Origin of the sequence: Staphylococcus canis (assembly GCF_016238445.1) — a bacterium.
GTDB lineage: Bacteria > Bacillota > Bacilli > Staphylococcales > Staphylococcaceae > Staphylococcus > Staphylococcus canis.
Map to the genome: position 1 here is coordinate 1 of NZ_JABANU010000014.1, position 57,671 is coordinate 57,671.

The window sequence follows — 57,671 nt, forward strand, 5'->3', positions numbered from 1 at the left end:
TTTTCATCTTTAATGTTAAGTGTTTTTAATATAAAATAATTCATGGACGCATGATCTCCTTTATTATGGTTTTGGCACTTTTAATAATAGAGGTCATTGCGTCTTTTTGCATCTAAAAAGTAAAAAAATTGGACAAGCAACATTTATAATTAAATGTCACCAGTCCGATTTATTATAGAGCCTTTAAAATTAAAACAGGAAGATTTTTTATTTTTCATCATGAAAATCTTCCTGTTTTCGGTTCTGAGACACATTAATGTCCCACCCCCTATCATACGGTAAAATATACTATCTTTAAATTTGGATTCAACATCTTTATGAGGTGCTTGTCATATATCTCAAATAGTTAACTAATATTATATTCATCGCCCATTCAACATAAAAAGAGTATTCAAATGATCCCTTAAATATTCCCAATACCTCAATCTTTATTACTTCAAATTGTTGTGTTAGTTTAATACCTAATATCATCTGAATACTCTAAAATATGCTATTTAATGATTATTTTAAAAAATAAAATCCTCGTCATCAAATCTCTTTTTCAACTTCTCGAACTTCACCTTTTCAATCAGTGCATATCGTGCCATCGCATCAAATAGTTTAAATGTCGGCGCTTCATAATCCACTGGCTTATCCGGATCTGCCTTTTTAATGGACATTTCACGATGCATTAAAAAATGAAAGTACGTACAATTCAACATCTGATGTTTCAGACTATGGTAAGACACATTAATAATCACAGACTCATCGTTAACAAAAATAATTTTTGTTCTTGTTCCTTTTAATGGTTTTATCTTTCTTACAAAAAATGGATTAATCCAACAATTATCTGATACTCGATCCGAATGTGTTGGAAACAGATAGATAGCAAAGAGAGGTGCGACTAAAATTGGTGATTTATTAGAAATCCCACTAATCATTTTCGTTTGGCTTTTCCTGTTACTGTATGAGTCACCATAAAAACGACAGCTACGTTCCATCACCTTTTGAACTGGTAAATCAATAATAGTTTTACTACCATCGAATTGCCATACCTCTGTAATTTGATTGTTGTTTTTTTCCTTAGGAATTAAAATCATGTCAGATGACTTGATTGCTCGGTTATTATCTTTTAACATGTTTAATCCTCCTTATAAAAATTTTATTAAAGTACGAAATATATGTAACATATTTTTATCTCATCACTTTATTTTTCGTACAACAACCTCTATCTAAACTTAATTATATGCTAAATTTTGAATTAGTCAACATACTTATAGAATAAATTTAACTACATCATTACTTTTTTCATCATATAGACAAAACTTAAAAAATTCAGAAAACTTATTGCAATTTTCTTTTTCATTCGTTATACTGTTAAATAACTTATCACTCATAAGAAATAATATAGAGGAGCGATTAAAATGAAAAAACAAGCACATTTAAAAAATTATATTCATACTAATCCAATGCAAGTTGTAAATCAGCTTGGCGCTGAAATGATTATTGAAGATGCACTTAAAAATCAAAGAAAGAATGAGCTAAAAGCTTTAATCGATGAAGCTTTGATTCATAAAAATGAGCAGGAGTTTAACATGTATACAGAAGAATATATTCAATTGGAGGTTCAAAACGTTGGTTAATTCCTGTTGGCATTCCAGACTAAAATAAGTAGGACTCATGATTCTAATGAATACGAGCCCTACTTATTTTTATACCATTAAACTAATAATGTCTTCGCGATTAATATCACCAAAGTAATGATACATATCAAATGATGCTAACGCTTCTTGAATCGCTTCTTTTTGATGTGATACATCTTCAAGTGCATATTCTAAATCTGAAACGTCACCTTCACCAAAGAAATCTCCAAATATTTTCGCATGCACGATGCGTCCCTTTTTTACATCCAACTTAATTTGCACAAAGCCTTTTTCAAATTTTTGTTCACGTTCGAAATTATATTTTGGATTTTTTCCGTAATTCCAATTCCATGTTCGATATTTTTGATTACTTAATGCTTCGATATTTTTCCAATCCTCATCAGTTAAAATAAATTGTTCGACATCCTCGTCGCCAAATATTTGTTTAAGTATTTTTTTCTTAAACGTTTCAATATCAATTGGATGCTCTAAAAATTCTTGAATATTGGCAACACGTTTTCTAACTGATTTGATACCCTTAGATTGAATTTTTGCAGGGTTTACACGTAATGCATTTTGAACTTCATCCAAATCACTGTTTAACATTAACGTACCATGGCTGAACATTCGATCCTTAACTTTAACCATAGCATTACCTGAAATTTTAGCTTGTCCTACTTGAATGTCATTGCGACCTGAGAGTTCTGCGTTTACTCCCATATCATTTAAAGCTTTGACAATCGGCTCTGTGAATTTTTTAAAATTATGAAAGCTGTCACCATCATCTTTTGTTACAAAACTAAAATTGAGATTTCCAAAGTCATGATAAACTGCACCACCACCTGAAATACGTCTCACTACATCAATATTATGCTTTTCAATGTACGGTTGATATACTTCTTCAATCGTATTTTGATTTTTGCCGACGATAATAGATGGTCTATTAATATAAAATAAAAAGTAACTTTCACCATCATCCATTGGAACATTTTTTAACACGTACTCTTCCATAGCTAGATTAATCGTTGGATCTGTGTGATTATGATTATCAATAAACTTCATTATACAATGCTCCTTTTTAATATAGTTCTATATCAGTTATGCTATATTTATTGAGTTTTTTCCAATATTTCAACTTCAATAGTGTTAGAATGTGTCGATATAGCAAAATAAAGCATAAATTGTTTATTTAAATTGTAAATTTTAGTACAATATATGCTAGTTCATTTTCTTGAGGGGGTATTGTATATGACAATAGCTGAAGTTGGAGATATCGTAGAATTTCACGATGGTATTCGTGGTAAAGTCGAAAAAATAAATGACAATTCGGTCATTGTAGACTTAACAATCATGGAAAACTTTAATGATTTAGACTTACCAGAAAAAACGGTAATTAATCATAAACGATACAAAATTGTAGAACAAAAAGGATAATTGCTTATGAGAAAGATTAACAAGCCACTCCTATGGTTTATTTTAAGCTTTATCGTTTTTCATATTATTTTGCTTATCATGTGGGGTGAGCAAGGTGTTTATTGGCAATTATATACTGGAATCATGCTTATTGCAGCGATTAGCTATGTCTTTTATCAAAGAGACTTAACATCTAAACGCTTACTCACATCCATTGCGACTGGCCTTGGAACAGGACTTGTTCTTGTATTCATTCAATTCATATTCACGTGGTTAACACAAGATTTGACTTATCAAGCTTTGATTAAACAACTATCACGTACTGGTGTTTATTTTAAATGGCAAATGCTTGTAACACTGCTTATAGTCATGCCGTGTCATGAATTATATATTCGTTCAATATTACAAAAGCACCTAACTTTAATCACAAATCATGCTTGGATAGGGATTCTTGTAAGTGCCTTATTATCAAGTTCATTTTTTATTTACCTTGATCGTTGGTGGATTGTTATCTTCATTTTTGTCTGTCAACTTGTGTTAGGACTAAGTTATGCATTAACACGCCGTATTATCACGACTTCAATTGCTCAAATTGTAGCAGTAGTGATTTTATTGATCGTTCATGGTTAATGAGTATGACGAATAGCATCAAAATAAAGGCTGGGGTAATCACTTCATAACTTAAAGTGTATCCCAGCCTTTTGTATCAAACAATCTAAGTAAATGTTGGACCATGTTCAATCACTATTTGATATTTAGATTGCGGTATCGTTGAATGCTCTGACAAGTATCCAGCAATTAATTCTGGCATCGATTGTGGGTAGATGTGATGCAATGTCACCTCTTTAAGGATATCGCGATAATTTCGGTAACAATAATCCGTCATAGCAATACGATAATAATAATCTTGTCTCAAATTAAACTGTATCACGCGTTCATGTACTGGTTTGGACAAATCAACAGTATAATCAAAGCCACTCCAAAATAAATATAACGTCGGATCCATATTGTGAACTTTTATTTCATTATCCTCTATAGTAAGATGGGCCACACTTTCTTCAATTAGCGCTTTAATTTGACTTCCCCGTAAAGTGATATCTATCGGTTTATCTGGATGTGGGTATGCATGATAAATATCTGCGTTTTTCAATTTTCCTTTTAATCCTTTTGAATTAGGTAAAGGTAAATGTACACATGTTATTTCAGTTTCTGTTGCTTGTGCTATTGTTTCATGGAGCAATCGAATAAATGGATGTTGCTTTGACACCAATTCATGAAATGAATCAAAATGCGCATTTATCGGTGTTTGGGATACCGTTTCATGTTTCCATTTATGAATGGCCTTTCGATCATAATATGTGATATCAAGTAATTCCTGTTGTTCATCATATTGCGATAAGTCGATGATTTCTGGTTTCATATTAAGTAATTCATAACTGTTTCGACGCTTTTTAAATGTTGCTTCGACATGAATGATGTTTTCCGCATTTTGTCCTGCTTGTACAAGTAACGTTTGTCCATCGTGTTCAATCGCTGTTTCATGTTGGTGACCCGTAATAAACAAATCTGCTATTCCAATTTGATTCATAATTTCCTCTGCTTGATTGGCATCTTTCATATCTGTTCCTCGACTCATTTTCGATAAGCCACCATGATATAAAACAATCAAAAATTCAGGTTCCTCTTTTTCATAAATATAACGAATCCATCGTTTCGCCGAAAATGTTGCTTTTTCAACTGAAACATCTCGTTCCATTTCAATTTGTTCGTTTCGCATTAACCCTTCTGAAGTGATACCTACTACTGCAATACGTATACCTTCAATATCTTTAATCATATACGGTGTTGAAAAATAAGGCTCTTTCGTCACTTTATACTCAATATTTGCTGAAAGCCATTGAAAACGCGCAAGTGCTACAGATTTATTTAAAAATGGCAATCCAAATTTAAATTCATTAGCACTGACACCACTCGCATCATACTCCAATTCATTCATCAATTTAATCATAGGATGACGTTTATATGGAGCAATCACAGCGTAGTAAAAAGCCGTGATACTGCCTGCTAAACTACTTCCATTATCGAATAGTAGTACATTTTGATGTTGGCGACGCACCTCATCAATATATGTGCCTGCTCTATATATATGAGATGAATTATTCTCATTTAATATATGACTATGCATATCAGACGTCGCTAAAATATGAATATGTATCGTATCATGTTGCGTCATATACCCTCACCCCTGTCTTTGTTACACTCATTCTAACATATGACTGACCATCAAGTAGCCTTAAAGGTGTCAAAGCGCTTTCTTAGATTCAAAAGCAAAAAGGATGAAATCTACACAGTTGGTAGGTATTCATCCTTTTACTCATTTGGAATATGGTATGATTAACCAATTTGAATGCTTTCTTTTGGATAATGGAACTTAGCAGGCTCTCGATTCCCACTAATCATAATGATAAATGATATCAAGCCGACTCGTCCGATAAACATTAAAACCATAAGTACGCATTTAGAAACATTAGTTAAATCAGACGTAATCCCAGTTGATAATCCACAGGTTCCGAACGCAGACATCACTTCAAAATAAATTTTAATAAACGGCATACCTGAGCCTTCATTAATCATCATAATAAATGTTCCTAAGAAGACTAAGAAAATTGCGATGATAAATACCGCAAATGATCGCTGAATATCTTGGGAGTGAATTTCACGGTTAAATACTTTAATCGATGAACGTTCTGCGTTTGGTTTATAGTTAATTATAAACAATATTAAAATCGCAAATGTAGTCGTTCTGATACCACCACCGACAGAGCTTGGAGAAGATCCAATAAACATAAGTGCACCTAAAAATAGATTCGTAGCGTCTGAAAATTGAGAGACATCAAAGGTTTGGAGACCAGCACTTCTCGTTGTCACTGATTGGAACATGCTATAAAATAATATTTTGTGCCATGACTCATTTACAAATACACCGCGACTTTCTATTAATAAAATCCCTAGTATACCACCCACTAATATAATCAGATAAGTCACTGTAGTCACTTTAGCAAAAAGCGTAAATCTAAAATTAGGTATTTTATTTTTAATGTAAGCTTTAATTTCTAACAGAACTGGAAAGCCAATAGATCCTAATATGATTAACATCATAACAATCGTTTGTACAAAATAATCATTTGCATAAGGTATCAGAGACTCTCCTGTAATATCTAACCCACCATTAGTCGTTGCTGAGATAGATACAAAGACACCTTGTAATACTGCAGATTCAATATTATGAAGATCTCGATAAAAATAGAAAGTCAAAAAGAGCGCTCCGACCAGTTCAATCACCAAAATTGTACGTACAATATCTAGAATCAGCTGTACTGTCCCACTCATTTTATCCCTATTATTATCAAGCATAATTAATTGTCTTTCCCGAATACCAATCCGTTTTCCTAATACAACCCATAACAATGTACCTATCGCCATAACACCGATGCCGCCAATATTTAAAATAATTAAAATAATAATATATCCAAAAGCACTGTATGTTTCAGAAATATTAACAGGTGTAAGACCTGTAACACTCACACCAGAAACTGCAACAAACAATGTATCGATAGGTTTAACCGTTACACCAGGTTTATGAACCCCTGGTAAATTAAGTAATAAAAAAGCACCTATAATCGCTACAATATAGTACATCACTATCCCTTGTTGCGGACTTGCTTTTTTTAATAATTGTTGAACAATCGACATCTTCTCACCCTATCGTTTATTTCAATTTAAAAGAGATTTCTTTAACCTCCCCGTCTTGTGATACTTTAAGCTTAACGTTCTTTTGCATATCTGTATGTTGAAATATCTTCTGTCTATACTCTAAAGTATTTTTTATCGGTTGACCATCCACAGCAATGATAACATCATTCACTTTTAAATCTGTACCTTGCGCTGGACTATTAGGGTCAATCGCTCTTACAATCACACCGTCTTGTAAAGATTTTTGAATATTCAATGTTTGACGTGCTGTGGCATCGATATCTGCAACATTTTCGAGCTTAATCATTGTATTAGGGTGTTGCACTTCTCCTTTATCTACTAATGTATCAGCAATTTTTAATGCATCGTTAATAGGAATGGCAAACGCCATATTCTCGACATTAGGCATACTGATTTTGAGAGAAGCGATACCGATTAAATTGCCATTTTGATCGATAACTGCGCCCCCTGAATCACCAGGATTAATAGGCGCATCAACTTGGAAGGCATGCATTAGCATATCATACTGGTTATCTCTATCAATATCAACTGGTACATTACGATCTAATCCTGAAATAATACCTTCACCTACTGTATTTTGAAAATCAAGACTTAAAGGGTTTCCTACAACAATAATAGGTTCTCCAAGTACTAAATGATTAGAATCGCCAAGAGATAAAGGCTTAAGAAAATTATTCTTAGGTGCTTTTACTGTCATAACTGCTATGTCCGTCCACTTATCTTTACCAATCACTTGCCCTTGAATTTTTTTATTTTTATCATAAGTTAACTCATGTGTTTTTCGATCACCTACGACATGCGCATTCGTTAATATATAAAGAGTGTCGCCCACCTTTTTGTAGACGACACCTGATCCACTTTCGTTTTCTATTTGTGCTTGTGATTGGACATCCTCAACTGTATCAGGAACTTGTGTGTTATTATTTTCAATCGAAACAACCGAATGCGTTGCAATTTCAGCATTTTTCATAGTGTTTGTAACAGTTTTACTTTGAGCATTCACTGTTTCATTATTACCTTGACGATCATGATTGACATTATTAAAAATTGAATAGAGTAAGAATAGAATCAACAAAATTGCTAATAAAACGAGCATTTTAGCCCATTCTTTTGAAAGAAATGTTGTTACTTTTTCTGTCCAATCCTTCTGTGAATGATACTGATGTTTTGTATCGGCTTGTACGTTCTCATCGTTATGTGTTTCTTTTTCTGTAAGGGAGGCAGGCGGCGTTGACTGCTCTTTCGGTTTTTGATGCGCTTGTTGAATATGTTTAGCTTGTTGCTTATATAAGTTTTGTTGCTTTTTAGAAATAGCATCATCTTTTTGAGATGCAGATTTTCCAGATGACGTAGTTAAACCTGAAACTGTTTGTTCTCCATCATTGCTTGATGTATCCATTTTATGCTCATAGTCTTCATGTGTAATCTTCTCGACACGTGCTTTTCTTAAATTATCCTTCACACGCTCTTCATTATTTTTAATTTGTTCTTTTTCTTTTTGCGCTTTTAGTGCTTGCTGCTTTTGTTGAGCAATGATACGTTGTTCACGTTCTTCATTATGAAAAAACTCACGGCGCTGTCTCTTGTATTGACGTCGTGGAATCACATGCTTTTCATCATTTTTCATGGCATGCCCCTCCTATAATATCTTTCTTACTATTATGCCATATCATTCACTAAATTTCTGTAATATTTCATATGTATTTGAAAAAAATAATTAAAAGAATGATACAAATGAATTAAGTGCTTTGTACCATTCTTCATAAGGTTCTAGTTATTAAGATTTAGATTTGTGCTTTTTATTACGGACAACTGATGTAAACCATCCTGCTGCAACTAGACCAATCATCACGACCCAGAAAATAATTTGCCATGTTGTAGAGTGTGGGAAGTCATGTGGAATAATACCGATATCGTCGTGTGCAAGTACTAAAATTACTAATTTAATACCTACCCATCCAACAATCGCAAATGCAGCTACTTCTAAGCCGGGATATTTGTTTAATAATTCCACGAAGAATGTTGCTGCAAAACGCATTAATACAACACCTATTAATCCACCTGTTAACATCACTAAAAATTGACCTAAGTCCATACCGCCAAAATGTATACCCACTTTTGGCAGTGTTACAGCAATCGCTAAAGCAGCTAACATAGAGTCAATCGCAAACGCAATATCTGCAAATTCTACTTTTGCAACTGTCGCCCAGAATGTTTTGGCATCCACTTCTTTTTCTGCTTCAGATTCATCTGTAGTATCTTCGTCTTCAGATTGACTGTCTGAATCATTTTTATGTTTAAAGAAATCATATAAATTTTTAGCAGACATATACAGCAGATAAATTGCACCTAATGCCTGTATCCACCAGAAGTTCGCTAAAATACTAATTAAAAATAATGCAATGAAACGAAATACAAACGCACCTAACAATCCATAGAACAACGCTTTCTTACGTTGTTTTGGTGGTAAGTGCTTAACCATCACGGCCATAACGATTGCGTTATCTGCTGCAAGTAATCCTTCTAAAAATACTAAAACTAGGACAACCCAACCGTAGGATAAGATTAAACTTGGATCCATGAATAAGACAACTCCTTATTTTTATGATCAGTTCACCATATTGAACTGAGACAAAATTAAAAGACCTATGCTAAATTAATAGCAAAGGTCTCACCTAGCATACATTGCCCGCTTCACCGGAAGATATTATTCTTCGTAATGACGACAAAGCGTGAGATTGAAATCAAGAATCAATCCCCAAGTTACTCCCCTCTGACCAAAAGTCATAGGTTATTTAATTATGATATAGCCATTATACCCATATTATTTTAAAAATAACAGTAGTTTTAAAGATTTATTTAATCCTATAATAGACTGTATAACTTAATTTCAGGGAATTTTTCTTCAAACCAACGTGTCGCAAAATCATTCTCAAATAAAAACACTTTGTTGTCGTAACGGTCATTCACAAGAATTGAACGACTTGTATTCATTTTTTCTTGAATGTCTTCTTCATTTTCAATCCAGCGCGCGATCTTTTTACCCACAGGTTCCATCACAACATCTACGTTATATTCATTTTTCATACGGTGCTCAAATACCTCAAATTGAAGTTGACCCACAGCACCGAGTATAATTTGATTGGTATGTGGAGATTTATAATATTGAATCGCACCTTCTTGAACCAATTGCTCAATCCCTTTATGGAAATGTTTTTGCTTCATTACATTTTTAGGTGACACTTTCATAAAGATTTCCGGCGTGAATTGTGGTAAGGCTTTAAAATTGAATTTTTGATTACCGCCTACTAACGTATCTCCAATTTGATAATTTCCCGTATCATACAAACCAATAATGTCACCACTCACAGCATGATTGACTGTTTCTTTATCATCTGCCATAAAACTTGTAGATCGTGTAATTTTTTGACTTTTACCAGTGCGCTGTAATTTCACATTCATACCACGTTCAAAAGCACCACTCACGACTCTCATAAACGCAATACGATCTCGGTGTTTTGGATCCATATTTGCTTGTATTTTAAAGATAAAACCAGAAAATGCTTCATCAAATGGACTCACTTCAACCTCTTCTTCAGTTTGACGTGAGTGTGGCATTGGTGCAAAATCAACATAGGCATTCAAGAAATTTTGAACACCAAAATTCGCTAATGCTGAACCAAAGAATACAGGTGTTAAATCTCCTGTCATCAATGCATCTTTATCAAAACTCTCTCCCGCTTCTTCAACAAGCATCATTTCTTCAATTGCTTGTTGAAACGCACTGTCATGAGCAATATCATGTTGCTCTTCTAATTCATAGTCTTTATTAATATGCAATGTGTTTTCTTCATCTCTAAATGGTTCGATTGAACGTGTCTTGCGATCAATGATTCCAAAAAAGTTTTGACCCATACCTATCGGCCAATTCATTGGATAGGTTTCAATACCGAGTGTTGACTCGATTTCATCTAGTAATTCGAATGGTTCTTTCCCCACTCGGTCTAATTTGTTGATAAATGTAAAAATAGGAATACCACGCATTTTACATACTTTAAATAATTTTAACGTTTGCGGTTCAATCCCTTTAGCACAGTCAATAACCATGACAGCACTATCAACTGCCATGAGTGTACGATACGTATCTTCAGAGAAATCTTCATGCCCTGGTGTATCTAGAATATTAATTTTATAATCATCATAATCAAACTGCATGACAGAACTTGTAACAGAAATACCACGTTCTTGTTCTACTTTCATCCAGTCACTTGTTGCAAATTTACCTGTTTTCTTTCCTTTAACTGTCCCAGCTTCACGAATCGCACCGCTAAAGAAGAGTAACTTTTCCGTTAATGTCGTCTTCCCAGCATCCGGGTGAGAAATAATCGCAAAGGTTTTTCGAGATTCCACTTCATTTTTTATGCTCATATATAAACTCCTTTATTTTTAAGTTTCTTGTATCCAGTTCGTGATTCTTAAAGCTAATACTTGGGCTTCATCTTCCTCTAAAACATTGAACAAATGAATAAAGAGATGTTCAGTAAGTGCTTCTCCATACAACTCTCCATCTATTTGAATAGACCATAATAAATCTGGAATAGAAACCACAAAATAATCTTCTTTTTTATTTTGATATATAAAAACTTTTGCAGAGTACTGTTCACTATGACTTTCTCTAATTTTCAAGAGGACCGCCTCCAAATTTTTTATATGCAGCTTCTAAACCAATTAAATCATCTCTATGCGGGACTTTTACATGTCCTGGCATGATTTGGTATGGTTCTCTTCCTTTTGAAGCAAGTACTACCGTATCTCCAGGCTCAGCAACTTGAATAGCATGACGAATACCTTCTGCACGATCTGTAAATTCCACATAATTTGAATGTGTCGCACCTTTTGCGAGTTCAGCTGTTAACATTTTAGGATCATCATTTGCTGGATTGTCTGGCGTGAAAATCACATAATCTGCTCGTGAAGCGACACGCCCCATTTCAGGGGTTTTCGTTAAATCACGCTCACCAGCCATTCCCACTAAAAATATGAGTTTCTGTTTTACAAATGGTTCTACAGCATCTATCAACTTTGTCATACCGTCTGCTGTATGTGCATAGTCAATAATCAAATCTATAGGTAATGAAGGGTCTAACACCTCTAGACGACCTTCAACAGGCTCTAATTCAGAAACAACATTAATAATCGATTGCATATCCGCTCCTTTCGCCCATACTGCTAAAATCGCTGCCATAATATTTAAAACGTTGAAGCGACCAACATATGGCGACTGTACGTTGAATGTACCAAATGGCGTCACAAAATCGAATGTTACACCTTGTAGGGATTCTTGTATATTTTGAGCTGTAAACTGTGCATCTGACTCAATCGCGTATGTGATTGTTTCGTATGGTGTCACGGAACGTAAATATGTAGAAAAATCATCATCGTTATTAATAATTGCATATTTCGTTTTAGTTAAATCTTGACCTAATTGACTAAATAATAATGACTTAGCATGACCATAAGCTTCCATTGTACCGTGAAAATCCAGATGATCTTGGGTTAAGTTTGAAAAAATCGCAATATCAAATTCCACTCCACTAAGACGTCCTAAAGATAGCCCATGCGAAGAAACTTCTAAAGTCATCGCTTCAGCGCCCGCTTGAACTGCTTCATGCATCTTCTTAGTCAGAGAAACTGTTTCAGGTGTCGTATTGGCACCTTTTGTGATTGTTTCATTGAGTTGAAAACCATTTGTACCAAGGTAAGCACTGCCTTTACCAAGATGACGATAAATATGATGAATCATTGTCGCAATTGATGTTTTACCGTTTGTTCCTGTAACTCCAATTGTTGTCAGATGTTGACTCGGATAATTATACAAACGATGTGCAATGTGACTTGCTACTCTCAACGTATCTGGAACAATCACTTGTGTTACATCACCTTTAAGGTCTAGTTCATGATTTACAACAACACATTGACATCCCTGTTCAACTACGCTTTGAGCAAATCGGTGACTATCCACTGTATAACCAACAGAAGCCACAAATATACTTCCTTTTTTAGCCGTACGTGAATCTGTCGTAATATCATCTATTTGAATATCTAAATTACCAATTACTTTTTTTATTAATACATGTTCGAATAGCTGTTGCGCATCCACTCATATCTCTCCTTTTTTATCCATTTATGTATTATACACCTTTTATATTCAATGATATATAAATAGACTAATTTTTCTTCACGATTCGAATGATATCATTATCGTATTTGACGATTAAAAAACAATTTTTATGGGTAATGATATTTAAATTATAATGTAAAATTTCCTCAAAAAAATAATGCATTTTTCATTTTATCGTAGTTGATTATGACTTTAAATGCATTGTAACACCATAGAACCATTATCATTTAATATCTAGATGTTCTTTATCTTATCTGTTGTATCGGTACTTAGATTATATTATGATATTATAATGAATTCACGAAATGCGTGTACAAAAAGAATGATATGATTACAATTATAACTTTACAAAGCATATCATTACTTTACAATGTTGAGTTTTATATAAGATGTCATTTTAGCACATCACAAATGTAACAAATTAGGTTACACTAACGTTAACTAACTATGTTCAAATTGATATGGAGGGGGCCTTTATAGTGTCTCAAAAGAAGAAAATATTAATTATTACGGGTTCATTCGGTAACGGTCATATACAAGTGACAAATAGTATTATTGAACAATTGCATAATATGAACTTAAACAACCTTACAGTCATCCAACATGACTTATTCCTAGAAGCACACCCTATCATAACGACTTTAACTAAAAAATGGTATATTAATAGCTTTAAATATTTCCGTCGGATGTATAAAGCATTCTATTATAGTCGTCCTGACCAGTTAGATAAATGTTTTTATAAATATTATGGTCTCAATAAGTTAGTTAACTTACTGCTTAAAGAAAAACCCGATTTAATTCTCTTAACGTTTCCGACACCGGTAATGTCAGTATTAACAGAGCAATTCAATATGAATATTCCTATTGCTACTGTGATGACAGATTATCGTATGCATAAAAATTGGATTACACCATATTCAGAACGTTACTATTTAGCGACTGAAGATTTAAAAAATGAATTTATGTCAATCGGAATCCCAGAATCACATTTAAAAGTCACTGGTATCCCAATTTCCGAAAAATTCGAAATGAATATAGATAGAGCAGAATGGTTACGCTCACATGGGTTAGATCCAAATGCACAAACTATCTTAATGTCTGCTGGTGCATTTGGTGTTTCGAAAGGATTTGAATCCATGATACAACGTGTAGTTGACGAAAGTCCTAATGCACAAGTCGTCATGATTTGTGGTAGAAATAAGTCCTTAAAACGCCAACTTACTGCAGCTTTTAAAGATAATCCTAATGTTTTAATCTTAGGCTTTACTAAGCATATGAATGAGTGGATGGCTTCAAGTCACCTCATGCTTACCAAACCTGGAGGTATTACCATTTCTGAAGCGTTTATTCGCAAAGTGCCAATGATATTTTTAAACCCTGCACCTGGACAAGAGCTTGAAAACGCGCATTATTTTGAAATGAAAGGATTCGGTAAAATTGCAAATACACCTTCAGAAGCAATAGATATTATGACGTATCTTACACAAAATCCTTCTGAAATTGAGACAATGATTCAAAATCTATCGAGAGAAAGAATTCCATATTCAACACAACGTCTGTGTTTAGATCTTTTAGATTTATTACACAATGCATCCCACTCAGAAAATATTTATGGAAAGGTTCCTTTGTATGCAAAGCTACTCGTCAAATAATTACAGTGCTCATAAAAACTTTTATATTTTACTCATTATTTTGTTTTTAATGGAATTAGCAAGAGGTATGTATGTTTTAAGCTATCTTACAATACTCCCAACTGTCACATCAGTTGCGGTTGGGATTACATCTCTTGCAATCTCTATTCACTTTGTAGCAGATTCTGTTTCTAATTTTGTTATTGGCTTTGTCCTTAAACGGTTAGGTCCCCGCATCGTGCTCGTAATCGGATTTTTACTTGCTTTAGTGAGTTTAAGTTTAGTTATACTTTTTCCAATTTCCCCTATCGTATTGCTCATAAGTGCAGTTATGCTAGGTATTGCTGTGTGTCCGATTTGGGTAATTATGCTAGCAAGTGTCGATGAGCGCTCACGCGGTAAACAAATGGGCTACGTCTATTTCGCTTGGTTATCAGGATTATTAGTCGGTATGATTGGTATGAATCTCTTATTTAAAGTGCACGCTACACATTATAACTTTCTAATGGCATTGTGTATTGCGATTGCGCTCATTTTATATTTCTTTGTAAAAGTCCGTTTAACAGATTACAATACTAAAAATGTAAAGCAACAATTAAAACAAATTGTGAGTGTAACGAAACGTCATTTAATTTTATTCCCAGGGATATTACTTCAAGGTATCGCAATTAGTGCCTTGGTTCCTGTTTTACCACAATATGCTTTAAATATTGTAGGTGTTTCTACTATAGAGTATACGTTTGCTATTATTATAGGTGCTATCGGTTGTACGATATCTATGTTGTTGCTTTCAAAATTAATTGATAGTCACTCTACTCTATTTATGTACTGGGTTATTTTTATAGGATTTATGATTTACGGCGTATCTATTTTTTCTCTCACAATGATTACAGAAATCCATATCGTTTGGATTATTGCGTTTGGAATTGGATTGTTATATGGTTTATTATTACCTGCTTGGAACACGTTTATGGCGGGTTTTATTCATTCTAGTGAGCAAGAAGAAACATGGGGCGTTATTAATAGTATCCAAGGCTTTGGCGCAATGATCGGTGCATTTTTAGGCGGACAAATTTCGCAAGTCTCAAGTAACCCTATCTATTCGTTTTACTTTGCGACACTATTGATTTTGTTTCTTGCTTTATTTTACGGTATATATTTTCTTAAACGTCGCACTAAAATTCAACATTAATAACTATAAAAAAGGCTAGGACATCTGGCATGCTTATGAAAAATTAGTAGTCTTTCATAAGTGAATACCTGTCCTAACCTTTTTATTTATCCTAATGTATATGTTTCAATTTCTTCCCATTTATCTTTAGCTTCATCAAATTGCATTAAAGATAATGTATCAATTGTTTCTTTATGATCAATACCTGCTAGACGAACTTGGCCATAAATATCTTCAAACTCTTGACTGGATAGACCTTGCCCAATTGTAAAGTGCGGTACAAATGGGTGTTCCGCAGTACCATAGAAATCTTCTGAATTAAACTTATCAAAAAGAGTCTCTAATTCTTGATTTTTTTCAACTTTAAAGTAGATTACATTTGTTGTTGGCGCAAAGTTAGAAGCTTTAGTTGCATGTACTTCAACGCGGTTAACCCCTTCTAATCTTTGACGAATTTCATCTTTTACTTTTTCAAAATCATTGTCATCAATTTCAAATGCACCTTTAATTGTGATATGCGGTTGAATTTTAGTGTAATGCTTATCATAGCGTTTACGATACGCATTGACTTCATTTTGGAAATCTTTTGATGGAATTAATGCTAAACCTAAAATCATTGAAACTCCTCCTTTGTTTCGTTTAATTCTATTATAGCAAAATTTAGAATTATTCGTTACTTAAAAAATATTTTAACAGCTTAGGTAATTCTTTTTGCCATGTTTTCCAGTTGTGACCCCCGTCTAATTCATCATAATAGTACGAACGCACCGTAGGCTCTAATAATTTTTTTAATTCACGATTGGGTGTTAAAAAGTCTGCACGTTCTCCACTTGTTGGTAATTTAAAATCTATTTCTTCTTTACCAATGACGTGCCAAATTGATAAATTACCTTTAAACTGACAACGATTTAATAGAAGTTCTACCACTTCATCTACATGTGGACTGAGCATACCTACTTGACTCAGTGTACGTGGGTACGATAATGCGGTTAAAAAGGCGATACTACCCGCTAAGCTATCTCCTAATAAAACACGTGATTCACTTGATGTATGTGTAGTAAAAGTTTCATCTATCCAAGGAAAAATTTCAGTTGCTACGGCACGCACAGTCATTGAAGCGAATTCTCCTTGAGGATGAAATTCTTCATGTCGCTTGTGGACACTTTCATAATGGAATCCTATGATAATTGATTTTTTAATTTCGCCTTTTCTCCAAAGTCTTTCATAAAGACGATGGATTTGTCCATATCTCATAAAATCACGACCATCGAAACAAAAGATAACATTTGATGGTTCATCATTAGAATAATCTTCTGGTAGATATACGGATAACGTAACCGTTCTATCTAGAATGTTACTTTCAAACTGTGTTTTGGTTATTTGACCCGCCTTAAATTCTGTCATTCAAAAAGCGCCCCCTTATACGAATTAACCTTATTGTATCAAGAGACGCACATACCTGTTAATATTTAGCTTTATATTCAGATTAGTCTTCAACCTGATAATGTTCTTCTTTCAAACGTCTTGGATAATCTTCTAACCAAAATGTAGCTGTTGGATACTTCTTAGGATCAGGTCGATAAATCGCGGTTTTCCCTGTACCATGTTGTTTTTTGTGTTTTTCAAAATCATGCAATGCATTTAATGCTGGTTTAAACAATATCCAAATGGCAATCAAGTTAAGCCAAGCCATCATACCTACACCCAAGTCACCTAATGCCCATGCAACATCTGCTGTTTTAATTGCGCCATAAGCTGTTGCAGCTATCAAAATAACTCGAGTAACATTTCGCCAAAATTTATTCTGCCTTTGTGCAATTCGATTCGTTACGAAACTTACATTCGTTTCAGCAATATAATAATATGCTAGTATCGTTGTGAAAGCGAAGAAAAACAGTGCAATTGCTATGAAATATGAGCCAAACCCTGAAAAAGTTGGATCAAAGTGATACGAACTATTAAATGCTTTATCAATCCCTGCTTGTGCATACATCGCTGTTCCCGAATAATCTTTAGTACCATCCGCTGATTGTACATAAATACCACCATCATGAATCAAGTTAGGCATTCCTGAAGCAGTTGTCGTACCGTCAGTCGTATTATATGTTTGTGAAATTAAAATAATAAGTGCTGTAGCTGTACATACAAATAATGTGTCAACATATACTGAAAACGCTTGTACTAGTCCTTGCTTTGCAGGATGAGATACTTCAGCTGCAGCTGCTGCATGTGGTCCAGTACCTTGCCCTGCTTCATTTGAATATAATCCTCGTTTTACACCAATCTCAATCATCGCTCCAATAATACCACCAAACGCAGCCTCCATACCAAAAGCAGATTTAAAGATTAGCGCAAACAACATTGGAACTTGACTAATATTGAGTAAAATAATCACAACGGCCATTGCTATGTAAATAATTGCCATAAAAGGAACAACCGCTGTTGCTACCTTCGCAATAGATTTTACCCCTCCAAAAATAACTAATGCTAAAACAACAATTAATACTAAAGCGATAATCCACGGTTGTATACCAAATGCATTGTGCATTGAGCTTGCAATCGCATTAGACTGAACACCCGGTAGAAGCAAACCTACTGAAATAATCGTAACGACCGCAAAAATCAGTCCATATATTTTACCAATTTTACCTTTAATTCCGCGCTCTATATAGTATGCTGGTCCCCCTCGATATTCACCGTCTTCTTCTTTTTTATAAATTTGACCAAGTGCTGACTCTACAAATGCTGTCCCTGCTCCTAAGAAAGCAGTTGCCCACATCCAAAATACAGCACCAGGACCACCGATAAATATTGCCGTTGATACCCCTACAATATTACCTGTACCGACACGTCCTGCTAATGATAATGCAATCGCCTGAAAACTCGAAATACCTGTTGGTGATTTTTCCCCTTGAAACATAAGACGAATCATTTCTTTAAAATGCCGTACTTGTAAAAAACGTGTGATTAAACTAAAAGCAATCCCCGTGAATAATAATCCAAAGACGAGTGGTTTACTCCATACAATATTATTCAACCACCCTACAATTGACTCCACCATAAAACATCTCTCCCATTCCCAATTATCATTTTAAATTTTCAGACAACTATATGTATAGTATACTCTGTTTGGCGCTCAGTTGTAAATCTAAATTTTCACAACATTTAAAAATTTTAGGTCTTATTCTTTATAATTATTTTTATTCTTTTATCATAAGCTTAGTTAGTCTATACTATAATATGTGTATTATTTAAAAAGGAGGTTGAACTGATGACAAATAAAGTCTGGTTTCGAACGGGAATCGCGTTATTAATTTTATTCTTGTTAATTAAGTTGTTTTTAGACATTGATCACTTATTTATGCCAATCATTACGATTGTTTCATCCGTTCTATTGCCGCTATTATTAAGTGGTTTCTTATTTTATATTTGTTTGCCATTTCAAAATATACTCGAAAAATGGCATTTCCCGAGATGGGCCAGTATTACAATCATTTTATTAGGGTTGACTGGAATGGTAGCGATTGTGATTTTATTAGTCGGACCAGTCATTGCGACTCAAATCGAAAATTTAATTCATCAACTGCCATATATTCAAAGACAAACTCAAGACTTTATCAACTTTGCTTTAGACCAACGTGATCGTTTACCAGATCAAGTAACTGATAAGATTAATGAGATGATTAATAAGTCTGGTTCTGTCGCATCTGATCTTTTATCAAATTCGCTTAATATCATTACAAGTATTATTTCAACATTATTCTTACTTATTTTAGTACCTTTCTTCTTAATTTATATGCTTAAGGATCATGAACGTTTTATTCCTGCTATTGCCCGTATATTTAATGGAGAGCGTAAGATTTTTGTAGTTAATTTATTAAAAGATTTAAACCATACTTTAAAATCTTACATACAAGGTCAAGTGACTGTAAGTTTAATTTTAGGGGTTATTCTATTTATTGGATATTCAATTATCGGTTTAGAATATACCGTTTTACTCGTAATGTTTGCGTGTGTGGCAAATATGATTCCATTTTTAGGTCCTTGGATGGCCTTTTTACCAGCAGGTATCTTAGGTCTTATCCAAAGTCCAACAACATTTGTATGGGTTTGTGTCGTAACACTGATTGCACAACAACTTGAAGGTAACGTGATTACACCTAACGTTATGGGTAAATCACTTAATATTCACCCACTTACAATCATCGTTGTGATTTTAGCTTCTGGAAGTTTAGGTGGCTTTGTTTTAATCTTAGTCGCTGTTCCATTGTATGCAGTGCTTAAAACATTAGTTCGTAATGTTTTCAAATACCGTCAACAAATTATGTTGAAAGCACAAAGTGATGTCGATGATAAAAGTATTTTATAGTTGATATCATCAAGAAAGTAAAATTCATAGTACTATCAAAAAAAGTGAGACATTATGAATGGAGATTAATCCATGCAATGTCTCACTTTTAATATTAAGTGTTTTGATATAAAATAATTTATGGACGCATGATCTCCTTTATTATGGTTTGGTCACTTTCAGTAATAGAGGTCATTGCGTCTTTTTGTATCTAAAAATTAAAAATCGAACAACCAACATTTATAATCTAAATGTTACCAGTCCGATTTATTATAGAACCCAAAGAAATGAATGGAGACTTTGCATTCTTCTACTAACCAATGTTATAATTTAGTTAACAAGAGCTTCGTGCATTATATGCACCAATCCCCTCACTATTGCGCGTAGTGAGGGGATTTTTAGGTACTGGCTAATATCGCCTATTTTTTCTTATTGTTACGTGTACGTAGCCAATACGTAAATAACGCAACAATACAACCACTGATGACTGTGGTCGTGATGTGAACAAGAGCTTCGATCATCCGATATGCACCTCCTCTCTACGTCTAAATTGACGCCTGAGAGATAGGCGACCTATATATTATATCATCTTCGAATATACATTGAGAGATAACTTCCGGTAAGTTGAATGATGTCATCCCTTTATAATTTTAAGTGCTTCTTTTCATTATATTATTCCTATTCTTTAATGTGCGATATATCATTATAAACTTACACACCGTTTTTTTAATCACATCGATGTAAGCGTATACTTAAAGTGGTTATGTTTTTTCCTATCAAGTGTTTTGATATAAAATAATTCGTGGGCGCATGATCTCCTTTATTATGGTTTGGTCACTTCAATAATAGAGGTCATTGCGTCTTTTTGTATCTAAAAATTAAAAATCGAACAAGCAACATTTATAATTTAAATGTCACCAGTCCGATTTATTATAGAATTGCATTTTCTAGCCTAGTTTCAAATATTTTCTACAAATATTTAACGAATTGCGTGGAACCCTGCGTCCACGTGAATATTTTCACCAGTAACACCTGATGAGAAATCACTTAATAAGTATGCCGCTGTTTTACCCACTTCCTCTTGATCTACATTTCGTTTTAGTGGTGCACGTTCTTCAATCTCTTTTAAGATTGATGTAAAGTTACCGACACCACGTGCACTTAATGTACGAATAGGACCAGCTGAAATTGCATTAACACGAATGTTATCTTGACCTAAATCAGCTGCTAAATATTTTACTGAAGCTTCAAGACTTGCTTTCGCAATACCCATAACATTATAGTTCGGCACTGCAGCCTCTCCACCAATATATGTCGATGTTACAATACTACCGCCTTCTTCATTCATAATTTTACGTGCTTCACGTGCAACAATAGTTAATGAATACGCACTAATATCTTGTGCAAGTAAAAAGCCGTCACGTGATGTTTCTGAATAACGACCGCGTAATTCTTCTACACGTGCAAAGGCGATTGAATGAAATACACCATCAATTTTTCCTACTTCTTGTCCAATTTTCTCAAAACCTTGAATCACATCTTCATCATTTTGAACATCGATTTGATAAACATGTTTTTCACTTTGATTTAATTGATCGATTAATTTATCGAGTTCTTTAAAACTTCTTTCTTTACGATAGGTAAAAACTAATTTTGCTCCGAGTTGATCTAACACTTTTGCAACGCCAAATCCAATGCTTCTTTTGTTAGCAATACCCATAATTACGAATGTTTTATTTTTAAGATCTATCACTTTGAATAACTCCTTTATCAACTACAATAAATTTACTTTAATTTTACCATTAGCACTGAAAACCATACAAATATTATCCATACGTGTTGAGTGCTTCGTTAAAACATTTCAAGTTCAATTTTCAGTTGCTCAACATATTCTTTAGTTCCTGTCACAATCAGACGATCTCCGTATTGTAAGAAAGTGTCTCCATGCGGAACGATTGACTCATTATTACGTATAATGCGGACAAAGATAATATCGCCACCAAATGGAAAATCTCGTAACTGCATATGATCAAATGCATAGTTGTACATTCCAATCTCGTAAAGTGAAGTTTCCACGTTACTTAATAAATTCAACATATTTGGTGTCTCAATCATACCTTTAAGTAATATTTGGTTACTTTGGAAATTACTAAAAATTTCAATACCATGATGTGATAGTTCTTGTGCCTCATCGTTTGATTCAAGACGACATATTACTCGTTCAACTCCGTGATCCTTAGCCATTAGCGCAACACGACGATTAATGTTATCATCATTTGTCGAACATACCACGATGTCACTATCAAATAATCCTAAGCGCTCTAACATCTTCGCTTCGTAGTCTGGAAATTCAATCATAGTGATATCATCCGACAATTTTCGCTGATCTGATAAATCTTCACGATAATATAATGTGATTTGATACAGTTGAGAGCTCAATTTTTGTGCAATTGGAATCGTTAATTGATTCTTACCGATCAATGCAACATTTACTGTCGTTTGCATTTCGTCAGGTACCGGAATCAATTTTTTAAAGACGATTGGTACGAACACACATGTAATGACTGCACTTAAAATTAAAATTCCTGACGTTTCATCACTAATTGTATGTAGTTTTTCAGCAATCTTCGCCGCAGCAATGACTAATGATAATGTCGATGTTAATAAAAATGCTGAAGCAATTGTTGTTTTCATATCAAACCATTTTCGGATGAACAATACTGGAACTAATTTTGAAATAATAAATGCTAATATCAAAATCGGAATAATAATCAGTAGCGATGGATTCTTAACTAATGATGGTATATCCAGTTCGACGCCTACCATAATAAAGAAGATAGGAATGAAAAATCCATAGCCAAATGAGTCTAATTTTTCTACTAAGTCAGGTGTTGGCTTCAGTAACGATAAGACCACCCCAGCTAAAAAAGCGCCGAGAATATTTTCTGCACCTACACCTTCTGCAAGGGCAACAAGCAAAATAATAAGTGCAAATACAGCCCGGATTCCAATTTGCGTCGTACCGTCCATTAGTTTTTCAAAGATTGGTGCCTTTTTCAAAAAAGCGCCTACGAAATAAAAAACGATTGGTAATACTGCTAAAATACCAATTAACCAAATCGTACTACTCCCTGTTGCATTTAACGCACCGTACACCGTTAATAATAACATCGTCGCTAAATCTGCAAGTACTGCGACTAATAATATAAACTGGCCGATACGTGTTCGCATGATATTCATTTCTTTAAGCGTCGGTACAACAACCCCTAAAGAAATCGTTGAAATAATAATGACCATCAGTAAAACATCATCAATGAGACCGACCCACTTAAATGCGAAAGCAAGAAATGTTGAAACAATCATGATAAGTGAAAAAATCATCAACGCTAGCGTAAAATGGCTCGGTCCAGTTGTCACTTCTTGTTTTTTATTAGATTTGTCTTTTTTAAAAGCATTAAAATCGATTTCAAGACCACTCAAAAACATTAAAAAGATGAAGCCCAATGTGGATAATATCTTAAGCGTCTCATCGGTGTGTACGATATTTAAAAATGAGCGACCAATGACAATCCCCATTAATATCTCAGCAACTACAACGGGTAAAAATCCTATTTTAAACCGATTAACAATGATAGGTGTCAATACAGCTGCAATGATTACAATAACAAGTGATACAAATTCCATAGATGCCCCCCTTACATTAAATATGTCATAAATGAAGTTGCCAGACCGAAGTATATCAACATACTGACAATATCATTAATCGTAGTAATAAATGGCCCACTTGCAACTGCGGGATCAATGCCTATTTTGTTCATTAAAAGTGGAATAACAGAACCGATTGTTGTCCCAACTGTCATCGCAATTGTTAAACTTGTCCCGACAATCATTGCAAGGAAAGGTTGTTGATACAATACAATGATAATTAACGTTAAACAAATTGCACATGTAATTCCGGTTAAAAAGCCACTTCCAGATTCACGTAATGCTAATTTAAGCTTACTCTTTTCTTTAATTTCACCAGTTGAAATATTTCGAACTGAAACCGCAAGTGATTGCGTCCCAGAATTCCCAGACATCCCACTAATAATAGGAATAAATGCTGCTAAGAGTGCTACTTTTTCTAGGGTTTCTTCAAACGAACCTAAAATAGATGCTGTAATCATACCGAGCACCGTTAAGATCAAAAGCCACGGTAAACGTTTTAACGCCGTTTGAAAAATAGAATCGTCAGTGGAATCAATATCAGACACACCTGCTAAACGAGAATAGTCTTCACTAGCCTCTTCATCCATAACGTCAACGATATCATCGATTGTAATAATACCCAATAAATGGTTTTGATAATCGACAACAGGCATTGCGATAAAGTCATAGTCACGCATCGTTTGTGCGACATCTTCTTGGTCGTCGGCAACGTTAGCACTAATCACACGTTCGCTCATAATATCCTCGATATAAGCATCATTCTCTGCAACGATTAAATCACGTAATGACAAGACACCGACTAGTTTCTTATGCTCATCAATCGCAAATATCACATAAATCGTTTCCGCTTCTGGTGCTTGCGCTTTAACATGCATTAACGCCTCATGGACTGGCGTTGAAATTGTCAATGAAATGTACTCCGTTGTCATGATACCGCCAGCTGTATCTTCTTCATAATGTAATAATGCTTTGATTTCTTTTGCATCTTCACGATTCATCAACATCAGTAAGCTTGCAATTTTACGCTTTGACAATTGATTTAATATATCTACCGCATTATCGTAAGACATATACTCAAGAATTTGACTTGCATATGTCGCATTCATTTCTTCAAATAGCGTTTCATAATCTTCTTCATCAATTTCTAGATTTTCGAAAAAGTTAGCTACTTCTTCAGGTGATAAATATTGATACATTTTTTGATGAACCGTTGAATCACTATCTTCAAAATATTCACTTTGTTCGTAAGAGTGCATCGCTAAAAATTCAGTTCTAAACCCATCAATATCTTCTTCTCGAATCAATTGATCTAACAGAATTTTATTGTAGCGCTCTTCATCATCTAAAATTAAATGATCATGTTCATTATTCAAACCTTTCACCCCGCTCACTTTCCTTTTATAATGTATATAATATTTGCTCAAATTGAGGTGTTACACTTTGAACATGTACATCCTTTTGAGTAATGGGGTGTATAAAAGCCACCTCAGCACATTTAAGTAATTGTGTCTCATATAAAGGATGTATATGTCCGTATAATCCATCTCCTACAATAGGGTGACCAATGGATTTAAAATGAACGCGAATTTGATGCGTTCTTCCCGTTTCAAGCTTCACACGACATAACGTATATTGATGAAAATTTTGTACAGGCCAATATATCGTCTTTGCATATTTACCTTTTTCTGATACTGTACGTTCAATAATACTGTCAGATGTACGAGCAATAGGCTTTTCAATCGTATCAGGTTGTGTCAATATCCCTTCACAAATACACTCATAATATTTATGAATTGTTATTGATGACATTAAATGATGAATATGTCGTGATTTTGCAATAATCACAACCCCCATCGTCTGACGGTCAAGCCGTGTTACGATATGAGGGATACCACTTTCACCTTTATTTTGCATATATGATAATACTTGCTCAACCAAACTTTCATGTGGATGTTCTCGTGATGGCGCGCTATTTTGATGCTTTTGTTTATTGACTACAAGTAACCATGCATCTTCATACAAAATATCTAATGGTTGGTCATAAGGCACTAAGAAGGGACTTGGGTGTTCACGAGGGAGTTGAACAACAACCGTATCTCCAACTTCAAGCATATATCGGACTGTACGTGGGATATCATTTACAAGTAAAGCGCCATCTTGTTTAATGGCGCTAATCGTCTTTTTGGAAAACTTTTGTTCATATAAAAAAGTTTTTAAAGACACTGAAGTTTGTATATCATATTGGAATCTCACAGCGTTTCACCACTTGAAATAAATGAGTCATGCACGCGTTTCCAAAATGGGAAAGGTCTAAATCGCGCGAAACGAATCTTCTCGTTTGCCACACGATATTGAATCGTGTTTACATTCTTATGTTTCACGCTGACGTGATCCACAGTAGTCAAAATAACATCATGATTGACAGGTTTAACGTGACACGTATGATGTTTTGGTAATACGAGTGGAGAGCCTACTGTTCGAAAGACTCTATTATTAATTGATGCGATCTCGGCAATTTGAATTGCTTCTAATGAAGGGTGGATTAACGCTCCCCCTAACGCTTTATTATATGCCGTCGACCCTGAAGGCGTTGAAATACATAATCCATCTCCTCGGAAACGCTCAAAATGTTGACCTCGGATATCCAAATCAACAACCAATGTTGTGCCATTCTCAGTCTTCATTGTCGCTTCGTTCAGTGCTAAATAACGCGTTTCATACCCTTTGTCATTATAGCGCACAATCATTTCTAATAGTGGATATTCAATGACTTGAAATTCAGAGTTATTAATTTCAATGATGAGCTTTTCCACTTCATGTGGTAACCAATCAGCATAAAACCCTAAGTGTCCGGTATGTATACCTACAAATGCACATTGTGCTAACATATGACTGTATTGATGAAAGGCTTGTAATAACGTACCGTCACCACCCACAGAAATGACAATTTCAGGATTTTCAACATCTTCAATCATTTTGAAATCTTTCATATGTGTTTGCATCTTATGCTTTAATGCTTCTGACTTCGCATCTCCTTTTGATAAAATCGCATAACGCATCACTCCACCTCACGATTCTCATGTTTTTTCGAACGCTTTTTGGAATAATATTTTTGAGCTTCTTGGATTTCGTCTTTAATTTCAGACATTTCCTCGTCTAATAAAAATGCCGCTTCAGCTGCCCGTTCAAGACGCGTTTGAATTTCTGGAGGATAATCTCCATCATATTTGTATCTAAGCGTATGTTCGATTGTTGCCCAAAAATTCATAGCTAAAGTACGTATTTGAATCTCAGCTAAGATAGATTTTGTCCCATTTAAAGTTTCAATTGGATATTCAATAATCACATGATACGAACGATATCCACTTTGTTTTGTATTGTTAATGTAATCTCGTTCTTCGACAACTTTAAAATCCTCACGTTGTCGTAACAAATCTACAACTTTATCAATATCGTCCACAAATTGACACATGATACGCAATCCAGCAATGTCATACATGTCATCACTTAAGCGATCATATGGTATACCCCTTTTGTTGGCCTTATCAATAATACTCGTAATTGGTTTTACACGTCCTGTAACAAATTCTATTGGTGAATTATGTTCTGTCACCTCGTATTGTTTTCGTAACCCCTTTAGTTTAACTTTAAGTTCGTCAATAGCTTGGCGATAAGGCGATAGAAAAATTTCCCATTGATTCATAATTGTTCACTCCACTTCATGCTAATTCAAAAGTTTCTTCTACAGCAGCAACAAAGTCTTTACCATAATTGGAGTTCCCTTGAATATTTTCAAGTAAATAATCTAATTCTTCGTGAAAACGTTCAAGGACAAGTGTGTCATTCACTACCAATTGTTTATCACGATTATGATGTAGCATCGACCACGTTTCTTGAACAAAAATTAAGTATGAATAAGAAGATCCATCATCAAGTAGACTCACAAAAGCATAGTTGTCACTATCTACTAACATTTGACCAGCTTCTGTAAATCCTTCTGTAGATTGATCTGTATAACATAAAATTCGATCATCTTGAATTTTAATTTCGTTGACATATATACGCATACCTTTTCCTCCTTATCAAGTTATAGTTTAACATAATTTACCGTTCACCTCATGTTGAATCACTCTATACGAAATACTTTCAAAAGAGATGATTTTCAGTCATAATTTAAAAATAAACGCTACATGATAAGAGGAGGATAGAGCATGGCTCAAGCACAAGAAATAGAATTCAAACAATTAATTGACGCTGAAACTTATCAAACTATTAGAACAGCCTATTTTAAAACACAACAGCCATTCACCCAAAAAAATCATTACATTGATACGCCAGATTTACAAATCGCACAGCATAAAATGGCACTTAGAATCCGTGAGAAAGACGATGGATTAGAGTTAACGTTAAAAGTGCCTGCAAAAATAGGTTTAACAGAATATAACTCACCTATTTCAATATTACCTACTCAACAAATACCATCCTCAGAATTACCACATGATGTCGTTACAATACTCAAACAACATGATATTAACATCTCAAATCTTAAAATTTTAGGTGCACTTGAAACTAAAAGAATGGAAACACAACTCGAAAACGGCTTGCTTGTTTTAGATCATAGTTTATATTTAGGAACTGAAGATTATGAGTTAGAGTTTGAAGTGAATGACTATGATAGAGGATTAGTAGCCTTCCAAGCAATTCTGGATCAGTTTCATTTAACACATAACCCCCCGAAAAACAAAGTACAACGTTTTTTCGAACGTCAAGCTGAATTAAAAGAAGATGAGATAGAGTAAATTGGTAAAGTTCTAGTGAATCGCTATTTTTAAAACCTTAGATTTATCATAAAGTTATATTTCTGATACAATATCACTTCTAATCTAATAGGCAAGTGCTTTTGCTTTGAATTGTAAAAATTCATGTTATTATTTATGTATATAATGAAACTAAATTGGTGATTAATATGACAAAAACGCCTTATGATATTATCGGACAAGATGCTTTATACCAAATGATTGATCATTTTTATCAACTCGTTGAACAAGACAATCGCATCAATCATTTATTCCCTGGTGACTTTGCTGAAACAGCACGTAAACAAAAACAGTTCTTAACTCAATTTTTAGGTGGCCCAGATTTGTATACACAAGAACATGGTCATCCAATGTTAAGACAACGTCATCTCCCTTTTACAATTGACCAAGCTGCAAAAGAAGCTTGGCTTGAAAATATGGCCACTGCTATTGAAACGGCAAACTTGCCTGACGGTGTAGGCTCATATTTATATGAGAGATTACGTTTAACTGCGAATCATATGGTTAATACTGAAAATTAATTGAAGGTGAAAACATGACTGAAGAATTACGCATTTTAACTAATAGTCGTCGTGAAGATTTGAATCTTTCACCTGTGAGCAAAATTGAAATATATTCTTTTTTCGATCCATTTAGTGAAGAGAGCTTTAAACTTTCTGCAGTATTATCAAAATTGAGAATCGAATATCATCAATATCTCCGTATTCGTCATATATTAAATCCGTCTTTACGTGTACTAACGAAGTGTCAGGCACAAAGTACATCTGATCGTGATAATATCGCACTCGCCTTTAAAGCAGCTGAATTACAAGGTCGAGCGCGCGCACATCGTTTCATGCATTTGATTCAAAATGAAATCATTCCGAAACGTGATATTGTCACTGAAGAAATGATAGCAAAGTGTATTATTAATGCAGGACTGGATTTTGACGTTTACCAAGATGATTTAAAGCATGGTAAACTACGTGAAAGTTTAAAAGTCGATCTTCATATTGCACGAGAAATGGAAGTCGAAATGGCCCCTTCTCTAGTATTTTTCAATGAAGACATTCAAGAAGAGGGATTAAAAGTGGAAGGCTTATACCCATATCACATTTACACTTATATCATTAATGAAATGATGGGAACGCCTATTGAAAAAAATCTTCCGCCCAAACTTTGTGACTACATTCAACAAAAGCAACTTGTTACAGAAGAAGAATTATTAACAATTTACGAATGGCCTAAAAAAACACTTAAAAAAGAACTCAAAAAGTTAGTATTACAACAGAAAGTAGAAAAATTGACCTATCCTAGTGGTGAATTTTGGAAATCTAAAATGTCGTAATATCTAAATAAATAGTAATACAAAGAATGATTAAACGGTTAGCGAATCCACTCACTAACCGTTTTTGTATACTATATTAGTACTTCCCCATTTGTATTCGTTTTATAATACTTAACAGTATAGTTATCAAAGTTGTTATAACAAATTGTTGCAAAAACAAACCAAAGTATGTACCAAAGCCAATATTTCTACTGAATGAAAATGTAGAAGTTGAACTTTGAGTAGTATTATTTTCTATTATTTGTATTGGTATATGATTAAGCAGGATAAACATCAACACAGCATATATTATACTTACAAGAGCTATAATCAACCATTTATATTTTGATAATGATGCTATCCTTCCTCCAAGAATTGCTAATAATACCGTTGGAATAACTTGTCCAACCAACATAAATTGAAAAATATTTAAATGAACCGCAATCGCGAAACATACAACATACTCGCTTAAAATAATAAATATTAATATTAAATCCCATTTTTTCATAAACTCTTCCTTTACTTAGAGATGTAATTAGGACAACTCAATCAATAATCTAAGGCACTTATTAAAAGTTCTAGCATTTACCTTAATCCTTCTACTACATTTTTATGTGCAGCAACCATTGCAGGTATAATGCTAAACAGCACACCAAAAACTGCTGTAATTGTTAATGTGATCACGACTTGTACTATAGAAACAGATGCTACCATCCCTGAAAGGTTCATTAAAGCAATCATAATAAGTGCCGCGATTACACCTAAAATTCCGCCAAAAAATGAAAGTAGTGTGCCTTCAATGATATATGAAGTATAAATGTGTGACTTTTTCGCGCCTAGAGCACGTCTTATCGCTATTTCTTTACTTCTCTCACTAATTGTTGAGAATAAAGCATTCATTACACCAAATCCAGCTACAAAAATTGAAATACTTGATAATAAAGCAATAAAATTCAATATCGTACTAGTTTCTGCTTTCGTATCTTTGTAGACTTGTGTATTATCAATAAAGTCGTACGTTCCCTCTTTTGCGTGAGTGCCATGTTTATCTAATAAGGATAGCATGTCATATACTTCGGCTGGTTTATCTGTATCAACATCCAGTTGATCGTAAAAAATGTGGTTTTTAAACAAATATTGGACTGTTTTTTCGGAAATTAAGACATCTGGCAAAACTTCTTTAACAGCTGAACTTTGATATATTGTTTGAATGAATAAGCGGTGTCCATTGATCTTTATTGTTGCCCCTATATAATTTTCTATATGTGGTTGTCGCGTTAACTTCATTAAAGCTTTATCACTGATGGCTATTCCATTTTTGCTTTTCAGACTTGTCCAATCTTTACCTTTTAAAATTTCAGGTGGCGTAATTTGATGCTGATCTAAATCTTTTAAAGTTCTATAACTTAAAATTTGATGATTATTTTCAAATTCTATAGGTGTTTCTTTTCCATATGAACTGGATACTAATCTAGGATGATAACTCGTATGTTTTTCAATTAGCTTTTGATCTTCTGAAGTGAAACCTTGTTGATTTAATCGGTGATGCGGTGTAAATGTAAGAGATGTCGTATGTGCTTCGATATCCATATCTTCAGATAGTGCATTAAATGTATAAGATTGACTTGAAAGTATCATTAAAACGACAAATGTCGCGATACCTATAGCTATAGCTGTAAGTATACTCTGTCTTTTATTTCGCTTAAGTAACTTTAATACATCTTTAAATATTCTATATTTTTGCATGTTGTATACCTAATTTCTCGCTTAATGTGCCTGCTTTTAACTCTAAAATTTTAGTACTACATTTCGCCACTTCCAAATCATGTGTCACAAGTAAAATGGTTCTACCTTCTTTATGAAGTGTCACTAAAATATTTAAAATTTCATTCCGTGTCATCTCATCTAATGCGCCTGTTGGCTCATCAGCTATAATTAATTTAGGATTATGAATTAATGCCCGCATGATAGCCACTCTCTGTTTTTGACCACCAGATAAATTTTTAGGATACGCGTCTAGTTTTTCATACATTCCCATTTGTTGTGCTAGTCTTTCGATATTTGTAGATTCCTGTTGTTGATGATTATATAGATGAGGTAATAAAACATTCTCTCGAACTGTATATTCATCGATTAAATTAAAATCTTGGAAAATGAATCCAATATCTTGATTTCTATGTTCTGACAATTGATCGTCATTCATCTTTCGAACATCTCGTTGATTAAAATAATATTCACCTTCAAAGTTTGTATCTAGTAATCCTAAAATACTTATTAATGTTGATTTACCTACCCCAGACGTACCCATGATCGCTATAAAATCACCTCTAGAGATATTTAATTCTATATTTTCAAAAACTTTTGTGATTATGTCCCCCTTACGATAAACTTTTGTAAGATTAATACATTCTATAATTTTACTCATTTGACTTCCTTTCAAATAAGGTTGTATGTTTCTTATATTTTATACCACCCTATTCCAGAAGTGTATATGTATTATTAAAATTTAAGTTTTAAAACAATCATTTAATTAAGGCAATATCTCGTCTTTAAATAGTAATATTCTAATCATAAAGAATCTTGAATAGACTATTTTGTAACTAATCTTATTACGTGTTGGATTATATTGTTATAAAAGTAATGAATATTTTAAAATGTAGTAACTTAACTTATTCATTTTTAAGTATGAGTTCAATTAAGAGGATTTGTGCCGATTTGAAGCATAAAAAAACGCCGTGTTCTGACACGGCGCTAAACAAAGGGGATGGGAGAAATTTTTCACTTCAAACAAAGGGGTATGTTTGTTATGTGATTAATTTCATGGTGTTAATATAACATGTGTTTCAGTCTCTTTCAACCCTTTAACTTGTAAAAATTAAATATTTCACAAATCCGTCAAATTGTAAACGAATTCATTTACATCAAGCTTTCATTAATTTTTCAAAAGCGTCTAGTTTTTGTTCGAATACTTCGCATGCATCCTCAATTGGTTGTGGTGTTGTCATATCAACACCTGCATTCTTTAAGATTTCGATTGGATAGTTTGAACTACCTTTTTTCAGGAATTCATTAATGTAACGCTCAACAGCCGGTTTTCCTTCTGTTAATATTTGATGACTTAAGCTTTGAGCTGCACTATAACCAGTTGCATATTGATATACATAATAATTCATATAAAAGTGTGGAATACGTGACCACTCTTTACTAATATGTTCATCCGTTTCAACAGTATCACCGAAATACAAGCGATTTAATTTCGCATATTCTTCATTCATTCGATGTGCTGTTAATGGTTCTCCTGCTTCTTCAATTTGATGAATTTTATGTTCAAACTCTGCAAACATAGTTTGACGGAATAACGTTGCACGGAATCGTTCGAGTTCTTGGTTCAGTAATAATAATCGACGTTTATCATCTAAATGTTTATCCATGTAATCACTAAGTAGCGCTTCATTACATGTTGAAGCAACTTCTGCAACAAATATAGAATAGTCACTATGATTTGACGGTTGATGTTTACGACTAAAATAACTATGTGCAGAGTGTCCAAATTCATGAACAAGTGTATATAAATCTGATATTGTATCTGACCAGTTCAATAAGATGAAAGGATTGGTTTTGTGAGCTCCTGATGAATAACCACCAGAACGTTTACCTTTATTTTCATAAACATCGACCCATCGATTATTTAAACCTTCTTTCACCACTTCAAGATATTCTTCACCCATTGGTTCTAAGCCTTTTAGCATCCATTCAACCGCTTCTTCATAAGGCATTTCAAATTTAATATCTTTGACTAATGGCGTATACATATCGTACATTTTTAAATCATCTAAACCAAGTAGCTCCTGACGTAAGCGAGTATAGCGATGAAGTAATGGTAAATACTTATGAACTGTTTTGATTAAATTGTCATATACTTCTTCTGGAATGTGATTATGACTTAGTGCTTGTTCTCGAGCAGTTTGATAATGATGTGAACGTGCATTAAATACATGTTTTTTCACTTCTCCAGCAAGCGTTGCACTTAACGTATTATTATAAGCTCCATAAGCTTGGTATACGTTATTATAAGCAGATGCTCTTAAAATACGATCATCTGACTCTAAATATTTGATGAATGTCCCTTGTGTTAACGGATGTTTTTGTCCATCTTTATCTTCTACATCCTCAAATTTCAAATCTGCATTATCAAACATACTGAATACATTACCAGGTGTCGCTAATGCGTCTTGAGCTTCAGTTAATAACTTTTCTTTATCTGCATCAAGTACGTGTGGGCGTTGTTTATTAAGTAATTCTAAGTCAAATTCGAAGCGTTTTAATCCTTCGTGTTCTTGAACAAATTGTTGTAACTTTGCTTGATCGATTTGTAAAAGTTCTGGTACTAAAAAGCTCCATGCAGAACTTAATTTAATCGCTAATTGATGTGCTCGAGCTTCAAAGCCAGTGTATTTATCATTTGCTGTATCTTGATCTTGTTTAAGATGCGCATAAACATATACCGCTTCAAGCTCTGTTTCAACTTCATCTTCTAGCGATAATGCTTGATATAATGTTTCAGCATCGTCACCAAGATGACCTTTATATTGTTCCTCTTGACCTAAATAACCTTCGACGTTACGAAATGCCGCTTCCCAAGCTTCATCACTTTCAAAAATAGTTGTTAAATCCCATGTATATTCAGGGTATTTTTGTTCTTGTTCTTCTCTCGTTAATTGTTGACTCATGTTATTCCTCCTCTAAACGATACGATACCTTTATTTTCTCATTTTCAAATCAACTATGCACACTATATCCTCATATTTGTAAAATTTTGCAATATTTTTTGATTAATAATTCAAGTATGACGTCTATATTGATATTTTGTTGATAAAAATATCTAATTTTCATCATAGATTTAAGTGTTTGAAATATTGGTAATTGGTATTTATGGCAATAGAGAACTTGAAGTTGCCATAATACTGGATGTGTCTGAAAATAGAGTTGTTCTGGAAATAAAAAGCCTGTAACTTTCAATATTTGGGCATCAGTCATGTGTAAACGGTATGCCAATGATAATGTTGGTTCGAGCACACTATTTTTCCGACGACATTGAAAAAGATAATCGAGTAAGCGAGACGAGGAAAGTTTTCGTACAGTTATTTCATTAATATATTGAGATTTTAAAGTCATATCTAAACATGCTTTAATTGATATGCGTTCAACTTTAGCGTTAAATTGCTTAGCTGTAATAGGTATTAATTGAGCTAATCGTTTTAACTCTAAATTTATAGGGTCAATGCAGATTAAATGGCCATTATTATGATCTATCAAGGTTTGATGTAATTGACTAAATTGGAACAATTCTCTTTTTATGTTAGGGAGTCGAGTAATCCAAATCACACGATATCCTAATTGATTAAGACCAGCTGTTCGTTGTTGAATCTCCTTGATTGAAATTGGACTAAGTTGCACCTCAATAGCAGTATGCTGAACTAGAATATCAGGTATTTGTTGAATGTCAGGTAACCATACCTCCATGTTTGCATCATATCCTAACATACAACATTGTTGATAAATATGATGTTTATAACGTAAATGTTCTAATGATTCAGAAGGATGTGATGACTTAAGTCGACAATGCGTTCGATGTGCGAAATGCGCAACTTTAGTCTGTCCATTTCGTAAAATTACAGGAGCTTGGCACACAGGACAATAGTATTGATTAGACTTTGATGCATGTTGTGCAAAGACTTGTTGATGCTTGTGATTCATTGCTGTTAACATATGAAACCTCCTCATACATTAACACGCTAATAAAAATATGTTTACTTTAAAAAAAGCTAATTCAATTGTAATAGATGCATGTTCATCTCCAACTGAATTAGCTTAACTTTAAAACAATGAGTATTTAATTTATAGATTCATTATCACATTATTCTTCTGATGGAAAGTAACGTTTCACTTGTTCAGTCACATTATGACTCATAATAATTTTGCCATAATCATCAAGATAAATTTGTGTCACATCACCTGGCGTAGCAAATTCTAAAACTTGACCATAATAATCATGAATTTGTGATTCACTTACTGAATCGTCAAAATGTACGACATAATAGTATTGGTGATCAAGCATATATAATAAATCTTCAAACTGTGTTAAAGTTTGATCATTACGATGTGCATATTCGATAACTGCTTCTAAACTATCAAACTTAAAGATGACAGTATGCGATAATGCTGCGTTTTGACGTTTCTGGCGTTTTTTACCTCTTTGATAATGCGATTGCGCATTTGCTGCTTTAAGTTCCTCTTCTTCAATATCTTCTTTTATTGATTGAGATAATAATTCATTTAATTGACTGTCTAATTCATCAAACGCTTTATCGTCTTCAGTCATATCCATAACTTCATCATTTTTAGATTTTGAAATTGTAACTTCGACACCTTTTTCAAAAGCATGTACTTGAATCCATAATGGACCTTCTACAACAAAATCTTCTTCTTCATTAACTTCTTCCATTACTGACCAAAAGAACTCTTCACCACGTTTACGATTTGTCCATAAATCTTCACGCTTAAAACCACGTGCTTCAATATCTGTATATGTGATAAATAATTTAACTGTCATATCATCTATACGTTCTATTCTCATATCATCTCACTCCTTACAGTCGATGAATAGTATCCCTATTGTATTAGACAACTTATAAAATTACAATCGTTTTGATTATACTTACATTTTAACCTTCTCTTACCTTTATCATAACATAAAATCGTAATGTTTCCTTCTTAAAAAGATTCTCACAATCAAATTGTACTTGAGCATTTCCGTTCTCTAATAGATAGAAAAATCTTATAATAAAAAAAGTAAGATGTATCATCTATGTACCCATAGATCAACATCCTACTCTTTTCATTTCAACATAACATATACAATTGTGACTAGATTAAAATCTGAATAGGTATTTCATTAATCAACCATGCGTTGCGCTTCTTGTAATTGGAATGTACGCACTGTACGTGGTAAGAATCGACGAATTTCATCTTCGTTATACCCAACTTGTAGACGTTTTTCGTCTAAAATGATAGGTCGACGTAAAATACCAGGATTTTGTTGAATGATTGAATATAAATCTTGAAGTGGCAATGAATCAATATCAACATTCAACTTTTGATATGTTTTTGAACGTGTAGAAATGATTTCGTCTGTACCATCTTCTGTCATTTTTAAAATTTGTTTAATTTCATCTAATGTTAAGTGTTCTGAAAAGATATTTCGCTCCGTATACGGAATGTCATGTTCTTGTAACCATGCTTTCGCTTTACGGCAAGATGTGCAACTTGGTGATGTAAATAATGTTACCATACATCTCACTCTCCTAATTTTATGAAAATAAGTATTGTGTATATACGACATAATATTGTCCCATATATCTCAAAATTGCTTATTTTACTTTATGATTATATTTTAGATTTCCAACATTAAAATTTAATGAGAAAACTTCAATAATCTGCTATTATTTCAAATAATCAGACTTTAGTACGATACTGACCAAGTCCAAAACATTTGATATACTTATCATATCACAACTTACAATTAAAAGAAATACTGTTAGAATAGGTTATGGACATCAATTGGAAAGAAGGTAAAAAAGAATGAAGAAAACGCTTTTTTCAGGGATTCAACCAAGTGGTATCCCTACAATCGGAAATTATATTGGTGCTTTAAAGCAGTTTCGAGATATACAAGATGACTATGATTGTTATTTTTGTATTGTCGATCAACATGCGATTACAGTACCTCAAGACCGACTTAAATTGAGACAGCAAATTCGTCAACTTGCAGCAATTTACCTTGCTTCAGGGCTTGATGCTGATAAGGTAACATTGTTTATTCAGTCTGAAGTACCTGCACACGTTCAAGCGGGGTGGATGCTTACAACAATTTCATCAATAGGTGAATTAGAACGTATGACTCAATTTAAAGATAAAGCCAAAAAACAAAATGACGGTATTCCTACAGGCCTACTCACTTACCCACCACTCATGGCTGCGGATATTATTCTGTACAATACAGATATTGTACCGGTTGGTGATGACCAAAAACAACATATAGAATTAACACGTAACCTTGTAGATCGTTTTAATAGCCGATACAACGATATTTTAGTAAAACCTGAAATTCATATGCCTAAAGTTGGTGGTCGTGTCATGAGTCTACAAGATCCAACTAAAAAAATGAGTAAAAGTGATGATAATCAGAAAAACTTCATTTCGCTTTTAGATGAACCGCGTTTAGCTGCGAAAAAAATTAAAAGTGCTGTCACAGACTCAGATGGCATCATTAAATTTGATAAAGAAAATAAGCCAGGTATTTCTAACTTATTAACAATTTATTCAAGTTTAACTGATGAATCAATTGAATCATTAGAAAACCGTTACAAAGACGAAGGTTACGGCACATTTAAAGCAGACCTTGCACAGGTTGTTGAACAATTTTTAACACAATTCCAAGAACAATATCGTATCTATTATGAATCTGACAAGTTAGACGACATATTAGATGCAGGCCGCGATAAAGCACAACGTACGTCATTCAAAACATTAAAGAAAATGGAAAAAGCTATGGGGCTTGGACGTAAACGTAAATAACAATACAGAAAGTCGGGATACCCGCTTGACAGAGACCAGCATGAAGCGCTGGTCTTTGTTAAGACTGAGTAGCCCGACCTTTTTAATTATTCTTTCTTTTTACCTGTTTCACGATCAATACTTTTATCAATGTATACATATTTCAATGATGTATTCCCACCAAAGTTATGATATTGGATGTTTTTCACTTGTGGGTTAATCAATTGTGCTCCCCCTTTTTGGTAAATTGGAGCAATCGGTGCTTCTTTAAGTAATAACTCTTCCGCTTCAACCATCACTTGGTTGCGCTCTTCTGCTTTTTGAAGTAAAGGTCCATTAGCCTCTTTCAACATCGCGTCATAATCTTTATTAGACCATCCTGTATTGTTTGAAGAGTTACCTGTTGTCATAATTGTTAAAAATGTCATTGGGTCTGGGTAATCTGGTCCCCAACCTGATAATGATATTTCATAATTTTCACTTTGCTCACGTGCTACACGTTGTTTAAACGGTAATTGTTGAATTTTAATCGTTACACCTGGTAAATTCTTTTCAATTTGTGCTTTAATAAATTCTGCAGATATCTTAGCTGATGGTGTATCTTCTGTATTCAATGTGAACGTAAATTCATCTTGGTTTAACGCTTTTTTCGCTTTTTCAAGGTTTGCTTTAGCTTTTTCAGGATTATATTGTAAGTCTGAGTGGACTTGTTTTGTAAAGTCCTCACCATTTGGAGCTTTTGCGACGCTTTTTGCAGTAAAGCCATCACTTGGTGCAGAACCGTTATTGAGTACAGAGTCTACATAAGCTTGCTTATCAATTGCTTGTGAAAATGCTACTCTTAAATCTTGATTTTTTAAACTCTCAACTTGGCCTTGATTCAGTTTTAAATAAAACGTTGCAGCGAGTAACCGTTTAAATAATGCAGGTGAATCTTTATACTTGTCAACTTGTTCTGACGAAATACCTGTATCGTCTACTGATCCTGTATCATATAAAGAAGCACCAGCTTGAGCATCTTTTAAAATTTTATAGTTTACCTTATCAAGTTTCACAACGTCTTTGTCCCAATACTTATTATTTTTCTCTAATAAGATTTTATCTTCTACCGCCCACTGTTTAACCTTAAATGGTCCATTATATACAGAACGCTCAGCTGATGTACCGTAGCGATCACCATATTTTTTTACAACTTTTTCATTTTGAGGTAAAAATGTTCCAAATGCGAGCAATTCTTGGAAATATGGGACTGGTTTCGCTAATTTCACTTGTAATGTATAATCATCCAATGCTTTAACCCCTAAAGTATCTGGATCTTTTTTCCCCATATTAATCTCTTCAGCATTTTGCAAATCATACATAATATAAGCATATTCTGAAGCTGTATCTGGATCTAATACCCGTTTCCATGCAAATTCAAAGTCATGTGCAGTAACGGGATCTCCGTTTGACCATTTTGCATTATCTCTTAATTTAATTGTGTAAGTTTTTCCACCATCAGTTACTTTCGGATCTTCTTTAGCCACACCTAGAGTCGCTTCATCTTTTCCATTTAATGTATATAAACCTTCATAAACTTGATTAAATTTATCGAAACTTACTTCATCTGTCACTTTAGCTGAATCCAATGACGTCATATCTTGAGAAATAACTTTACGATAGACTTGTCCTTTATCATCATAAATTCCTTCTGCACTTCCACACGCTGCTAATACAAGCACTGTCGACAGAATAAGTGTTAATATTTTCATGCTATGCTTTAATTTCACGTTCATTCCCCCTCCCCATTATATTTGAACCGATTGTTGTTCATTTTGGTATTGTTTAAATTCTTCATCTGTCGCAAGTACATAATGCTCTGGTGCAACTTCTCTAAAAGTACCTAACTCATCCTTCTTAGAATCAACATCGTATGTAATACGCTTACGTGTACGTTCACTATCAGGATCCGGCTGTGGTACCGCTGAAAGTAAAGATTTTGTATATGGATGTACCGGATTATGATAAATCTCGTCCGCTGTACCGAGTTCAACAATACGCCCTAAATGCATCACTGCAATTCGATCTGAGATGTATTTAACCATTGATAAATCATGCGCAATAAATAAAAATGTGATGTTACGTTCTCTTTGTAGTTTTTGCATAAGGTTAACAACTTGTGCTTGTATTGATACATCGAGTGCAGAGATAGGTTCGTCTGCAATAATAAATTCAGGCTCTACTGCTAATGCTCTTGCGATACCAATACGTTGACGTTGTCCTCCTGAGAATTCATGCGGATAACGGTTAGCATGACTTTTTCGTAATCCTACTGTTTCAAGTAAGTCATATACACGTTTTTTACGATCTCTACGATCTTTTGCTAAACCATGAATATCAATTCCTTCAGCTATAATATCCATAACTTTAAGACGTGGATTAAGCGACGCATAAGGGTCTTGGAAAATCATTTGTATTTTCTTATTAAACTTAAGTAAGTCTTTACGTTTTTTTATTTTTTGAATATTAACCCCTTCATAAAGCACCTGACCGTCTGTTACATCATTCAATTTAATAATAGCTTTTCCTGTAGTAGACTTACCTGAACCTGACTCCCCAACAAGCCCGAATGTTTCACCTTTATAAATTTTAAAAGAAATATCATCTATGGCACGAACTTCATTACGTTTACCTTGATTGAAGTATTGTTTTAAATTTTTAACTTCGACTAATAATTCTTTTTCAGCCATTAAAACGACACCCTTTCTACACGTTCTGGTTTTTCATAATTGTGTGGCATATCTCTACGCTTTCTTTGCACCATTAATGGAGGCTCTACTTTTGGTGCACGTTCATCTAGTAACCACGAGCGTACGAAATGTGTCGGTGAGACTTTAAACCACGGTGGTGCTTCTTTAAAGTCAATCGCTAGCGCATATTCACTACGCGCTGCAAACGCATCACCTTTAGGTGGATGAATCAAATCCGGTGGTGAACCTGGAATTGCTTTTAACTCGTCTTCTCCTTTTGTATCTAAGTCTGGCATAGATGATAACAAGCCCCAAGTATATGGATGTCTCGGGTCATAGAAGATTTCATCAACATCTCCAGTTTCAATCATTTGTCCGCCGTACATTACAGCAACTCTGTCAGCAACATTTGCAACGACACCTAAGTCATGCGTGATAAATATAATAGATGTATCAATTTTTTGTTGTAACTCTTTCATTAAATCTAAAATTTGAGCTTGCATTGTTACATCTAATGCTGTTGTTGGTTCATCAGCAATTAAAATTTTAGGTTCACAAGCTAATGCTAGAGCAATGACAATACGTTGACGTTGTCCTCCTGAAAATTGATGTGGATAAGCATTAAATCGTTCTTTCACACGCTTTAATCCAACTAACTCTAAAAGTTCAATTGCTCTCTTTTTAGCATCTGATTTATTCATACCAATATGTTTAATAATCGGTTCCATAACTTGTTTCCCTATTTTCATTGTAGGGTTTAAAGAAGTCATTGGATCTTGGAAAATCATCGAAATTTCTTTCCCGCGAAGACGCATTAACTCTTTCTCAGATTTTTGTGTTAAATCCTCTCCATTAAAAATAATTTTCCCTTTTTTGATACGCCCTGTTTGTCCTTGGAACAATTTGGTAATGGCTTTTGTAGTCACCGATTTACCTGAACCTGATTCACCAACAATTGCGAGTGTTTCCCCTTTGTTTAAATATAAATCTACACCACGCACTGCCTGCACTTCCCCTGCTTCAATGTCAAATGAGACGTGCAAATCGTGGATGTCTAATATACGTTCTTCCATCTTTTTTACCTCCTTTACTTACGCATTTTAGGGTCAAATGCATCACGTAGACCATCACTAAATAAATAGAAAAATAGAATTAATAAACTTAAGATAATCGCTGGTATGAATAACTCATGTGGATGAATTAATAACATAGCACGCCCTTCGTTTACTAAAGAACCTAATGATGTTTTAGGTGCTGGTACCCCGATACCAATGAAGCTTAAGAATGCCTCGAAGAAGATGGCACTTGGTACTGTAAACATTGATGTTACAATAATTGCACCTAACGAGTTAGGTAAAATATGTTTAAATATTAATTTGAAATCTGATGTTCCAAGCGTACGAGAAGCAAGTACGAATTCTTGATTTTTTAATTTTAAGAATTCTCCACGTACAACCCTACTCATACCAATCCATCCTGTAATTGTCATCGCAAGTATAATTGTCCAAATAGATGGCTCAAATATTAATACGAATAAAATTACAATAATTAAATTCGGTATAGATGAAATAATTTCAATAAAACGTTGCATGATATCATCGACACGTCCACCAAAGTATCCTGATATTGCTCCATAAATCACTCCGATAAAAATATCTAGTAATGCTGCTACAAGACCGATAAATAGTGAAACTTGTGCACCTTGCCATGTACGTGTCCATAAGTCACGTCCAAGTTGATCTGTACCGAACCAGAAATTTTCCTTAACGTTCGCTTTTTCGTATGCATTACCTTCAACACCTTCACCATCAAATGGTAAAAATGGAATTTTATCAAGTATCGCGACTTTTGGTGGTAAGTTACGTCGTTCAACATCTTGCTCAGCGTAATCGTGGCCGTTTAATAGTGGTCCGATTAATGCGAATAAAATAATAACAATTAGTCCAATCATCCCAATAACTGCTAATCGGTTTCGCTTTAATTGAGCCCAAGCGTCTTGCCAAAACGTACGTCCTTCTCTTTGAAAGTCTTGTTCGCCACTTTCTGGAGACCCTGTGCGTACAAAATCTTCACTGAGTATGCCAGACATTTGTACAGTTGCATTAGAATGATCATCTTGCGGTAAGTTTCGCTCATCTCTCATCATCATTTCTTACCTCCTTGCAAAACGAATACGTGGATCGATTAATCCGTATAGTACATCGACAATAAAAATAGAAACAATAAATAATGTACTAAATAATAAAGTAATTGCCATAATTACAGAGAAGTCATTCGTTGTAATCGATCTCACGAACTGATCCCCTAGTCCAGGCACACCGAATATATTTTCAATTGTTAATGTTCCTGTCAAAATACTTGCTAACATTGGTACAAGTATTGTAATAACTGGAATCAATGCATTTCGTAATGCATGTCCAAAAAGCACTCTTGTTGTCGAGTTTCCTTTAGCACGTGCAAGTAATATGTAATCCGAACTTAAAACTTCTATCATTTCTGCTCGAATATATCGTGCAACCGTTGCGAGTACTACAGCTGATAGCGCGAGTGATGGTAATATGGCAGTTGATATACCTTCCCATCCTGCAACTGGAAACCATTGTAAACGTACTGCAAAAACATATTGTAATAACACAGCAAGTACGAACGATGGTACTGATATCGCAATAACCGATATGACGGTTGCGAGATAATCAAGCCAGGTGTTTTGTTTTGTGGCTGCAACTACTCCTAAAACAACACCTAATATTACGCCAATCACCATGGCGAATAATCCCATTTGAAATGAAGGAACTAACCGTGGTTTGATTAAATCCCATACAGGCTGATTGTCATATTGGAATGAGTTTCCAAAATCACCTTTTACTACATTTTTCATATAGTTTGCGTATTGTACCGGAAGCGGGTCATTAAGCCCGTATTTTTCATTTAACATTATTTTTTGTTCTTCACTTAATTTTTCATCATTAAATGGAGATCCTGGCATTAATTTCATCAAGAAAAAAGTGATTGTTATAATGATAAATAACGAAATTATCATGTACAACAATCGCTTCAAAGTATACCTAAGCATATTTCAATTCCCCCTCATCACATTTTAAATATTCTTTCAATTCTTAAAAATATTAATATTATTATAACACTTGTCAGACTATAATCAATATTGTTTTAATTTAGAGTATTAAAGTGTTTTAGTTTAGTGAATTAAAGAAATTGTAATATTTTACCCTATTAGTGTATTTTTAATTTAATATTCCTTACATTACATTTTTTTCAATTCATTTTACGTTACAATATTGAAAAAGAACGAATAAGGATTGATATATGTGAATAAACTAGACTATAAATTTGGGGTTAGCGTTCTTGCAACACCAATTATAAGTTTCGTCATTTGGCTATGTACGGGGCATACGTGGGTAAATTTTATTAATGTGTTTTTTATTGTGTCAATCGTTTTGGGGATAATATTATTTATTGCTTTAATGATTCAAGAAGGTATTTTCGATGTCACGAGTTTTGGTTTTAGAAAATTCAGATATCAAATGATGCGGAAGAAAACAAAATCTTTTTATGAGGATGATGAATTTTTTAATCCTAAGACTGCAAAAAAATCACATTATTATGTTGACTCATGGCTTAAATTTGCACTGTATATTCAAGTAGTATTTATCTTAATTTCAATTTGCTTAGCCTTTATCATTAAATAAAAACTGTAGACGCTTCACTATTGCGTCTACAGTTTTTAACTTAGTCTTCGTATTTTTTAAATACAAGCACTGCATTATGACCACCAAAACCTAAACTATTACTCATTGCGTAATTAATATCTAAATCTACAGCTTTGTTTGGTGTAATATCTAAATCAATCTCTGGATCTGGTGAATCTGCATGAATAGTAGGTGCGATTTTACCATCTCTAATTGATAAGACTGAGAAAATTGTTTCAATACCACCTGTCGCACCTAGTAAATGGCCTGTCATTGATTTTGTAGAGCTGATTTTGAGTGATTTCGCTGCTTCTCCAAAAGTATTTTTAATCGCTAAAATTTCATATAAATCTCCGACCGGTGTACTTGTACCATGGGCATTCAAGTACTGTACATCTTTAGGTTCAATACCCGCATCTTCTAATGCTGCTGCCATAGCACGAGAACCACCTTCACCTTCTGGAGCAGGTGCAGTGATGTGATGTGCGTCACCTGTAGCACCATATCCGACCACTTCTGCATAAATTTTTGCACCACGCGCTTTTGCTGATTCAAGAGATTCAAGTACAACAACACCTGCGCCTTCACCCATTACAAAGCCATCACGACCTTCTTGGAATGGACGGCATGCAGTCTCTTTATCATTATTTGTAGATAGCGCACGGCTTGCGCTGAATCCAGCAATCGACATGTGTGTGATTGGTGCTTCAGTTCCACCTGCAATCATGGCATCTGCATCACCACGTTCGATAAATTTAAAAGCTTCACCGATAGAGTTAGTCGCAGTTGCACACGCTGTTACTGTAGAACCATTGGGGCCTTTCGCGCCCAAATCAATAGATACTTGGCCTGATGCCATATCTGGAATGAGCATTGGCACAAAGAATGGACTCACGCGACGTGGGCCACGTTTTTGAAGTTGTTCAAACGCTTCCTCGAATGTTTCCATACCTCCAATTCCAGACCCAATCCAAACACCTATACGGTCAGCATTTGTTTCGTCAATTTTAAGTCCTGAGTCTTCAACTGCTTGTCGAGACGCTACAACCGCATATTGTGTAAATCTCGCCATTTTACGGGCATCTTTTTTTGGAATGTGCGCTTCGATGTCAAAATCTTTAAGCTCTCCAGCTAAATGTACCTGATAAGGATCAGTATCTATTCTTGTGATAGAGTCGATACCGTTGACACCGTTTAAAGCGTTTTCCCACATAGTAGGAACATCATTACCAATTGGTGATAGCGCGCCTAAACCTGTAACTACAACACGTTGCTTTTTAGTCATTATGTTTCCTCCTTTTATTTTCCCCATCTCATGACAACTGATCCCCATGTTAATCCGCCACCAAAGCCAACTAACACGAGTACATCATCATCTTTTATTTTACCATTTTTCAATTCTTGACCTATACTTAAAGGAATAGAGGCCGCTGAAGTATTTCCATATTTATCTACAGAAACACTCATTTTTTCTTTAGGTAAGTCCAAACGCTGACGTGACGATTCCATAATTCTAATATTTGCTTGGTGTGGGATAAACATATTAATGTCATCTGAAGTCATTTGTGCTTTTTCAATTGCTCTTGATGACGAGTCTCCCATTACTCTGACTGCAAATTTAAATACTTCACGTCCATTCATACGTATAAAATTTGTATCATTATCTTGGTATAAGTATTTTCCACCGACACCGTCAGATCCTAACTCATAACTGATGATACCGCGATTTTCCGAAACTTCACCAATAATCGCAGCACCCGCACCATCCCCAAATAAAATGGCAGTTGAGCGGTCATTTAAATCTGTTATTTTAGAAAGTTTATCAGCACCCACAACTAAAATGTTTTGATATTCACCTGATAACACAAAAGTTCTTGCTGTAACAATACCATATATAAACCCTGTACATGCAGCAAGTTGGTCCATTGAAGCCACTTTATTCAATCCAAGTCTTTCTTGCAACATATTAGCCACAGTAGGAAAACGATGGTCTCCTGTAGATGTAGCTACGATTACCATATCCACATCACTTGGTTCAATGTTTGCGTCTTTAATTGCTTTAAGACTTGCTTCATAGGCGAGGTCTGACGTTTCCTGGTCTTCTCCTGCCCATCTACGTTCTTTGATGCCTGTCATTTGTGAAATCCATTCATCTGAAGTATCAAGGTACGATTCGAAATAAGTATTATCAACGATGCGTTCTGGCACATAAGACCCGAATCCTTTTATACCTACATTCATGGTTTGAACACCTTCTTTTATTTTTTTAATACCAGGTATTAATTTAACATAAGTTATAAAAATTTGACAAGCAAGATGCTAAGTGGTCACTATACAAAAATGAAACGTATGCTTATAATAGAACTATCATTATATATGGAGGCTTTTAATAATGAAATACATCGTAACACTATTTTGGGCAGTTTTGTTACTAGAAATGGTAAACTTTGTATTAAATAGTTTAGGTGGCGGTGGCCCTGTTGATGTCATTACACCATTAATCGTCGCTGTTATCGCAACTATTATAGTTATCCTTTTAGATAAAGCGATGACACCGTCTAAATACGAGACTCACCATTCTGAATAACGCACGCATAAAAGCGGTTAACGTTCTATGCAACGCTAACCGCTTTTAATATTTCTCAACTATTTATGCATCTAGTTGATAGTTTTGCACTTTATTATTTTGAGGATTAAAAAATTGAATTGATTCTTTGCGAAGTTGATCTTTTTCGTGTGCATCTATACTATAGTCGTTTTGATAAAGCGTTGATTCCCAACTACCGTACATCGGATTAGGGAAAATAATATATTTGCTACCAAAGTCATCTTCATGTTGTTTTAAAAATGTATCTCGTGCTTCAGGTGTCGCTGCTTTTGGCTCATCAAAATCTAATAAGTTATCTCCAAATAACATGACTAAATTATAATTATTACGAACTTGATCACGTCTTTCAGATTTACCATGTTCACCTTCTTTTTTTAGTAATACATGTTTTTTATCCGCTTGAGGTAATTTTTCTTTTTTCAAGTTTTTAATTGTCGCATTTAAGTCCTTTTCGTGTGAACGGTCTGAAATATAAAATATCTCAACGTCATGTTGATGTGCATAATCTAAAAAGTCCTTAGCCCCATAAACCGGTTTTGCTTGTGCTGATGATACCCATTCATGCCATCCTTCTGGAAAACTTTTATTATATAATGCGTTATACCCTTGATAAGGTGAATTATCGAGTACCGTTTCATCAATATCTAACGCAATCGCAAGTTTCTTACCACCTTTATGTTTTTTGATTTTTTCACTTAATGATTCTTTAGCAGTGTTATAACCTTGCGCGTACAGTGCTTTTGCTTCTGTTGCATTTTGGTACCATGCAACACTCATAACATTTTCCTGACCTAAGTTCACTTCTGTTGTTTCAACCGCTTCTGATTGTTGCGATACTTGTCCTGACGTAACTTCAGCTGATGCAACGTCAGAAATTGGTAGTGTTAATAAACTTGCCGCTAAAATTGTAGCTGATAATTTTGTTTTATGCATTACACTTCACCTTTTCTTTTATGTATTCAGCATATCATAATGCCCGTTATATTATTAGGGTAGCATAATCGTCTTAAACGTACGCTGATACAACCCTAATCTACTCTAATCATAAAGACTTTTCTTCTATAATTCAATATTCATTATATATAAATTATTTTAATTAGAATTCATTACCAATTATTTGAACATCAAAAAAGAGCCTAGAGTCATTAGCTCTAAGCTCTTTGGAATGGAACCCCGATAATCTATAAAAGGTTGCCAATCCTATCTATAATTAAAGATGTGCTGCGTCATCTATTGAAGGTTTTTTTATCTCAAATGCGATTTCATTATCTTTGAGATAGCCATATACATGTGTGCCTTCAGGTAGATTGTCTTTAATCATTAATCGTGCTAAAGGTGTCTCCACATGTCTTTGAACAAAACGTTTTAATGGACGTGCACCGAATTGTGGTTCATATGCTTCTCGACCCATCCAATTTTCTGCTTCTTCCGACATATCTAATTGAATACGTTGATCCATTAATCTTATATTTAAGTTAGTCAGAATTTTATCAACAATCATTTGCATGTCATCAACGGATAATGGACGGAATAATACAATATCATCCATACGGTTTAAAATTTCTGGTTTAAAGTATGCGTTTAAACTTTGCATGACTTTATTTTCTGTTTCCTCATTTATTACACCTGTATCCTTAACATCTTCAAGTAAAATTTGAGAACCAATATTACTTGTCATGATAATAATGGTATTTTTAAAGTCAACACTTCGACCTTTAGAATCTGTTAATCGACCTTCATCTAATATTTGAAGTAAAACGTTAAAGACATCAGAATGCGCTTTTTCGATTTCATCAAGCAAGATGACTGAGTACGGATTACGGCGTACCGCTTCTGTAAGTTGTCCTCCTTCATCATGACCTACATAGCCTGGAGGCGCTCCGATTAATCGAGATACAGAATGTTTTTCCATATATTCACTCATATCAATACGAATCATATGTTTTTCAGAATCAAATAGTGATGATGCCAATGATTTCGCTAACTCAGTCTTACCAACACCGGTTGGTCCAAGGAATAAGAATGATCCAATCGGACGGTTTGGGTCTTTAATACCTGCACGCGCACGTACTACTGCATCAGATACTAAATCTACAGCACGGTCTTGTCCCACTACGCGTTCATGCAGGATATCGGATAAGTGAAGGAGTTTCTCACGTTCAGATTCAACGAGTTTAGAAACAGGGATACCAGTCCATTGACTAACGATTTCACCTATTTCTTCGTCAGTCACAACTTCACGAATAATACGATCTGCACCATCTTCACCTTGTGTTTCTTGGAAAGCCTCTTCTAACTCCTTGAGCTCTTTTTCTAACTCTGGAATTTTACCATGTTGTAATATCGCAGCTTGCTCAAGGTCATAGTTGTTTTCTGCTTCTTCTAATGCTTTTCGACTTTCATCTAGTTCTGCTCTTTTTTCTTGTACTTTAGCGATTTTTTCTTTTTCTTGTTCAACACGCGCTTGAAGTTGCGCTTGTTTTTCTTTTTCTTCAGCTAATTCTTCTTGTAATTCTTTTAAACGAATGCGACTTGATTCGTCTGATTCTTTTTTCAATGCATTTTCTTCAATTTCAAGTTGCATGACACGACGATTAGCTTGGTCCAGTTCAGTTGGATTAGAACCCATTTCTGTACGTATTGTAGCTGATGCTTGGTCTACAAGATCAATCGCTTTATCTGGTAAGAAACGATCTGTGATATAGCGATCTGATAATTCCGCCGCAGCAACAAGGGCACGGTCTTGGATACGTACACCATGATGCACTTCATAACGTTCTTTTAAACCTCGTAAAATTGAAATCGTATCTTCAATATTCGGTTCAGAAACACCAACCTTTTGGAAGCGGCGCTCTAAAGCGGAATCTTTTTCGATATATTCACGATACTCATTCAGTGTCGTCGCACCGATACAATGCAACTCACCACGTGCAAGCATTGGTTTAAGCATATTGCCTGCATCCATTGCACCGTCTGTTTTACCAGCGCCTACAAGCATGTGAATTTCATCAATGAAAAGTAAAATACGACCATCAGATTCTTTTACTTCTTTTAATACAGCTTTGAGACGTTCTTCAAACTCACCACGATATTTTGCGCCAGCAACAAGTGCACTTAAATCAAGCTCAAATACTGTTTTATCTAACAATGAATCCGGTACGTCTTTTTTAACAATGCGTTGAGCAAGTCCTTCTACAATTGCAGTTTTACCTACACCAGGCTCACCAATTAAAACGGGGTTGTTTTTCGTTTTACGACTAAGAATACGAATTGTATTTCGAATTTCCTCGTCACGTCCTATAACAGGATCCATATTGCCCTTACGCACTTCTTCTACTAAATCTCGTCCATATTTAGAAAGTGCTTCATAATTTACCTCAGGATTTTGTGATGTCACATGATTCCCTCCTCTTAATTTTTTTATAATTTCAATGATAACTTCTTCTTTATTTTGAACAAATTGTTGTGTTGTTGTATCCACATCAATAGCCGCACGTACTAAATGCTCCATAGAAATAAATTCATCTTTATAATCTTTCATGTACGATTCAGCTTTGTTGAAGAGTTGATTCGTTGATGATGCAATATACTCACCATATTGTACATTGTCACCTTTAACGGTTGGATACTTTTTCAATTTATCTTCGTACGCTTCTTTTAAAGCTTCTGTATCAATGTGCGCACGTTCTAAAATAGTTTGATATAAACTGTCTGTTGCTTCAAGTACTGCTTTTAAAACAGCTTCTATTTCAATATTTGTTAATTTATAGTCTTTAGCATATTCAATTGCTTTTTGAAGGGCATTTTGAATAGAATGCGTCATTTGATTAATATTCAAAAAGAATCACTCCCTATGTCCATTCAAGACAGATATTTAATTTTTGACTTTGACTTTCTTTGACTATATTTATATTATAATTGCTTATGCAATAAATTTCAATAGTAAAGTTTGACTTTCTTTGACTTTTATAACACTTTTTTTATTCCCACTATTTTACATTTCAAACAAAAAAAGAAGGAAATTGACCTTTTCATCAATCTCCTTCATGGTATTTAACCTATTAATTAACGCCTAATGCTATTTTAGCGTAACGTGACATCATATCTTTATTCCAAGGTGGATTCCAAACAATATTAACCTCTGTATCTTTAATTTCTGGTAATTCACCTAATGCCGTTTTCACTTGGTCTACGATTTGTGGCCCTAATGGACAACCAATTGACGTTAAAGTCATTTCAACTGTACATAAACCATCATCATCTAAATCTACTTTATATACAAGGCCTAAATTGACGATATCAATCCCTAACTCAGGGTCAATAACGTTTTCTAAAGCGCCTAGAATACTGTCTTTTAATGCCTCTTCCATTCGTTTCACCTCTTTGAAAAACTTATTATCATCAATATATCAAAATCAACACACTTGTACAATAAAATGCTATTATATGATTACATGAACATTTGCATTAAGGAGAGACACATGAAAAAGTATTTAATCTGTTTAGATTTAGATGGGACATTACTTAATGACCAAAAAGAAATACCTCCCTATACGTTTGAGGTATTAACAACTTTACAAAAACAAGGACACATTTTAATGATTACAACTGGACGACCATTTCGTGCAAGTAAACCTTACTATGAACAACTTCATATGCGTTCACCTGTTGTAAATTTTAACGGTGCATATGTTCATCATCCTCATGATGCAAACTTTAAGACGTTACACGAACAACTTGATCAGGCGTTATCATTGAGTATTCTTGAAACGTTAAAGAAGATGAAAGTTAAAAATATTATCGCAGAAGTCATGGATCGTGTTTATATTGACCGTCCAGATGCTCGTCTTTTTGAGGGCTTTAGTATGGGAAATCCAAAAACTGAAGTAGGTGACATTTGCGAAACTTTAGATGAGAATCCAACAAGTATTCTCGTAGAAGCAGAAGAATATATGATTCCTCGTATTAAACAAGCTTTGACACGCTTTTATGCTGAAAATATTGAACATCGTCGTTGGGGTGCACCTTTTCCAGTCATTGAAATTGTTAAAAGAGGCATTAGCAAAGCAACGGGTATTGATTATGTTCGACATTATCTTAATATTGAGAGAGATGCAATTATCGCATTTGGCGATGAAGATAATGATCTTGAAATGATTAAATATGCAAAATATGGTGTCGCTATGGATAATGCGATTGATGAGCTCAAACATGTTGCCCATGCGACTACTCTATCTAATAATGAAGATGGTATTGGTATTTATCTGAATGATTTCTTCAATTTAAATCTTAAACGAAATTAATTTTTAAAGGAGCGTACTAACTTATGACACGCAAAATTATAATCGTGGGTGCTGTTGCAGGCGGTGCTACATCTGCCAGTCAAATTCGCCGCCTTGATACTTCAAGTGAAATTACTGTCTATGAAAAGGATGCTTTTATGAGCTTCGCAAATTGTGGTTTACCTTATTATCTCGGTAATGTAATTGAAAAACGAGAAAAATTATTACCTGAAACACCGGATACATTTAAATCAAATCGAAATATTGATGTAAAATTAAAACATGAAGTGATTGCGATCAATAGTCAAAAACAAACAATCACTGTAAAAGATCATACATCTGGAGAAACATTTGAAGATACTTATGATGTTTTAATTCTAAGCCCCGGTGCACGTGCACGTCGTTTAGATATTGAAGCACCAAATCTATTTACATTACGTAATATGGAAGATACAGACCGTATTGAAAATTTTATTCGTACGCATTCTGTTGAAAATGTACTTATAGTAGGTGCAGGTTATGTTAGTTTAGAAATGGTTGAAAATATGTATAAGCGTGGCTTGAAACCTACTTTAATTCATCATTCTGAGTCGATTAATAAACATATCGAACAAGATTTGAATCAAGTAATTTTTGAAGAGCTTGACGCACGTGAGATTCCTTACCGCTTAAATGAATCTATCGCATCAATTGATGGAAAGACCGTGACTTTTACATCTGGTCAAGTAGAATCATATGATCTTATCATTACTGGAATCGGTATTGTACCGAATTCAGAGTTTGTAGAAGGGTCTGGGATCCAACTGGATGAATATGGTTATATTCCTGTTAACCATACCTTCCAAACAAATGTACCAAATATCTACGCAATTGGAGATATATCGACAGGTCGTTACCGTCACGTTGATTTACCAGCACATATTCCACTTGCATGGGGTGCACACCGTGCTGCAAGTGTTGTCGCTGAACATTTAGTGAATCCAGATCATGCATCATTCAAAGGCTTTTTAGGTGCATCGATTGTTCAATTTTTCGATTATACACTAGCTAGCACAGGAATCACACAAGATTTACTACCAAAATTCGATTACGCTGTCGTAGATGTTAATAATAAAGCGCATGCCGGATATTATCCGAATAACGCGCGCATTCAGTTACGCGTTTATTTCGATAAATCTACGCGACGTATTTTACGTGCAGCAGCTGTTGGTAAAAAAGGCGTGGATAAACGTATTGATGTTTTATCTATGGCAATGATGAACGATACGACTGTAGATGATTTAGTTAACTTTGAAGTAGCTTATGCGCCACCATTTAGTCATCCAAAAGATTTAATCAATATGGTAGGTTATAAAGCACGTAATAAGTAATCTATTATTTGAAAAAAAACGTCTATCAAGGATAAAAGGTCAACTCAAACTATTATGAGTCACCTTTTCCTCGATAGACGTCTATTTATTATTTAAAAAGTCCTGTAATTGGACCCCATGGTAAAATTGCTCCTAAAATTACAGTAACCACTAGTACTATCCAAGTCCATACAAATAAATTACGGCTTGGTTTTGCTTTTTTCTTACGCGTTAATGTCACTTCCATAAGCGCAACAACAACTAAACCAGCTACCATTTTGAGCGTTAATAACATATGGTTTGAATCTGCGCTTGTAAAAGCTTGCATAATCAGCCAAAATCCTGTGATTAATACAAAAACCATGAATAGGCGTGTTGCCATATGTAAGCTCTTAAACAATGGCGTTGGGCCTTGTTTGCTTGAAAAGTTTTGATAAGCTGCGAAGAATAAAATCGCTAAAATAACCCAACTGATAATATGCAAATTAATGAGTAGCATCTCTTTTCCCTCCTTAAATATATCTTGTCTATCATAACATATTCATATCGTTTATACTTATTATTAACCTATTTTTTTATTCTGCAAACTTTATGATTACGCTATATTTATAACCTATAATACAAAAGACAATCCCCTTTTAACAGAAGATTGTCTTAATTATATATTAAACTTATTCATCTTTTGCGATATAGTTTGTTAAAGTACCGATATTATCAATAGTTACTTTAACTTCATCACCAGGTTGTAAAAATTTTGGTGGATTCATACCTGCACCAACGCCTGCTGGTGTACCTGTCGCTATAATATCACCTGGATGTAATCCTACATATTTTGAAATTTCTTCAATGATTTCATCAATTTTTAAAGTCATTTGAGATGTATTGCTATCTTGACGAATTTCATTGTTTACTTTAGTTACAATATTAACATTTTCAGGTGTTGGTAATTCATCTTTAGTTACAATATATGGTCCCATTGGACATCCACCTGTTAAACTTTTAGATAAGAAGGCTTGATCGTGTGCTTTTTGCGCTGTTCGATCCGTTATATCATTAATAATTGTATAACCGTAAACGTAATCTAACGCAAGTCCTTTTGGAATTTTCTCACCATGCTTACCAATTACAATACCCAATTCACCTTCGTAATCAAGCTCATCCGTAACATCTTTGTGGTTTGGAATCGTACTTTCATCCCCTGTTAATGATGATGCTGCTTTTGTGAAAACATATAAACGATCGGGATTGTGATTAATTTCTTCTGCATGATCTTTATAATTGCGTCCAAACGCAATCACATTGTTTGTTGGTGTGACTGGTGGTAAAAATTCAATATCTTCAAATTGAACTTTATACTCCTCAGCGCGGCCACTTTCTTCAGCAGCTACAACTGCTTTACGTACTTGCTCTTGGAAATCAATAGTTTGATTATGCTGTAGTCCTTGTAATAAAGTCTTTGGATGAAAATCTCCATCAGCAAAGTCAGCAAATACTTTTGTTAAATCCCATGCTGCTTCTTCACGCTTTACTTTAACGCCAAATGACGTTTGATCTTTATATTTGAATGATAGAAATTTCATTCATTATCAGCTCCTAACTTATGTCTTATTCGTATTATAACTAACAATTTAGACAAATCACAAATTTTTATCATTTTATCAATCAATACGAATTTCTCCAAATTTAAAGAAATACAGACATCCTGATACAGGTTGTTTTAAAATTGTTTCTAAAGCACGTTGATAATATGTCATTTGCACACGATATTTCTCACGAAGTTTAGCTCCAATTTCTTCGTCAGTCATCCCTTTTCGTCTCACAAAAACATCCGTTTTATAATCGACAAAATAATATCGATCATCTTTAACAAATACAAGGTCAATCATCCCCTGTATAATAGCAGCCTCTTGTAAGTTCACATGTTGTTCGACTTCATCTTGATTGACAATAAATGGTAACTCTCGATATATTTCATCACTATTTGCTATCGTTTGATATAATTCACTATCAATGAAATGACGAATTTCTGATTTACGTATATATGAAATATCATCTGGCTTAATGATGGCTTTATCTACTAGTGATTTTAAATATTTATCCAACGCATCATCAGATAATCCTTCTCTAAGGAATGGTAAATGTTGCATCACTGTATGCATTAATGTTCCAATTTCTGTAGGTGTTAATTTTTGTTCTTGCATAAAAGTTGGGCGTTCATAAGTTGCGATGCCGAGCTGGTATTGGCGAACACGATCATAATTAGTATCAGCTTGTTCTGTTTCCATTTGTCTTTTAAGTTCTGATACTGATTGCTTAGAAGCATGATGTGTCGCATCAATATTCGGATACGTATATAATAATTTTTCTTCGATACGTTGTTTAATCGCAGGATCATTATAGGAATCTGCAACATGCTGTTTTAACTTCTTAAGCGTATGTTGTTCATGTTGTAATTGATCAACCTCTGGTGGCAAAACATTCGCGATATCCATATAATTTAATGTAACATTCGGTCGAAGTGATGGTTCAAGTTGCTCTACATTACCTTCAAATACATACTGTTTTAATAAGTCTGTACTCAAATATTTACTTAGAACACTATATATAAGTTCAAATGCATTTTTAACATTTAACCGATTGATTGTAGAAAGTTTATGGTGTTCAATTGGCATTTCTCTTAATTTCGTTAATTTTTTCTCATCATCCACTGTTCCGATTAAGAATAACTGCTCTTTAGCACGTGTCAAAGCAACATAAATAAGCCTCATTTCTTCTGAGATGATTTCTTTACGGTTTAATAAATCTATAGACATTGAAATTAACGATGGATAAGTTATACCATTTTTTGAGTCATAATATTGTAATCCTAGTCCTTCGTGTTGATTGAGTACAACCGGTCCTCCAAGGTCACTCATGTTAAATTTGCGATTAAGACCAGAATAAATGACAAATGGGAATTCAAGTCCTTTACTCTTATGAATTGTCATTAATCGTACGACATTATCATTTGGTCCTATCACATTTTCTTCACCAAAATCTTTTCCACGTTCAATCATCTGATCAATAAAGCGTATAAATTGAAACAATCCTCTAAAACTTGAATTTTCAAATTCGACTGCTTTATTAAATAAACCATATAAATTGGCACGTCGCCCTTTACCACCAGCAAGCCCACTAAAATATTGTACGATATAGTGATCGTTATAAATTTTATCAATAAGCTGATACACTGCATGGTGACGCGCATAATCTTGATATTTTACAATATCGTTTAAAAAATTTTGAAGTTTATCAACGAGTGCTGATTCTTCATGTTCGTCGTTTAAGTAACTTTGTATAGACTCATAAAAATAAACTGCTTTAGGAGCTACAACACGTATTTTTGCAAGCTCCTCTTCTGTAAATTGAT

General features: G+C 34.1%; 53 protein-coding genes and 1 pseudogene (1 of these 54 running past the window's edge). 14 read left to right on the plus strand and 40 right to left on the minus strand.

Annotated features, from left to right (window positions below; all coding sequences use genetic code 11):
- Nucleotides 1-506 precede the first annotated feature (506 nt).
- Nucleotides 507-1,118: a competence protein ComK gene (locus HHH54_RS06460; RefSeq protein WP_198618027.1), complete on the minus strand. Its 612-nt coding sequence runs from the start codon at nt 1,116-1,118 to the stop codon at nt 507-509.
- Between the two features lie 285 nt (nt 1,119-1,403).
- On the opposite strand from HHH54_RS06460, the gene HHH54_RS06465 reads away from it, so the two are divergent.
- Complete coding sequence (locus HHH54_RS06465; protein ID WP_198618028.1) at nt 1,404-1,622, plus strand: IDEAL domain-containing protein; 219 nt, start codon at nt 1,404-1,406, stop codon at nt 1,620-1,622.
- Nucleotides 1,623-1,691: 69 nt separating this feature from the next.
- On the opposite strand, the gene lplA is transcribed toward HHH54_RS06465, so the two are convergent.
- Nucleotides 1,692-2,684, minus strand: coding sequence for a lipoate--protein ligase (gene lplA / locus HHH54_RS06470; protein ID WP_198618029.1), 993 nt, complete (start codon nt 2,682-2,684; stop codon nt 1,692-1,694).
- A gap of 186 nt (nt 2,685-2,870) precedes the next feature.
- On the opposite strand from lplA, the gene HHH54_RS06475 reads away from it, so the two are divergent.
- Together HHH54_RS06475 and HHH54_RS06480 are read left to right on the plus strand one after the other, a co-directional pair.
- Nucleotides 2,871-3,056, plus strand: coding sequence for a YkvS family protein (locus HHH54_RS06475; RefSeq protein ID WP_198618030.1), 186 nt, complete (start codon nt 2,871-2,873; stop codon nt 3,054-3,056).
- 6 nt (nt 3,057-3,062) lie between these two features.
- Nucleotides 3,063-3,665, plus strand: a complete 603-nt coding sequence (locus HHH54_RS06480; protein ID WP_198618031.1) for a CPBP family glutamic-type intramembrane protease — start codon at nt 3,063-3,065, stop codon at nt 3,663-3,665.
- An 85-nt stretch (nt 3,666-3,750) separates the two neighbouring features.
- On the opposite strand, the gene HHH54_RS06485 is transcribed toward HHH54_RS06480, so the two are convergent.
- The 7 genes from HHH54_RS06485 to HHH54_RS06515 all read right to left on the minus strand — a co-directional run bounded on the left by HHH54_RS06485 (nt 3,751) and on the right by HHH54_RS06515 (nt 12,969).
- Nucleotides 3,751-5,268, minus strand: a complete 1,518-nt coding sequence (locus tag HHH54_RS06485; protein WP_198618032.1) for a bifunctional metallophosphatase/5'-nucleotidase — start codon at nt 5,266-5,268, stop codon at nt 3,751-3,753.
- A 161-nt stretch (nt 5,269-5,429) separates the two neighbouring features.
- Complete coding sequence (locus HHH54_RS06490) at nt 5,430-6,788, minus strand: TrkH family potassium uptake protein (RefSeq protein ID WP_198618033.1); 1,359 nt, start codon at nt 6,786-6,788, stop codon at nt 5,430-5,432.
- Nucleotides 6,789-6,804: 16 nt separating this feature from the next.
- Nucleotides 6,805-8,436, minus strand: coding sequence for a S1C family serine protease (locus HHH54_RS06495; protein ID WP_198618034.1), 1,632 nt, complete (start codon nt 8,434-8,436; stop codon nt 6,805-6,807).
- A 150-nt stretch (nt 8,437-8,586) separates the two neighbouring features.
- A complete protein-coding gene (locus HHH54_RS06500; protein WP_198618035.1) occupies nt 8,587-9,390 on the minus strand; it encodes a TerC family protein in 804 nt (267 codons plus the stop codon).
- A gap of 284 nt (nt 9,391-9,674) precedes the next feature.
- On the minus strand, nt 9,675-11,237 hold the full coding sequence (locus HHH54_RS06505; RefSeq protein ID WP_198618036.1) for a peptide chain release factor 3: 1,563 nt from the start codon (nt 11,235-11,237) through the stop codon (nt 9,675-9,677).
- Nucleotides 11,238-11,255: 18 nt separating this feature from the next.
- Complete coding sequence (locus tag HHH54_RS06510) at nt 11,256-11,495, minus strand: YueH family protein (RefSeq protein WP_198618037.1); 240 nt, start codon at nt 11,493-11,495, stop codon at nt 11,256-11,258.
- Nucleotides 11,485-12,969, minus strand: a complete 1,485-nt coding sequence (locus HHH54_RS06515; protein ID WP_198618038.1) for a UDP-N-acetylmuramoyl-L-alanyl-D-glutamate--L-lysine ligase — start codon at nt 12,967-12,969, stop codon at nt 11,485-11,487. Before HHH54_RS06515 ends, HHH54_RS06510 begins: the two co-directional genes overlap by 11 nt.
- Nucleotides 12,970-13,466: 497 nt before the next feature.
- On the opposite strand from HHH54_RS06515, the gene HHH54_RS06520 reads away from it, so the two are divergent.
- Both HHH54_RS06520 and ltaA read left to right on the plus strand, forming a co-directional pair.
- Nucleotides 13,467-14,642, plus strand: a complete 1,176-nt coding sequence (locus tag HHH54_RS06520; RefSeq protein ID WP_198618085.1) for a diglucosyl diacylglycerol synthase — start codon at nt 13,467-13,469, stop codon at nt 14,640-14,642.
- The gene (gene ltaA, locus HHH54_RS06525; RefSeq protein WP_198618039.1) at nt 14,620-15,813 is read left to right on the plus strand and encodes a lipoteichoic acid biosynthesis MFS flippase LtaA; all 1,194 of its coding nucleotides are present in this window, start codon (nt 14,620-14,622) and stop codon (nt 15,811-15,813) included. Before HHH54_RS06520 ends, ltaA begins: the two co-directional genes overlap by 23 nt.
- An 86-nt stretch (nt 15,814-15,899) precedes the next feature.
- Here ltaA and HHH54_RS06530 read toward each other — a convergent pair whose 3' ends face one another.
- The 3 genes from HHH54_RS06530 to HHH54_RS06540 all read right to left on the minus strand — a co-directional run bounded on the left by HHH54_RS06530 (nt 15,900) and on the right by HHH54_RS06540 (nt 18,853).
- The gene (locus tag HHH54_RS06530) at nt 15,900-16,409 is read right to left on the minus strand and encodes a 2'-5' RNA ligase family protein (protein ID WP_198618040.1); all 510 of its coding nucleotides are present in this window, start codon (nt 16,407-16,409) and stop codon (nt 15,900-15,902) included.
- A 49-nt stretch (nt 16,410-16,458) separates the two neighbouring features.
- On the minus strand, nt 16,459-17,196 hold the full coding sequence (locus HHH54_RS06535; RefSeq protein WP_198618041.1) for an esterase family protein: 738 nt from the start codon (nt 17,194-17,196) through the stop codon (nt 16,459-16,461).
- A gap of 82 nt (nt 17,197-17,278) precedes the next feature.
- Nucleotides 17,279-18,853, minus strand: a complete 1,575-nt coding sequence (locus HHH54_RS06540) for an alanine/glycine:cation symporter family protein (protein ID WP_198618042.1) — start codon at nt 18,851-18,853, stop codon at nt 17,279-17,281.
- A gap of 210 nt (nt 18,854-19,063) precedes the next feature.
- Between HHH54_RS06540 and cozEa the strand changes: the two genes are divergently transcribed.
- The gene (gene cozEa, locus HHH54_RS06545) at nt 19,064-20,161 is read left to right on the plus strand and encodes a lipoteichoic acid biosynthesis protein CozEa (protein ID WP_198618043.1); all 1,098 of its coding nucleotides are present in this window, start codon (nt 19,064-19,066) and stop codon (nt 20,159-20,161) included.
- 398 nt (nt 20,162-20,559) lie between these two features.
- Here the strand turns inward: cozEa and HHH54_RS06550 are convergent, their stop codons facing one another.
- The 8 genes from HHH54_RS06550 to HHH54_RS06585 form a co-directional block, all read right to left on the minus strand.
- Nucleotides 20,560-20,661 carry a type I toxin-antitoxin system Fst family toxin gene (locus HHH54_RS06550; protein WP_198618044.1) on the minus strand — a complete coding sequence of 34 codons (102 nt, stop codon included), beginning with the start codon at nt 20,659-20,661 and terminating at the stop codon, nt 20,560-20,562.
- Nucleotides 20,662-21,119: 458 nt separating this feature from the next.
- A complete protein-coding gene (gene fabI, locus HHH54_RS06555) occupies nt 21,120-21,893 on the minus strand; it encodes an enoyl-ACP reductase FabI (RefSeq protein ID WP_198618045.1) in 774 nt (257 codons plus the stop codon).
- A 98-nt stretch (nt 21,894-21,991) separates the two neighbouring features.
- The gene (locus HHH54_RS06560; RefSeq protein ID WP_198618046.1) at nt 21,992-23,824 is read right to left on the minus strand and encodes a cation:proton antiporter domain-containing protein; all 1,833 of its coding nucleotides are present in this window, start codon (nt 23,822-23,824) and stop codon (nt 21,992-21,994) included.
- An 11-nt stretch (nt 23,825-23,835) separates the two neighbouring features.
- A complete protein-coding gene (gene mgtE, locus HHH54_RS06565; protein WP_198618047.1) occupies nt 23,836-25,221 on the minus strand; it encodes a magnesium transporter in 1,386 nt (461 codons plus the stop codon).
- A 25-nt stretch (nt 25,222-25,246) separates the two neighbouring features.
- Nucleotides 25,247-26,101 (minus strand): RluA family pseudouridine synthase, encoded by an 855-nt coding sequence (locus HHH54_RS06570; protein WP_198618048.1) that lies wholly within the window; start codon nt 26,099-26,101, stop codon nt 25,247-25,249.
- The gene (locus tag HHH54_RS06575) at nt 26,098-26,907 is read right to left on the minus strand and encodes an NAD kinase (RefSeq protein ID WP_198618049.1); all 810 of its coding nucleotides are present in this window, start codon (nt 26,905-26,907) and stop codon (nt 26,098-26,100) included. Before HHH54_RS06575 ends, HHH54_RS06570 begins: the two co-directional genes overlap by 4 nt.
- Nucleotides 26,907-27,551 carry a GTP diphosphokinase gene (gene yjbM, locus HHH54_RS06580; protein ID WP_198618050.1) on the minus strand — a complete coding sequence of 215 codons (645 nt, stop codon included), beginning with the start codon at nt 27,549-27,551 and terminating at the stop codon, nt 26,907-26,909. The genes HHH54_RS06575 and yjbM overlap by 1 nt, the downstream gene beginning before the upstream one ends.
- Nucleotides 27,552-27,567: 16 nt before the next feature.
- Nucleotides 27,568-27,915, minus strand: a complete 348-nt coding sequence (locus HHH54_RS06585) for a UPF0738 family protein (RefSeq protein WP_198618051.1) — start codon at nt 27,913-27,915, stop codon at nt 27,568-27,570.
- A gap of 144 nt (nt 27,916-28,059) precedes the next feature.
- On the opposite strand from HHH54_RS06585, the gene HHH54_RS06590 reads away from it, so the two are divergent.
- The 3 genes from HHH54_RS06590 to yjbH all read left to right on the plus strand — a co-directional run bounded on the left by HHH54_RS06590 (nt 28,060) and on the right by yjbH (nt 29,992).
- The gene (locus HHH54_RS06590; RefSeq protein ID WP_198618052.1) at nt 28,060-28,647 is read left to right on the plus strand and encodes a CYTH domain-containing protein; all 588 of its coding nucleotides are present in this window, start codon (nt 28,060-28,062) and stop codon (nt 28,645-28,647) included.
- A 167-nt stretch (nt 28,648-28,814) separates the two neighbouring features.
- A complete protein-coding gene (locus HHH54_RS06595) occupies nt 28,815-29,186 on the plus strand; it encodes a truncated hemoglobin YjbI (RefSeq protein WP_198618053.1) in 372 nt (123 codons plus the stop codon).
- A 14-nt stretch (nt 29,187-29,200) separates the two neighbouring features.
- Nucleotides 29,201-29,992, plus strand: a complete 792-nt coding sequence (yjbH, locus tag HHH54_RS06600; protein ID WP_198618054.1) for a protease adaptor protein YjbH — start codon at nt 29,201-29,203, stop codon at nt 29,990-29,992.
- A gap of 76 nt (nt 29,993-30,068) precedes the next feature.
- On the opposite strand, the gene HHH54_RS06605 is transcribed toward yjbH, so the two are convergent.
- From HHH54_RS06605 to spxA, 7 genes are all read right to left on the minus strand, one after another.
- On the minus strand, nt 30,069-30,479 hold the full coding sequence (locus tag HHH54_RS06605) for a hypothetical protein (protein WP_198618055.1): 411 nt from the start codon (nt 30,477-30,479) through the stop codon (nt 30,069-30,071).
- Between the two features lie 77 nt (nt 30,480-30,556).
- On the minus strand, nt 30,557-31,717 hold the full coding sequence (locus HHH54_RS06610) for an ABC transporter permease (RefSeq protein WP_198618056.1): 1,161 nt from the start codon (nt 31,715-31,717) through the stop codon (nt 30,557-30,559).
- Nucleotides 31,704-32,396, minus strand: a complete 693-nt coding sequence (locus tag HHH54_RS06615; RefSeq protein WP_198618057.1) for an ABC transporter ATP-binding protein — start codon at nt 32,394-32,396, stop codon at nt 31,704-31,706. Before HHH54_RS06615 ends, HHH54_RS06610 begins: the two co-directional genes overlap by 14 nt.
- 496 nt (nt 32,397-32,892) lie before the next feature.
- On the minus strand, nt 32,893-34,701 hold the full coding sequence (pepF, locus tag HHH54_RS06620) for an oligoendopeptidase F (protein WP_198618058.1): 1,809 nt from the start codon (nt 34,699-34,701) through the stop codon (nt 32,893-32,895).
- 70 nt (nt 34,702-34,771) lie between these two features.
- Nucleotides 34,772-35,740 carry a competence protein CoiA gene (locus HHH54_RS06625; RefSeq protein WP_198618059.1) on the minus strand — a complete coding sequence of 323 codons (969 nt, stop codon included), beginning with the start codon at nt 35,738-35,740 and terminating at the stop codon, nt 34,772-34,774.
- A gap of 148 nt (nt 35,741-35,888) precedes the next feature.
- Nucleotides 35,889-36,608 (minus strand): adaptor protein MecA, encoded by a 720-nt coding sequence (mecA, locus tag HHH54_RS06630; protein ID WP_198618060.1) that lies wholly within the window; start codon nt 36,606-36,608, stop codon nt 35,889-35,891.
- Nucleotides 36,609-36,926: 318 nt separating this feature from the next.
- A complete protein-coding gene (gene spxA / locus HHH54_RS06635; RefSeq protein WP_198618061.1) occupies nt 36,927-37,322 on the minus strand; it encodes a transcriptional regulator SpxA in 396 nt (131 codons plus the stop codon).
- A gap of 290 nt (nt 37,323-37,612) precedes the next feature.
- On the opposite strand from spxA, the gene trpS reads away from it, so the two are divergent.
- On the plus strand, nt 37,613-38,608 hold the full coding sequence (gene trpS, locus HHH54_RS06640) for a tryptophan--tRNA ligase (protein WP_198618062.1): 996 nt from the start codon (nt 37,613-37,615) through the stop codon (nt 38,606-38,608).
- An 86-nt stretch (nt 38,609-38,694) separates the two neighbouring features.
- On the opposite strand, the gene HHH54_RS06645 is transcribed toward trpS, so the two are convergent.
- The 5 genes and pseudogenes from HHH54_RS06645 to opp3b form a co-directional block, all read right to left on the minus strand.
- Nucleotides 38,695-40,338 (minus strand): peptide ABC transporter substrate-binding protein, encoded by a 1,644-nt coding sequence (locus tag HHH54_RS06645; RefSeq protein ID WP_432813797.1) that lies wholly within the window; start codon nt 40,336-40,338, stop codon nt 38,695-38,697.
- Nucleotides 40,339-40,374: 36 nt separating this feature from the next.
- Nucleotides 40,375-41,316 (minus strand): ABC transporter ATP-binding protein, encoded by a 942-nt coding sequence (locus HHH54_RS06650; RefSeq protein ID WP_198618064.1) that lies wholly within the window; start codon nt 41,314-41,316, stop codon nt 40,375-40,377.
- Nucleotides 41,316-42,389 carry an ABC transporter ATP-binding protein gene (locus HHH54_RS06655; protein WP_198618065.1) on the minus strand — a complete coding sequence of 358 codons (1,074 nt, stop codon included), beginning with the start codon at nt 42,387-42,389 and terminating at the stop codon, nt 41,316-41,318. Before HHH54_RS06655 ends, HHH54_RS06650 begins: the two co-directional genes overlap by 1 nt.
- A 14-nt stretch (nt 42,390-42,403) precedes the next feature.
- A complete protein-coding gene (gene opp3C / locus HHH54_RS06660; RefSeq protein WP_432813798.1) occupies nt 42,404-43,405 on the minus strand; it encodes an oligopeptide ABC transporter permease in 1,002 nt (333 codons plus the stop codon).
- 56 nt (nt 43,406-43,461) lie between these two features.
- Nucleotides 43,462-44,389, minus strand: a pseudogene (gene opp3b, locus HHH54_RS06665) (oligopeptide ABC transporter permease).
- Between the two features lie 253 nt (nt 44,390-44,642).
- On the opposite strand from opp3b, the gene HHH54_RS11410 reads away from it, so the two are divergent.
- Entirely contained in the window at nt 44,643-45,023 is a 381-nt protein-coding gene (locus HHH54_RS11410; RefSeq protein WP_198618067.1) for a DUF3899 domain-containing protein, read from the plus strand.
- A 40-nt stretch (nt 45,024-45,063) separates the two neighbouring features.
- On the opposite strand, the gene fabF is transcribed toward HHH54_RS11410, so the two are convergent.
- Together fabF and HHH54_RS06680 are read right to left on the minus strand one after the other, a co-directional pair.
- Entirely contained in the window at nt 45,064-46,308 is a 1,245-nt protein-coding gene (gene fabF, locus HHH54_RS06675; protein WP_198618068.1) for a beta-ketoacyl-ACP synthase II, read from the minus strand.
- A gap of 14 nt (nt 46,309-46,322) precedes the next feature.
- Nucleotides 46,323-47,264, minus strand: a complete 942-nt coding sequence (locus HHH54_RS06680) for a beta-ketoacyl-ACP synthase III (protein ID WP_198618069.1) — start codon at nt 47,262-47,264, stop codon at nt 46,323-46,325.
- A gap of 151 nt (nt 47,265-47,415) precedes the next feature.
- Between HHH54_RS06680 and HHH54_RS06685 the strand changes: the two genes are divergently transcribed.
- A complete protein-coding gene (locus tag HHH54_RS06685) occupies nt 47,416-47,610 on the plus strand; it encodes a YjzD family protein (RefSeq protein WP_198618070.1) in 195 nt (64 codons plus the stop codon).
- 63 nt (nt 47,611-47,673) lie between these two features.
- Here the strand turns inward: HHH54_RS06685 and HHH54_RS06690 are convergent, their stop codons facing one another.
- The 3 genes from HHH54_RS06690 to HHH54_RS06700 form a co-directional block, all read right to left on the minus strand.
- Nucleotides 47,674-48,564, minus strand: coding sequence for a 5'-nucleotidase, lipoprotein e(P4) family (locus HHH54_RS06690; protein WP_198618071.1), 891 nt, complete (start codon nt 48,562-48,564; stop codon nt 47,674-47,676).
- Between the two features lie 277 nt (nt 48,565-48,841).
- Nucleotides 48,842-51,469, minus strand: coding sequence for an ATP-dependent chaperone ClpB (gene clpB / locus HHH54_RS06695; protein ID WP_198618072.1), 2,628 nt, complete (start codon nt 51,467-51,469; stop codon nt 48,842-48,844).
- A 223-nt stretch (nt 51,470-51,692) separates the two neighbouring features.
- A complete protein-coding gene (locus HHH54_RS06700; protein ID WP_103210527.1) occupies nt 51,693-52,001 on the minus strand; it encodes a metal-sulfur cluster assembly factor in 309 nt (102 codons plus the stop codon).
- A gap of 111 nt (nt 52,002-52,112) precedes the next feature.
- On the opposite strand from HHH54_RS06700, the gene HHH54_RS06705 reads away from it, so the two are divergent.
- Both HHH54_RS06705 and HHH54_RS06710 read left to right on the plus strand, forming a co-directional pair.
- Nucleotides 52,113-52,934: a Cof-type HAD-IIB family hydrolase gene (locus HHH54_RS06705; protein WP_198618073.1), complete on the plus strand. Its 822-nt coding sequence runs from the start codon at nt 52,113-52,115 to the stop codon at nt 52,932-52,934.
- Nucleotides 52,935-52,957: 23 nt separating this feature from the next.
- Nucleotides 52,958-54,283, plus strand: coding sequence for a CoA-disulfide reductase (locus HHH54_RS06710; protein WP_198618074.1), 1,326 nt, complete (start codon nt 52,958-52,960; stop codon nt 54,281-54,283).
- 88 nt (nt 54,284-54,371) lie between these two features.
- Here the strand turns inward: HHH54_RS06710 and HHH54_RS06715 are convergent, their stop codons facing one another.
- The 3 genes from HHH54_RS06715 to addA all read right to left on the minus strand — a co-directional run.
- Nucleotides 54,372-54,761 carry a YisL family protein gene (locus tag HHH54_RS06715; protein ID WP_198618075.1) on the minus strand — a complete coding sequence of 130 codons (390 nt, stop codon included), beginning with the start codon at nt 54,759-54,761 and terminating at the stop codon, nt 54,372-54,374.
- A 172-nt stretch (nt 54,762-54,933) separates the two neighbouring features.
- Nucleotides 54,934-55,842 carry a fumarylacetoacetate hydrolase family protein gene (locus HHH54_RS06720; RefSeq protein ID WP_198618076.1) on the minus strand — a complete coding sequence of 303 codons (909 nt, stop codon included), beginning with the start codon at nt 55,840-55,842 and terminating at the stop codon, nt 54,934-54,936.
- Nucleotides 55,843-55,920: 78 nt separating this feature from the next.
- A protein-coding gene (addA, locus tag HHH54_RS06725; protein WP_198618077.1) for a helicase-exonuclease AddAB subunit AddA crosses the window boundary here: on the minus strand, nt 55,921-57,671 show its 3' end. The gene runs 1,900 nt beyond the window's last position; the window shows 1,751 of its 3,651 coding nt (coding positions 1,901-3,651); its start codon lies off the right edge, out of view; its stop codon occupies nt 55,921-55,923.

What these genes read in the sequence shown, in the direction of transcription:
- HHH54_RS06460 (WP_198618027.1), bottom strand. Translation starts at nt 1,118, where the DNA reads ATGTTAAAAGATAATAACCGAGCAATCAAGTCATCTGACATGATTTTA.
- HHH54_RS06465 (WP_198618028.1), top strand. Translation starts at nt 1,404, where the DNA reads ATGAAAAAACAAGCACATTTAAAAAATTATATTCATACTAATCCAATG.
- lplA (WP_198618029.1), bottom strand. Translation starts at nt 2,684, where the DNA reads ATGAAGTTTATTGATAATCATAATCACACAGATCCAACGATTAATCTA.
- HHH54_RS06475 (WP_198618030.1), top strand. Translation starts at nt 2,871, where the DNA reads ATGACAATAGCTGAAGTTGGAGATATCGTAGAATTTCACGATGGTATT.
- HHH54_RS06480 (WP_198618031.1), top strand. Translation starts at nt 3,063, where the DNA reads ATGAGAAAGATTAACAAGCCACTCCTATGGTTTATTTTAAGCTTTATC.
- HHH54_RS06485 (WP_198618032.1), bottom strand. Translation starts at nt 5,268, where the DNA reads ATGACGCAACATGATACGATACATATTCATATTTTAGCGACGTCTGAT.
- HHH54_RS06490 (WP_198618033.1), bottom strand. Translation starts at nt 6,788, where the DNA reads ATGTCGATTGTTCAACAATTATTAAAAAAAGCAAGTCCGCAACAAGGG.
- HHH54_RS06495 (WP_198618034.1), bottom strand. Translation starts at nt 8,436, where the DNA reads ATGAAAAATGATGAAAAGCATGTGATTCCACGACGTCAATACAAGAGA.
- HHH54_RS06500 (WP_198618035.1), bottom strand. Translation starts at nt 9,390, where the DNA reads ATGGATCCAAGTTTAATCTTATCCTACGGTTGGGTTGTCCTAGTTTTA.
- HHH54_RS06505 (WP_198618036.1), bottom strand. Translation starts at nt 11,237, where the DNA reads ATGAGCATAAAAAATGAAGTGGAATCTCGAAAAACCTTTGCGATTATT.
- ltaA (WP_198618039.1), top strand. Translation starts at nt 14,620, where the DNA reads ATGCAAAGCTACTCGTCAAATAATTACAGTGCTCATAAAAACTTTTAT.
- HHH54_RS06530 (WP_198618040.1), bottom strand. Translation starts at nt 16,409, where the DNA reads ATGATTTTAGGTTTAGCATTAATTCCATCAAAAGATTTCCAAAATGAA.
- HHH54_RS06535 (WP_198618041.1), bottom strand. Translation starts at nt 17,196, where the DNA reads ATGACAGAATTTAAGGCGGGTCAAATAACCAAAACACAGTTTGAAAGT.
- HHH54_RS06540 (WP_198618042.1), bottom strand. Translation starts at nt 18,853, where the DNA reads ATGGTGGAGTCAATTGTAGGGTGGTTGAATAATATTGTATGGAGTAAA.
- cozEa (WP_198618043.1), top strand. Translation starts at nt 19,064, where the DNA reads ATGACAAATAAAGTCTGGTTTCGAACGGGAATCGCGTTATTAATTTTA.
- HHH54_RS06550 (WP_198618044.1), bottom strand. Translation starts at nt 20,661, where the DNA reads ATGATCGAAGCTCTTGTTCACATCACGACCACAGTCATCAGTGGTTGT.
- HHH54_RS06560 (WP_198618046.1), bottom strand. Translation starts at nt 23,824, where the DNA reads ATGGAATTTGTATCACTTGTTATTGTAATCATTGCAGCTGTATTGACA.
- HHH54_RS06575 (WP_198618049.1), bottom strand. Translation starts at nt 26,907, where the DNA reads ATGCGTTATGCGATTTTATCAAAAGGAGATGCGAAGTCAGAAGCATTA.
- yjbM (WP_198618050.1), bottom strand. Translation starts at nt 27,551, where the DNA reads ATGAATCAATGGGAAATTTTTCTATCGCCTTATCGCCAAGCTATTGAC.
- HHH54_RS06585 (WP_198618051.1), bottom strand. Translation starts at nt 27,915, where the DNA reads ATGCGTATATATGTCAACGAAATTAAAATTCAAGATGATCGAATTTTA.
- HHH54_RS06590 (WP_198618052.1), top strand. Translation starts at nt 28,060, where the DNA reads ATGGCTCAAGCACAAGAAATAGAATTCAAACAATTAATTGACGCTGAA.
- HHH54_RS06595 (WP_198618053.1), top strand. Translation starts at nt 28,815, where the DNA reads ATGACAAAAACGCCTTATGATATTATCGGACAAGATGCTTTATACCAA.
- yjbH (WP_198618054.1), top strand. Translation starts at nt 29,201, where the DNA reads ATGACTGAAGAATTACGCATTTTAACTAATAGTCGTCGTGAAGATTTG.
- HHH54_RS06605 (WP_198618055.1), bottom strand. Translation starts at nt 30,479, where the DNA reads ATGAAAAAATGGGATTTAATATTAATATTTATTATTTTAAGCGAGTAT.
- HHH54_RS06610 (WP_198618056.1), bottom strand. Translation starts at nt 31,717, where the DNA reads ATGCAAAAATATAGAATATTTAAAGATGTATTAAAGTTACTTAAGCGA.
- HHH54_RS06615 (WP_198618057.1), bottom strand. Translation starts at nt 32,396, where the DNA reads ATGAGTAAAATTATAGAATGTATTAATCTTACAAAAGTTTATCGTAAG.
- pepF (WP_198618058.1), bottom strand. Translation starts at nt 34,701, where the DNA reads ATGAGTCAACAATTAACGAGAGAAGAACAAGAACAAAAATACCCTGAA.
- HHH54_RS06625 (WP_198618059.1), bottom strand. Translation starts at nt 35,740, where the DNA reads ATGTTAACAGCAATGAATCACAAGCATCAACAAGTCTTTGCACAACAT.
- mecA (WP_198618060.1), bottom strand. Translation starts at nt 36,608, where the DNA reads ATGAGAATAGAACGTATAGATGATATGACAGTTAAATTATTTATCACA.
- spxA (WP_198618061.1), bottom strand. Translation starts at nt 37,322, where the DNA reads ATGGTAACATTATTTACATCACCAAGTTGCACATCTTGCCGTAAAGCG.
- trpS (WP_198618062.1), top strand. Translation starts at nt 37,613, where the DNA reads ATGAAGAAAACGCTTTTTTCAGGGATTCAACCAAGTGGTATCCCTACA.
- HHH54_RS06645 (WP_432813797.1), bottom strand. Translation starts at nt 40,338, where the DNA reads ATGAAAATATTAACACTTATTCTGTCGACAGTGCTTGTATTAGCAGCG.
- HHH54_RS06650 (WP_198618064.1), bottom strand. Translation starts at nt 41,316, where the DNA reads ATGGCTGAAAAAGAATTATTAGTCGAAGTTAAAAATTTAAAACAATAC.
- HHH54_RS06655 (WP_198618065.1), bottom strand. Translation starts at nt 42,389, where the DNA reads ATGGAAGAACGTATATTAGACATCCACGATTTGCACGTCTCATTTGAC.
- opp3C (WP_432813798.1), bottom strand. Translation starts at nt 43,405, where the DNA reads ATGTCTGGCATACTCAGTGAAGATTTTGTACGCACAGGGTCTCCAGAA.
- fabF (WP_198618068.1), bottom strand. Translation starts at nt 46,308, where the DNA reads ATGACTAAAAAGCAACGTGTTGTAGTTACAGGTTTAGGCGCGCTATCA.
- HHH54_RS06680 (WP_198618069.1), bottom strand. Translation starts at nt 47,264, where the DNA reads ATGAATGTAGGTATAAAAGGATTCGGGTCTTATGTGCCAGAACGCATC.
- HHH54_RS06685 (WP_198618070.1), top strand. Translation starts at nt 47,416, where the DNA reads ATGAAATACATCGTAACACTATTTTGGGCAGTTTTGTTACTAGAAATG.
- HHH54_RS06690 (WP_198618071.1), bottom strand. Translation starts at nt 48,564, where the DNA reads ATGCATAAAACAAAATTATCAGCTACAATTTTAGCGGCAAGTTTATTA.
- HHH54_RS06700 (WP_103210527.1), bottom strand. Translation starts at nt 52,001, where the DNA reads ATGGAAGAGGCATTAAAAGACAGTATTCTAGGCGCTTTAGAAAACGTT.
- HHH54_RS06705 (WP_198618073.1), top strand. Translation starts at nt 52,113, where the DNA reads ATGAAAAAGTATTTAATCTGTTTAGATTTAGATGGGACATTACTTAAT.
- HHH54_RS06710 (WP_198618074.1), top strand. Translation starts at nt 52,958, where the DNA reads ATGACACGCAAAATTATAATCGTGGGTGCTGTTGCAGGCGGTGCTACA.
- HHH54_RS06715 (WP_198618075.1), bottom strand. Translation starts at nt 54,761, where the DNA reads ATGCTACTCATTAATTTGCATATTATCAGTTGGGTTATTTTAGCGATT.
- HHH54_RS06720 (WP_198618076.1), bottom strand. Translation starts at nt 55,842, where the DNA reads ATGAAATTTCTATCATTCAAATATAAAGATCAAACGTCATTTGGCGTT.